The 54,757-nt window shown below is 64.4% G+C and carries 59 protein-coding genes (2 of these 59 running past the window's edge); 19 read left to right on the top strand and 40 right to left on the bottom strand.

Annotated elements, in window-relative coordinates; all coding sequences use genetic code 11:
* The 9 genes from F4U95_RS15525 to htpX form a co-directional block, all read right to left on the bottom strand.
* Positions 1-61: the 5' portion of a UrcA family protein gene (locus F4U95_RS15525; protein ID WP_120251248.1), read on the bottom strand. It extends 272 nt beyond the left edge of the window; 61 of the gene's 333 nt are visible here — the first part of the coding sequence; it begins with the start codon at positions 59-61; its stop codon lies off the left edge, out of view.
* A 177-nt stretch (positions 62-238) separates the two neighbouring features.
* Positions 239-1,828, bottom strand: a complete 1,590-nt coding sequence (purH, locus tag F4U95_RS15520; RefSeq protein WP_150426295.1) for a bifunctional phosphoribosylaminoimidazolecarboxamide formyltransferase/IMP cyclohydrolase — start codon at positions 1,826-1,828, stop codon at positions 239-241.
* Between the two features lie 155 nt (positions 1,829-1,983).
* Positions 1,984-2,262 (bottom strand): type II toxin-antitoxin system RelE/ParE family toxin, encoded by a 279-nt coding sequence (locus F4U95_RS15515; protein ID WP_150426294.1) that lies wholly within the window; start codon positions 2,260-2,262, stop codon positions 1,984-1,986.
* On the bottom strand, positions 2,259-2,537 hold the full coding sequence (locus F4U95_RS15510; RefSeq protein WP_150426293.1) for an antitoxin of toxin-antitoxin stability system: 279 nt from the start codon (positions 2,535-2,537) through the stop codon (positions 2,259-2,261). The genes F4U95_RS15515 and F4U95_RS15510 overlap by 4 nt, the downstream gene beginning before the upstream one ends.
* Positions 2,538-2,603: 66 nt before the next feature.
* On the bottom strand, positions 2,604-4,370 hold the full coding sequence (locus tag F4U95_RS15505; RefSeq protein ID WP_150426292.1) for a heparinase II/III family protein: 1,767 nt from the start codon (positions 4,368-4,370) through the stop codon (positions 2,604-2,606).
* Positions 4,367-5,029: a ribulose-phosphate 3-epimerase gene (gene rpe, locus F4U95_RS15500; protein WP_120251243.1), complete on the bottom strand. Its 663-nt coding sequence runs from the start codon at positions 5,027-5,029 to the stop codon at positions 4,367-4,369. The genes F4U95_RS15505 and rpe overlap by 4 nt, the downstream gene beginning before the upstream one ends.
* 124 nt (positions 5,030-5,153) lie before the next feature.
* On the bottom strand, positions 5,154-5,645 hold the full coding sequence (locus F4U95_RS15495; protein ID WP_150426291.1) for a diguanylate cyclase: 492 nt from the start codon (positions 5,643-5,645) through the stop codon (positions 5,154-5,156).
* 50 nt (positions 5,646-5,695) lie between these two features.
* A complete protein-coding gene (locus tag F4U95_RS15490) occupies positions 5,696-7,006 on the bottom strand; it encodes an RsmB/NOP family class I SAM-dependent RNA methyltransferase (RefSeq protein ID WP_150426290.1) in 1,311 nt (436 codons plus the stop codon).
* A gap of 125 nt (positions 7,007-7,131) precedes the next feature.
* Positions 7,132-8,085: a zinc metalloprotease HtpX gene (gene htpX / locus F4U95_RS15485; RefSeq protein ID WP_211363995.1), complete on the bottom strand. Its 954-nt coding sequence runs from the start codon at positions 8,083-8,085 to the stop codon at positions 7,132-7,134.
* A 90-nt stretch (positions 8,086-8,175) separates the two neighbouring features.
* Between htpX and F4U95_RS15480 the strand changes: the two genes are divergently transcribed.
* From F4U95_RS15480 to F4U95_RS15470, 3 genes are all read left to right on the top strand, one after another.
* Positions 8,176-8,349, top strand: a complete 174-nt coding sequence (locus tag F4U95_RS15480; protein WP_150426289.1) for a DUF1674 domain-containing protein — start codon at positions 8,176-8,178, stop codon at positions 8,347-8,349.
* 173 nt (positions 8,350-8,522) lie between these two features.
* A complete protein-coding gene (locus tag F4U95_RS15475) occupies positions 8,523-8,990 on the top strand; it encodes a hypothetical protein (RefSeq protein WP_172598790.1) in 468 nt (155 codons plus the stop codon).
* 172 nt (positions 8,991-9,162) lie between these two features.
* Positions 9,163-10,041 carry a UTP--glucose-1-phosphate uridylyltransferase gene (locus F4U95_RS15470; RefSeq protein WP_150426343.1) on the top strand — a complete coding sequence of 293 codons (879 nt, stop codon included), beginning with the start codon at positions 9,163-9,165 and terminating at the stop codon, positions 10,039-10,041.
* A gap of 15 nt (positions 10,042-10,056) precedes the next feature.
* On the opposite strand, the gene F4U95_RS25390 is transcribed toward F4U95_RS15470, so the two are convergent.
* The 6 genes from F4U95_RS25390 to F4U95_RS15445 all read right to left on the bottom strand — a co-directional run bounded on the left by F4U95_RS25390 (position 10,057) and on the right by F4U95_RS15445 (position 14,817).
* Positions 10,057-10,188, bottom strand: a complete 132-nt coding sequence (locus F4U95_RS25390) for a hypothetical protein (RefSeq protein ID WP_281347238.1) — start codon at positions 10,186-10,188, stop codon at positions 10,057-10,059.
* A 133-nt stretch (positions 10,189-10,321) separates the two neighbouring features.
* Positions 10,322-10,936, bottom strand: a complete 615-nt coding sequence (ssb, locus tag F4U95_RS15465) for a single-stranded DNA-binding protein (protein WP_150426288.1) — start codon at positions 10,934-10,936, stop codon at positions 10,322-10,324.
* A 97-nt stretch (positions 10,937-11,033) separates the two neighbouring features.
* Entirely contained in the window at positions 11,034-12,887 is a 1,854-nt protein-coding gene (gene feoB, locus F4U95_RS15460) for a ferrous iron transporter B (protein ID WP_150426287.1), read from the bottom strand.
* Complete coding sequence (locus F4U95_RS15455; protein ID WP_150426286.1) at positions 12,884-13,156, bottom strand: FeoA family protein; 273 nt, start codon at positions 13,154-13,156, stop codon at positions 12,884-12,886. The genes feoB and F4U95_RS15455 overlap by 4 nt, the downstream gene beginning before the upstream one ends.
* Before the next feature lie 103 nt (positions 13,157-13,259).
* Positions 13,260-13,925, bottom strand: coding sequence for a COQ9 family protein (locus F4U95_RS15450; RefSeq protein WP_150426285.1), 666 nt, complete (start codon positions 13,923-13,925; stop codon positions 13,260-13,262).
* A gap of 10 nt (positions 13,926-13,935) precedes the next feature.
* A complete protein-coding gene (locus F4U95_RS15445) occupies positions 13,936-14,817 on the bottom strand; it encodes a DMT family transporter (protein ID WP_150426284.1) in 882 nt (293 codons plus the stop codon).
* A 73-nt stretch (positions 14,818-14,890) separates the two neighbouring features.
* Here F4U95_RS15445 and F4U95_RS15440 point away from each other — a divergent pair, with 73 nt between their 5' ends.
* On the top strand, positions 14,891-15,985 hold the full coding sequence (locus tag F4U95_RS15440) for an alkene reductase (RefSeq protein WP_150426283.1): 1,095 nt from the start codon (positions 14,891-14,893) through the stop codon (positions 15,983-15,985).
* A gap of 144 nt (positions 15,986-16,129) precedes the next feature.
* Here F4U95_RS15440 and ribH read toward each other — a convergent pair whose 3' ends face one another.
* The 6 genes from ribH to F4U95_RS15410 all read right to left on the bottom strand — a co-directional run bounded on the left by ribH (position 16,130) and on the right by F4U95_RS15410 (position 20,981).
* Complete coding sequence (gene ribH / locus F4U95_RS15435) at positions 16,130-16,552, bottom strand: 6,7-dimethyl-8-ribityllumazine synthase (RefSeq protein WP_120251231.1); 423 nt, start codon at positions 16,550-16,552, stop codon at positions 16,130-16,132.
* A 12-nt stretch (positions 16,553-16,564) separates the two neighbouring features.
* Positions 16,565-17,848 (bottom strand): 3,4-dihydroxy-2-butanone-4-phosphate synthase, encoded by a 1,284-nt coding sequence (ribB, locus tag F4U95_RS15430; RefSeq protein WP_120251230.1) that lies wholly within the window; start codon positions 17,846-17,848, stop codon positions 16,565-16,567.
* Between the two features lie 97 nt (positions 17,849-17,945).
* The gene (locus F4U95_RS15425) at positions 17,946-18,554 is read right to left on the bottom strand and encodes a riboflavin synthase (protein WP_150426282.1); all 609 of its coding nucleotides are present in this window, start codon (positions 18,552-18,554) and stop codon (positions 17,946-17,948) included.
* A gap of 105 nt (positions 18,555-18,659) precedes the next feature.
* Entirely contained in the window at positions 18,660-19,646 is a 987-nt protein-coding gene (gene ribD, locus F4U95_RS15420; RefSeq protein WP_281347237.1) for a bifunctional diaminohydroxyphosphoribosylaminopyrimidine deaminase/5-amino-6-(5-phosphoribosylamino)uracil reductase RibD, read from the bottom strand.
* A gap of 30 nt (positions 19,647-19,676) precedes the next feature.
* Complete coding sequence (locus tag F4U95_RS15415; protein ID WP_120251227.1) at positions 19,677-20,198, bottom strand: hypothetical protein; 522 nt, start codon at positions 20,196-20,198, stop codon at positions 19,677-19,679.
* A gap of 81 nt (positions 20,199-20,279) precedes the next feature.
* A complete protein-coding gene (locus F4U95_RS15410) occupies positions 20,280-20,981 on the bottom strand; it encodes an energy transducer TonB (protein ID WP_425505075.1) in 702 nt (233 codons plus the stop codon).
* Between the two features lie 308 nt (positions 20,982-21,289).
* Between F4U95_RS15410 and F4U95_RS15405 the strand changes: the two genes are divergently transcribed.
* A complete protein-coding gene (locus F4U95_RS15405) occupies positions 21,290-21,889 on the top strand; it encodes an EF-hand domain-containing protein (RefSeq protein ID WP_150426281.1) in 600 nt (199 codons plus the stop codon).
* Positions 21,890-22,006: 117 nt separating this feature from the next.
* Here F4U95_RS15405 and F4U95_RS15400 read toward each other — a convergent pair whose 3' ends face one another.
* The 3 genes from F4U95_RS15400 to F4U95_RS15390 form a co-directional block, all read right to left on the bottom strand.
* Positions 22,007-23,272 (bottom strand): DUF445 domain-containing protein, encoded by a 1,266-nt coding sequence (locus tag F4U95_RS15400; RefSeq protein ID WP_150426280.1) that lies wholly within the window; start codon positions 23,270-23,272, stop codon positions 22,007-22,009.
* A gap of 84 nt (positions 23,273-23,356) precedes the next feature.
* Positions 23,357-26,527 (bottom strand): efflux RND transporter permease subunit, encoded by a 3,171-nt coding sequence (locus F4U95_RS15395; protein ID WP_150426279.1) that lies wholly within the window; start codon positions 26,525-26,527, stop codon positions 23,357-23,359.
* An 83-nt stretch (positions 26,528-26,610) separates the two neighbouring features.
* Entirely contained in the window at positions 26,611-27,783 is a 1,173-nt protein-coding gene (locus tag F4U95_RS15390; RefSeq protein ID WP_150426278.1) for an efflux RND transporter periplasmic adaptor subunit, read from the bottom strand.
* Positions 27,784-28,030: 247 nt separating this feature from the next.
* On the opposite strand from F4U95_RS15390, the gene F4U95_RS15385 reads away from it, so the two are divergent.
* A complete protein-coding gene (locus F4U95_RS15385) occupies positions 28,031-28,279 on the top strand; it encodes a GlsB/YeaQ/YmgE family stress response membrane protein (protein WP_120251222.1) in 249 nt (82 codons plus the stop codon).
* A 63-nt stretch (positions 28,280-28,342) separates the two neighbouring features.
* Here the strand turns inward: F4U95_RS15385 and F4U95_RS15380 are convergent, their stop codons facing one another.
* The 3 genes from F4U95_RS15380 to F4U95_RS15370 all read right to left on the bottom strand — a co-directional run bounded on the left by F4U95_RS15380 (position 28,343) and on the right by F4U95_RS15370 (position 29,506).
* Positions 28,343-28,597, bottom strand: coding sequence for a GlsB/YeaQ/YmgE family stress response membrane protein (locus F4U95_RS15380; protein ID WP_093082464.1), 255 nt, complete (start codon positions 28,595-28,597; stop codon positions 28,343-28,345).
* Positions 28,598-28,801: 204 nt separating this feature from the next.
* Positions 28,802-29,101 carry a CtrA inhibitor SciP gene (sciP, locus tag F4U95_RS15375; RefSeq protein WP_120251221.1) on the bottom strand — a complete coding sequence of 100 codons (300 nt, stop codon included), beginning with the start codon at positions 29,099-29,101 and terminating at the stop codon, positions 28,802-28,804.
* 105 nt (positions 29,102-29,206) lie between these two features.
* Positions 29,207-29,506, bottom strand: a complete 300-nt coding sequence (locus tag F4U95_RS15370; RefSeq protein WP_120251220.1) for a hypothetical protein — start codon at positions 29,504-29,506, stop codon at positions 29,207-29,209.
* Positions 29,507-29,668: 162 nt separating this feature from the next.
* Between F4U95_RS15370 and mnmA the strand changes: the two genes are divergently transcribed.
* The 5 genes from mnmA (at position 29,669) to thiL (ending at position 34,416) form a co-directional block, all read left to right on the top strand.
* Positions 29,669-30,775, top strand: a complete 1,107-nt coding sequence (mnmA, locus tag F4U95_RS15365; protein WP_150426277.1) for a tRNA 2-thiouridine(34) synthase MnmA — start codon at positions 29,669-29,671, stop codon at positions 30,773-30,775.
* Between the two features lie 174 nt (positions 30,776-30,949).
* Positions 30,950-31,612, top strand: a complete 663-nt coding sequence (gene hisG, locus F4U95_RS15360; RefSeq protein WP_120251218.1) for an ATP phosphoribosyltransferase — start codon at positions 30,950-30,952, stop codon at positions 31,610-31,612.
* Positions 31,602-32,891 (top strand): histidinol dehydrogenase, encoded by a 1,290-nt coding sequence (gene hisD / locus F4U95_RS15355; protein WP_150426276.1) that lies wholly within the window; start codon positions 31,602-31,604, stop codon positions 32,889-32,891. The genes hisG and hisD overlap by 11 nt, the downstream gene beginning before the upstream one ends.
* 73 nt (positions 32,892-32,964) lie before the next feature.
* Positions 32,965-33,411 carry a transcription antitermination factor NusB gene (gene nusB / locus F4U95_RS15350; protein ID WP_120251216.1) on the top strand — a complete coding sequence of 149 codons (447 nt, stop codon included), beginning with the start codon at positions 32,965-32,967 and terminating at the stop codon, positions 33,409-33,411.
* Between the two features lie 90 nt (positions 33,412-33,501).
* The gene (gene thiL, locus F4U95_RS15345) at positions 33,502-34,416 is read left to right on the top strand and encodes a thiamine-phosphate kinase (protein WP_150426275.1); all 915 of its coding nucleotides are present in this window, start codon (positions 33,502-33,504) and stop codon (positions 34,414-34,416) included.
* Here the strand turns inward: thiL and F4U95_RS15340 are convergent.
* Both F4U95_RS15340 and F4U95_RS15335 read right to left on the bottom strand, forming a co-directional pair.
* Positions 34,413-35,039 (bottom strand): DUF1345 domain-containing protein, encoded by a 627-nt coding sequence (locus F4U95_RS15340; protein WP_150426274.1) that lies wholly within the window; start codon positions 35,037-35,039, stop codon positions 34,413-34,415. The two genes, thiL and F4U95_RS15340, sit on opposite strands and share 4 nt — an antisense overlap.
* Positions 35,040-35,107: 68 nt before the next feature.
* On the bottom strand, positions 35,108-35,683 hold the full coding sequence (locus F4U95_RS15335) for a Clp protease/crotonase-like domain-containing protein (RefSeq protein WP_120251213.1): 576 nt from the start codon (positions 35,681-35,683) through the stop codon (positions 35,108-35,110).
* A gap of 128 nt (positions 35,684-35,811) precedes the next feature.
* On the opposite strand from F4U95_RS15335, the gene ruvA reads away from it, so the two are divergent.
* The 4 genes from ruvA to F4U95_RS15315 all read left to right on the top strand — a co-directional run bounded on the left by ruvA (position 35,812) and on the right by F4U95_RS15315 (position 40,202).
* Entirely contained in the window at positions 35,812-36,420 is a 609-nt protein-coding gene (gene ruvA, locus F4U95_RS15330; protein ID WP_120251212.1) for a Holliday junction branch migration protein RuvA, read from the top strand.
* On the top strand, positions 36,417-37,439 hold the full coding sequence (gene ruvB, locus F4U95_RS15325) for a Holliday junction branch migration DNA helicase RuvB (protein WP_150426273.1): 1,023 nt from the start codon (positions 36,417-36,419) through the stop codon (positions 37,437-37,439). The genes ruvA and ruvB overlap by 4 nt, the downstream gene beginning before the upstream one ends.
* A gap of 138 nt (positions 37,440-37,577) precedes the next feature.
* A complete protein-coding gene (locus tag F4U95_RS15320) occupies positions 37,578-39,320 on the top strand; it encodes an AMP-dependent synthetase/ligase (RefSeq protein ID WP_150426340.1) in 1,743 nt (580 codons plus the stop codon).
* Between the two features lie 114 nt (positions 39,321-39,434).
* Positions 39,435-40,202, top strand: coding sequence for a 3-keto-disaccharide hydrolase (locus F4U95_RS15315; RefSeq protein ID WP_150426272.1), 768 nt, complete (start codon positions 39,435-39,437; stop codon positions 40,200-40,202).
* 36 nt (positions 40,203-40,238) lie between these two features.
* Here the strand turns inward: F4U95_RS15315 and F4U95_RS15310 are convergent, their stop codons facing one another.
* The 5 genes from F4U95_RS15310 to F4U95_RS15290 all read right to left on the bottom strand — a co-directional run bounded on the left by F4U95_RS15310 (position 40,239) and on the right by F4U95_RS15290 (position 44,423).
* On the bottom strand, positions 40,239-40,460 hold the full coding sequence (locus tag F4U95_RS15310) for a type II toxin-antitoxin system HicB family antitoxin (protein WP_150426271.1): 222 nt from the start codon (positions 40,458-40,460) through the stop codon (positions 40,239-40,241).
* Positions 40,457-40,708, bottom strand: coding sequence for a type II toxin-antitoxin system HicA family toxin (locus F4U95_RS15305; RefSeq protein ID WP_150426270.1), 252 nt, complete (start codon positions 40,706-40,708; stop codon positions 40,457-40,459). The genes F4U95_RS15310 and F4U95_RS15305 overlap by 4 nt, the downstream gene beginning before the upstream one ends.
* A gap of 107 nt (positions 40,709-40,815) precedes the next feature.
* The gene (gene uvrB, locus F4U95_RS15300; RefSeq protein WP_150426269.1) at positions 40,816-42,999 is read right to left on the bottom strand and encodes an excinuclease ABC subunit UvrB; all 2,184 of its coding nucleotides are present in this window, start codon (positions 42,997-42,999) and stop codon (positions 40,816-40,818) included.
* A 40-nt stretch (positions 43,000-43,039) separates the two neighbouring features.
* The gene (locus F4U95_RS15295) at positions 43,040-43,468 is read right to left on the bottom strand and encodes a hypothetical protein (protein WP_150426339.1); all 429 of its coding nucleotides are present in this window, start codon (positions 43,466-43,468) and stop codon (positions 43,040-43,042) included.
* A complete protein-coding gene (locus F4U95_RS15290) occupies positions 43,455-44,423 on the bottom strand; it encodes a LysM peptidoglycan-binding domain-containing protein (protein ID WP_246171608.1) in 969 nt (322 codons plus the stop codon). The genes F4U95_RS15295 and F4U95_RS15290 overlap by 14 nt, the downstream gene beginning before the upstream one ends.
* A gap of 153 nt (positions 44,424-44,576) precedes the next feature.
* On the opposite strand from F4U95_RS15290, the gene F4U95_RS15285 reads away from it, so the two are divergent.
* The 3 genes from F4U95_RS15285 (at position 44,577) to F4U95_RS15275 (ending at position 46,015) form a co-directional block, all read left to right on the top strand.
* Positions 44,577-45,143, top strand: a complete 567-nt coding sequence (locus tag F4U95_RS15285) for a DUF3617 domain-containing protein (protein ID WP_150426267.1) — start codon at positions 44,577-44,579, stop codon at positions 45,141-45,143.
* Positions 45,119-45,427 carry an HNH endonuclease gene (locus tag F4U95_RS15280; protein WP_246171607.1) on the top strand — a complete coding sequence of 103 codons (309 nt, stop codon included), beginning with the start codon at positions 45,119-45,121 and terminating at the stop codon, positions 45,425-45,427. Before F4U95_RS15285 ends, F4U95_RS15280 begins: the two co-directional genes overlap by 25 nt.
* A 69-nt stretch (positions 45,428-45,496) precedes the next feature.
* Positions 45,497-46,015, top strand: a complete 519-nt coding sequence (locus F4U95_RS15275; RefSeq protein ID WP_150426266.1) for a DUF3617 domain-containing protein — start codon at positions 45,497-45,499, stop codon at positions 46,013-46,015.
* A 7-nt stretch (positions 46,016-46,022) separates the two neighbouring features.
* Here F4U95_RS15275 and F4U95_RS15270 read toward each other — a convergent pair whose 3' ends face one another.
* The 6 genes from F4U95_RS15270 to F4U95_RS15245 all read right to left on the bottom strand — a co-directional run bounded on the left by F4U95_RS15270 (position 46,023) and on the right by F4U95_RS15245 (position 52,551).
* Complete coding sequence (locus F4U95_RS15270) at positions 46,023-46,463, bottom strand: GFA family protein (protein ID WP_211363994.1); 441 nt, start codon at positions 46,461-46,463, stop codon at positions 46,023-46,025.
* A 75-nt stretch (positions 46,464-46,538) separates the two neighbouring features.
* Entirely contained in the window at positions 46,539-47,756 is a 1,218-nt protein-coding gene (locus F4U95_RS15265) for an MBL fold metallo-hydrolase (protein WP_150426265.1), read from the bottom strand.
* A 352-nt stretch (positions 47,757-48,108) separates the two neighbouring features.
* A complete protein-coding gene (locus F4U95_RS15260) occupies positions 48,109-49,470 on the bottom strand; it encodes a methyl-accepting chemotaxis protein (protein WP_150426336.1) in 1,362 nt (453 codons plus the stop codon).
* 98 nt (positions 49,471-49,568) lie between these two features.
* Complete coding sequence (locus F4U95_RS15255) at positions 49,569-50,486, bottom strand: DMT family transporter (RefSeq protein ID WP_150426264.1); 918 nt, start codon at positions 50,484-50,486, stop codon at positions 49,569-49,571.
* 197 nt (positions 50,487-50,683) lie between these two features.
* The gene (locus F4U95_RS15250) at positions 50,684-50,920 is read right to left on the bottom strand and encodes a hypothetical protein (RefSeq protein WP_120251203.1); all 237 of its coding nucleotides are present in this window, start codon (positions 50,918-50,920) and stop codon (positions 50,684-50,686) included.
* Positions 50,921-51,030: 110 nt separating this feature from the next.
* Positions 51,031-52,551 (bottom strand): fumarate hydratase, encoded by a 1,521-nt coding sequence (locus F4U95_RS15245; RefSeq protein ID WP_150426263.1) that lies wholly within the window; start codon positions 52,549-52,551, stop codon positions 51,031-51,033.
* 723 nt (positions 52,552-53,274) lie between these two features.
* On the opposite strand from F4U95_RS15245, the gene F4U95_RS15240 reads away from it, so the two are divergent.
* Positions 53,275-54,757, top strand: the 5' portion of a protein-coding gene (locus tag F4U95_RS15240; protein ID WP_150426262.1) for a ribonucleoside-diphosphate reductase subunit alpha. It continues 413 nt past the right edge of the window; the window shows 1,483 of its 1,896 coding nt (coding positions 1-1,483); it begins with the start codon at positions 53,275-53,277; its stop codon lies beyond the right edge, outside the window.

Genomic DNA, 54,757 nt, shown 5'->3' with positions numbered 1-54,757 from the left:
CCACACCGGGCAGCGCAAGGGCCATCGTGGCGGCCAGCGCCACCCACGTCTTTCTGGTCATCCTATATCTCCTGTCGAACATGTTTTTATCGTTCGCCCCACGTCTGACGTGGAAGTAGGGTCGCCCCTATAAATAAGCGCGCCCGGCAGGGTTGAAAAGAGGCCACTTCACAAAAATTGGCGGTTTTCCGCGATTTTTGCGGGTGCGAAGACTTTGCCTTCGCACCCGCAACAGCTTTTAGTGGCGGAAGTGGCGCATGCCGGTGAAGATCATGGCCAGGCCGGCTTCGTCCGCAGCCGCGATCACTTCGTCGTCGCGGATCGAGCCGCCTGGCTGGATCACCGCCGTCGCGCCCGCTTCCACCGCGGCGAGCAGGCCGTCGGCGAAGGGGAAGAAGGCGTCGGAAGCGACTGCCGAGCCGATGGTGCGCGGCGTCGCCCAGCCGGCCTTTTCGGCGGCATCCTTCGCCTTCCACGCGGCGATGCGCGCGGATTCGAGGCGGTTCATCTGGCCCGCGCCCACGCCTGCCGTGCTGCCATCCTTGGCATAGACGATGGCGTTGGACTTCACATGCTTGGCCACGGTCCAGGCGAACAGGCAGTCCTTGAGTTCCTGCTCGGTCGGCGCGCGCTTGGTGACGACCTTCAGCGCGTCCTGCGTCACCTGGCCATTGTCGCGGCTCTGGACCAGCAGGCCGCCCGCGATGCTCTTGATCTGCAGGCCGGGACGGGCCGGATCGGGCAGGTCGCCGGTCAGCAGCAGGCGGAGGTTCTTCTTCTTCGCAAAGATCGCCTTGGCTTCGTCATCGGCGCCGGGTGCGGCGACGACTTCGGTGAAGATGCCGCTGATCGCTTCGGCGGTCGGGCCGTCGAGCGGGCGGTTGACGGCGATGATGCCGCCAAATGCCGATACGCTGTCGCAGGCGAGCGCCGCTTCATAGGCTTCGATCAGCGTCTCGCCGGTGGCGACGCCGCAAGGGTTGGCGTGCTTCACGATCACCACGGTCGGCGGGCCATCGCGAAATTCGCTGACCAGCTCCAGCGCGGCGTCGGCGTCGTTATAATTATTGTAGCTCAGTTCCTTGCCCTGAATCTGCTCGGCCTGGGCGATGCCCTTCGCCGACGGGCCGACGGGCAGATAGAGCGCGGCCGACTGGTGCGGATTTTCGCCATAGCGCAGGGTCGAACCCAGCTTGCTTGCGACGGCCAGCGTTTCGGGGAAGGCGGTGCCCTGATCGGCAAAGGCGAACCAGCTGGCGATCATGGAATCATATGCGGCGGTGGCGGCATAGGCCTTGGCCGCGAGCAGGCGGCGGAAGTCGTAGCTGGTCGCGCCGCCCTTCTGCGCCATTTCCTCGATCAGCCGGGCATAGTCGGCCGGATCGGTGACGATCGCGACGCTTTCATGGTTCTTGGCGGCCGAGCGGACCATCGACGGGCCGCCGATGTCGATATTCTCGATAATCTCGTCGCGGTCCGCACCCTTGGAGACCGTCGCGGCGAAGGGGTAGAGGTTGACGACCACCAGGTCGATCGCGCCGATTGCATGTTCGTCCATCGACGCCACATGCTCGGCATTGTTGCGCACGGCCAAAAGGCCGCCATGCACCTTGGGATGCAGCGTCTTGACGCGGCCGTCCATCATTTCGGGGAAGCCGGTCAGGTCGGAAATATCCTTCACCTCCAGCCCCGCTTCGCGCAGCGCCTTGGCCGTGCCGCCGGTCGACACCAGTTCGACGCCATGACGCCCAAGCGCCTCGCCCAGTTCGATGAGGCCGGCCTTGTCGGACACGGACAATAGGGCGCGCTTGATGGTGACGTCAGTCATGAGGCTGTGGCTTTCCTATGGCAAAGAGCGGTACGGCTTTGCGCCGGTCCCTTAGTGCCAGATGGGGCAAAAATACAGCCCCGAGGCATGTTTGTGCCGATGAGAAAGGCAGGGGTGCGATAGCCGACGGGAAAGGATGGCTTTTCTGAAACCCGTCATTCTGGCGGCCATTGCCGTGCGGCGTGGACGATGGTCAGAATCCAGACGATATCATCCCGCACTTCATAGACGAGCCGATAGTTCCGATGGGGGCTGATTTCGCGCGTACCGGCAACCAGTCCAGTGTGGCCGATGAAAGGAAAGTCGGCCAGTCGTCGGGCCGTGTCGCTAAACGCCTTGTCCATCCGGATAGCGGCATCGCCATTGTCGGCAGCGATATGGTCCCAAATGGCGACGCGGTCGTGTCGGGCCTGGGCCGACCAGCGGACCTTCATTCGGAGCGGGTGGCCGCCGCGCGCCGTGCCGCGAATTCCGCTTCCACCTCTTCGTCCGTCAGGCTGTCGCCTGCTGCGATCGCGGCCCGCGCATTGCCGACCTTGGTTTCCAGAAAGGCCTGATAACTGCGCTTTTCCTGTTGTTCATGGATGAAACCGCGCATCAGTTCCCGCAGCACCTGCGATGCCGGGCGATGGAGCGCGCTGGCTTCGGCCATGAAGTCGTCCCTAAGGTCCGCTTCCAACTTCATCGTGAACAAAGCATCTTTGGCCATGGCAGATCCTTTCGTCATGACATCGTATATACGATGTTCATACCAACCGCCAATGGCTATGCCCGTTCAGTTCATCCGCTTGAAGATCCAGCCGATGCTCGATCCGCCCGGCAGCGCTTCGGCGGTGACGACCAACTGACGGGTCGGATGAGGGCGTCCGTCGCCATCGACCCACAGGCTGTCCTCGACGCTCAGTGCGCCGGCGCCCGCGCGAAACTGCCAGAGCGGGCCGAGGTCGATGCGCAGCAGCGCGCCCATATTGTCGGCGGTCAGGGTGGGTTCCACGCCCGGCGCCAGATGGAAGCGCAACTGCACCGGCTGTTTCGATGGCTTGCGGCGGCGCTCTGCCGGGGTCAGCATATCCTCGCCGCGAATTTCCTTGCCGTCGCCGCTCATCAGCAGCAGGCGGCGATGCACATAGCCCATGCGCCGGACATAGCCGTCATGGGACAGGTCCAGCCGACTGCCATTGTCCAGTTCCTGCCGGTTCAGCTCCACCTCGGTCACGCCCTTGCCCAGCGTGCCGTCGGGCAGCAAGGCGGTGGAATTGCTGTCGTTCAGAACCAGCGTGCTGTGCGCCGCCGTGGTGCGTAGGCCCTGCGCCAGATCGCGGGGAATCCACGCGCCTTCCAATGCCGCGCCGCCGCAATTGACGATCAGGCGCAGGGGGCCGTCACTGATCTCGATCGCGCCGGTCGATGCGCAGCCAGCCTCGGCCAGCCGCGCGACCGGCGGCGGGGCGGCATCGATCTGCACCACGGTCGCGCCGGCGGCGATCCGTTGATAGCCCCAGTCGCGTGCCTGTCGCAGCGGCCGGGCGCGCACCCGGCTGGCGCCGACCACGGCAGAGACGGCATCCGGCGCGATCGCGCCAGCGCCCTGCCAGCTGCCAAGCCCGCCATCGCCATGGGTCAGCCCCAGCAGGGCCGGCACCGCGCGCGCCAGCCCTTCGCCAAGACAGGCGGGCGCCGGTTCGCGCCGCACATCATAGACGGCCTGCACCATGGACAGCAGCATCACCGCTTCCAGCTGCGCCAGCGGGGATCGCGACACGATGCCGCCATCGGCGTGAAAACCGCTGTCGATCGCGCGCTTGAGGCCGGCTTCGCCGAACAGCTTGCGCGCGTTGCCGCCGGGGATCAGCAGCGACGCTGCGACGATGCCGCTCCAGGCGACGAGCCGGGGAAGTCCCATCGGCGCCTTGTCGGCGCTCCGGTCGAGGTGGCGGGCGGTGCGCGCGATGCAGTTCAGGACGAGCGAGCGATAGACTAGGTCGCTGGACGAGAGGATCAGCGGCGCATGGGCGGTCCAGAACAGCAGGCGCCAGCCGGCATTGTCCGCGCGCCAGGCCGGCTCGCTGGGCGTTTCATGATGGGTCGCCAACCATTTGCGCATCACCGTTTCGGCGATCGGCGCGCCCTGTTCGCGCGAGGCGGCGCTGGACAGGTCGCGCAGCCAGCGGAAGCTGTGCAGATAATCGGCGAAGGCGGGGCCGACCGTCAGCCGGGCGAAGTCCAGCTTCTCGACCGGCAGCTTCTGTCCCCGGAACAGGAAATAGCCCGCCCGCATCGCCGCGCCTGCGCGCCCGTCGCCGGGAATGGCGTCGTCCGGCACGGCCAGCAGCTTGAGCGGATATTTGCCCTTCAGCTTGCGGCCGTGGATCGGCGTCTTCCAGCTGAGCAGATAAAATTGATTGGCGATCTTCTGGGCCAGCGACAGCCCCTTGTCATCCGCGACGCGGATGAGCCGCTTGCCCTGCTCTATGCTGTCGTCGGCCGCCTGCGGGGCGGTATCGAGCGCGGAGCGGGGGGAGATGCGCCGGGGTTCGCTCACCCGCCCCGCAGCTTCCGGATATTGTCGGCATAAGCGTCTGGCCCGCCGCGGAAGGTGGCGGTGCCGGCGACCAGTACGTCGGCGCCGGCCGCGATCGCCTTGGGCGCGGTCGTGAAATCGATGCCGCCATCGACCTGCAAGTGAATGTCGCGACCGGTCTTGTCGATCATCTTGCGGATCGCCTCGATCTTGCGCAGCTGGTTCTCGATGAAGCTCTGGCCGCCGAAACCGGGGTTGACGCTCATCACCAGGATCAGGTCGACATCATCCATCAGATAGTCGAGCATCTTGGCCGGGGTACCGGGGTTCAGCACCACGCCCGCCTTCACGCCCAGCGACTTGATATGCTGGACGGAGCGGTGGATGTGCGGCCCGGCTTCGGGATGGACGGTGATGATGTCGGCGCCAGCCTGGGCAAAGGCGTCCAGATACAGGTCCACCGGAGAGATCATCAGATGGACGTCGAACGTCTTTTGCGTGTGCGGGCGCAGCGCCTTCACCACGGCCGGGCCGATGGTGATGTTGGGCACGAAATGCCCGTCCATGACGTCGATATGCACCCAGTCGCAGCCAGCGGCGTCGATGGCGCGGACCTCCTCACCCAGGCGGGCGAAGTCGGCGGACAGGATGGAGGGCGAAATGAGAATAGGACGGGTCATTAACCGTTCGCCTTAATCACCGCCGGGGCGCAGGGCAACGGACATTTTCAGGCGAGTCGCGATTGTTGTTTGGAAGCCGCACCAGCCCTCTCCCGCGCATTTTTAAAATCGACTCCAACCCCTTTCAAAGCATGACGAAAATCGTGGGATCGAGCCTCTGCGAAGCGACCGCGCCTTTGGGCAGCAACTGCTTGACGCCATGCAGGCCGATGACGTCGTCAACCTCGTTCAGCACCGGCGCGGCGATCAGGCGCATCGCACATTCCCCCATGCCGTCGGCCTGATGAATATCGACGTCCAGCGTGAAGCCGCGCTTGTGGCGGATGGCATAGGCGCGCAGCCGCTCCATCGCCTCGCGCGAATCCGGGGCGTAGAGGGAGGCGGAGAGCGGGCGGGAGACGCTGCTGTCCCGTTCCAGCCCGAAGATATCATAGACCCCCGCCGTCCAGCTGATGCTGTTATCGCTGAGGTCGCAATGCCACAGGCCCAGGCCCCGTTCGGCCAGCGCCGCATCGTTACGGGCGATGCTGGAATCGAGCAGCACGGGGGCAAGATGCGCGCGCAGGTCGTAGAGCGGCCAGCTATGATGAAGGGGTAAAGGCTCGATCGGACGCATGGCGGACCTTAAAAACAAGAGCCTTTCCATAGGCTAAACTTGGTTAAGGCTTAGTTTGCCTGTCTGGCAAGCCGCGCGATGAAAAATCCGTCCGTCCCGCCCTGCGCCGCCAATGTGTCGGGCAGGGTGCGCAGCCAGCCTTGCTCGGTCGGTGCCATACCCTCGGGCAGTTCGACCGGGTCGATCGGCCGCAGCGCGAAGCCGGGATGAGCGGCCAGGAAGCGTTCGACCTGCTCTTCGCCCTCGGCCCGCTCCAGCGAGCAGGTGGCGTAGATGATGTGCCCGCCCGGCTTCAGCCAGCCGGCGGTGCGGGCCAGCAATTCACCCTGCAATTCGGCTAGTTCCGCAATCTGGCGCGGGCCGATGCGGTGCAGCACGTCGGGATGGCGGCGATAGATGCCGGTCGCAGTACAGGGCGCGTCGAGCAGGATCGCGTCGACCGGCTCTTGCGGCTGCCACTGGCGCAGGTCGGCCGCCGTTACTTCGGCGGACAGGCCCGTGCGCGTCAGATTTTCGCTCAGCCGCTCCAGCCGCTTCTTCGACTGGTCGATGGCGGTCACGCGCCATCCGGCCGCCGCCAACTGCATCGTCTTGCCGCCCGGCGCGGCGCACAGGTCCAGCACGGTGCGATCCTCGCCCGCTCCCAGCAGCCGCGCGGCGCAGGAGGCCGCGATATCCTGCACCCACCAGGCGCCCTCGGCAAAGCCGGGGAGGTCGGGGATATTCGTGCCTTCGGGCAGGCGGACATGGCCGGGCGCGAGGGATGTGCCGCCCAATTGCGCTGTCCAAGTCGCTGTCTCACCGGCGTCGCGCAGGCTGACATCGACTGGCGGTCGCACGCCATAGGCATGGGCGGCGGCCTGCGGCATCGCATCGCCCCACTGGCCGGTCCAGCGTTCCGCCACCTGCGCCGGCAAGGTTGGGGGCACGGGCAGGCTGGGTTCGCCGCGCGTCACCGTGCCGAACACGCCATGGACCAGCTTGCGCGGGCCGCCATCGACCAGCGGCAGGGCGGTGGCGATCGCGGCATGGGGCGGGGTGTCGAGCGCCAATGTCTGCGCGAGCGCGATGCGCAGGACCATCCGCGCCTTGGCATCGTCGGGCAATATCTGCTTGGTGGCGCCGTCGATCATCGCGTCGAGATCGGGCAGATGGCGCAGCACTTCGGCGGCGATGGCATGGACCAGCGCCCGGTCGGCCGGCGGCAATCCCTGCGCCGCGCCATGCAGCGCCAGTTCCAGCGGATCGCCCCGCCGCAACACCGCGTCCAGCAGCTTGAGCGCTGCACGGCGGGCGGGAAAGCCTGGGACGTCGTCGGCGCGAGGGGGCTTAGGGCGGCTGCGATCTTGGGGGCGGGGCATGAAAGGCGGTTAAGCCAATTGGCCCCAAAATCAACCTCCGTTCGCTTCGAGCATGTCGAGAAGCGTGGCGCGCCTGCGTGGCCCCGTTTCTCGACTTCGCTCGAAACGAACGGATGTATGGAAAATCAGCGCCCGTTCGGGTCGAGCGCGCTGCGGCGCCGTGGCTGGTCCTTGGACGGCGCGGCATGGGGAGACAGCGCCGAAGCGCGCGGCGCTGCCGGCATTGCCGCGGAGCGAAGCGCCGGCGCGCCCATGTCCGCCGCAATATCCTGCAAGGCGGCGATGCGCTTCTCTGTCGCAGGGTGGGTGGAGAACAACTCGCTCACATGGGTTGGCACGATATAGAGCTGTGCCGCCGCCGGATTGCGCTCCGCCACCGGATTGGGGATGCGCTCGGCCTGTCCCGATATCTTGGCGAGGGCGGAGGCAAGTGCTTGCGGGTTGCCGCTAATCTCCGCTCCGGCGCGGTCGGCGCCATATTCGCGGGTGCGGCTGATCGCCATCTGCACGATCATCGCGGCAAAGGGCGCGACGATCACCGCCAGCAGGCTGGCGATCATATTGCCATGCCCATCCCGATCGTTGCCGCGAAAGAAGAGGCCGAAATTGGCCAGCATCGAAATGGCGCCGGCTATGGTCGCCACCATCGTCATGATCAGCGTATCGCGATTCTTCACATGGCCCAGTTCATGCGCCATCACGCCCGCCACCTCGTCCCGGCTCAGCATCGACAACAGGCCGCTGGTTGCGGCAACGGCGGCATTGTCGGGATTGCGACCGGTGGCAAAGGCGTTGGGTGCGTCCTGATCGATGATATAGACGCGCGGCATCGGCAGCCCGGCCCGCTGCGCCAGATCGCGCACCAGATTGTAGAAATCGGGCGCGCTTTGCGCATCGACTTCCCGCGCGTCGTGCATGCGCAACACGATCTTGTCGGCGTTCCAGAATGTGAAGAGGTTCATGCCCGCCGCCGCCAGCAGCGCGATGATCGCCCCGCCGCTGCCGCCCAGCGTATAGCCCAGCGCCATGAACAACGCCGTCAGCGCCGCCAGCAGCATGGTCGTCTTCATTCCGCTCACTTGCACTCCGCTCCTTTGCGGCCCAGATAGCGGGCCTCAGCCATGAATATGGGGTGGATCGGCCCCGTTCGCAATTGAAAGGCCGCACTTATGGGAACCTTCAACGGCAAGCGCCCGGCGCATGTGAAGCCGCCCGCCCACCTGTCCAAAAACCCGCCCGTGCCGCAGGCCGACGCGCTCGACGCGCCCTCGCGCCATGAGGAGGCGCTCAGCCCGGTCCGCTATGGCGACTGGGAGCGCAAGGGCATCGCCATCGACTTCTGATCCGCTAAATCCTTGACTCCATTCGTCTGATTCCGTTCGCCATGCTCCGCTCGCCGTCGATTATGCACGGCTGCCGATGGCCCGTGCCGCGCCTGCGGGGAGCCAAGCGCCCCTGCTCTGGCCTTTTATCCCGCAAGGGCTGAAGGCTTGAAGCCAAGAGGAGATTTTGGGGCGTGGGCGTACATTTGGTTTCGGATGTGAATGTGAAGTCGGTTTCGGGCTATGCGCCGGAAGATGCGGCGCTGCTCTGCGCGGTCGGGCGGCTCGTCTGCGCCTGGACGATGCTGGAACAGAGTTTGGAAGCCAAGATCGGGCTGTTGCGAGAGGGCATGGGGGACGTTCGCGTCGTGGGCGCCCGTACCCGGCCCAGCATGGCCAAGCTGATGACCGAATTGCGCACGATGGTGGCGATGCGCGACCGCCGCAACGCCAGTGCATTGACCGAGATTTCGGCGATCGAGCGCGACATACAGCGGATCGACCGGTTCCGTGCGCTGATCATCCAGGGTTTTCATCATCCCGAGGAGGGCGGCTTCACCTGCCGCGACGGACGCAACAATATCCAGCATGTCGCGTTTGAGCATCTGGACGGTGAAATTGCGGCGCTGGAAAGCGTCGCGAACCGTCTGCTCGCGGTCTGAAAATGGCGGGGGTGGGTGGTGTTTCCGCACCACATGCTCCACATCATCTTTCGGACGAATGTCATCATGCGTTCTGCGGGATTTCATCATAGTTTAATATTTGCGTGGCGCTTGACCTTTCGTGTCTGGACGGCAATCCAAAGCCGGGTCGCGTCCGCGCAAAGGGGAACCCATTTTGACCAAGCCAATTCGCAAAGCCGTTTTTCCCGTCGCTGGCCTTGGCACGCGTTTCCTGCCCGCGACCAAGGCGGTGCCCAAGGAATTGCTGCCGGTGGTCGATCGCCCGTTGATCCAATATGCGGTCGATGAAGCGCGCGAGGCGGGCATCGAGCAGATGATCTTCGTCACCGGTCGCGGCAAGGGCGCGATCGAGGATTATTTCGACATCGCCTATGAGGCGGAGGCGACCCAGCGCGAACGCGGCAAGGATCTGTCGGCGCTGGACGGTACGCGGCTAGAGCCCGGCAACGCGGTCTTCATCCGCCAGCAGGAGCCGCTGGGCCTGGGCCATGCCATCTGGTGCGCGCGCGACATTATCGGCGACGAACCCTTCGCCATCCTGCTGCCCGACGAGTTCATGAAGGGCGCGCGCGGCAATGGCTGCCTCAAGCAGATGGTCGATGCCTATGAGAAAGTCGGCGGCAATTTGGTCTGCGCGCTGGAAATTCCGATGGACGATACGCCCAATTATGGCGTGATCGATCCGGGGACGCGCGACGGCGCATTGACGCAGGTGAACGGGCTGATCGAGAAGCCGGCACAGGGGACCGCGCCGTCCAACCTGATCGTTCCGGGCCGTTATATTCTCCAGCCGGAGGTGATGAAGATCCTGGAAACCCAGGAAAAGGGCGCGGGTGGAGAGATTCAACTGACCGATGCCATGGCGGCCATGATCGGCAGTCAGCCGTTCCACGGCGTTACCTTCGAGGGCCGCCGTTTCGATTGCGGGTCCAAGGCCGGCTATATCGAAGCGAACTTGGCGTTGGCGCTGGAACGGCCGGATCTGGGCGAGCATATCCGCGCCTTCGCGACCGAAGAACTGGCCCGCTGATCGCCCAATATCGGGTCAGAGGGCGGGGATCAGCCGGACGATCAGCAGCGCAAGGCCCGACAGGGCGATGAGGCTGCCGATCGCCAGCTGCGCGGGGTGGACGATCTGCCGGACCGGCACGGCGATGGCTGTTTCGATTTTGCTCATGGTGCCAATATGGGCGCGCGCCGCTTTTTTGTCTCACGCATCCTTCCGTTCAGACTGACCGGCTGGAACGATCATAAAGAAAAGGCGGCTTCCCAATGGGAGCCGCCTTTTCTTTGATCGCTGTACGACAGGCTCAGAACGGCACTTCGTCGTCCAGGTCATTGTCGAAATTGGGGCTGCCGGCGCGGCTGGAGCCGCCGCCGCTGCTGGCGCCACTCTGGGCGCGACCGCCGCCAAAGCCACCGCCCTGGTTGCCACCGCCGCCCGAGCCGCCACCGAAATCGTCATAGTCGCCGCCGCCAAAGCCGGCCGATCCGCCCTGCCAGTCGCTCACGCCCTGCTGCGACCGACCACCGCCGCCGCCGTAGCCGCCGCCCTGGCCGCCACCGCCGCCCGGCGCGCCGTCCAGCATGGTCAGCACCGCGCCCGGCCCCGACAGCGACACTTCCGTCGTATAACGGTCGTTGCCGGACTGGTCCTGCCATTTGCGGGTGCGCAACTGGCCTTCGACATAGATTTTCGAGCCTTTACGCAGAAAGCGTTCCGCGACCCCGACCAGCCCTTCGCCATTGATGACGACGCTGTGCCATTCGGTGCGCTCCTTGCGCTCCCCGGTCATGCGGTCCTTCCAGCTTTCGGACGTGGCGATACGCAAATTGCATATCTTGCCGCCATTCTGGAAGCTCTTGACCTCCGGGTCGGCGCCCAGATTGCCGACCAGAATGACCTTGTTGACCGAGCCTGCCATGATTCCTCCGAAAGATTAGCTGGCCCTTATAGCGGCGCGCGCCGGCAAATCCAGCCGGCTCGGTGCGTTGCGATAGGCTTTGCGGACCAGCCGATCCCTAGCCCAGCCCCAGCGCGATCGCCGTCCAGTAGGTGATGCCTGCCGCAACATAAGCCAGCACGAACAGATAACCGACCATGAAGCCGGTCCATTTCCAGCCCGCCGTCTCGCGCCGCGTCACCGCGATGGTGGAAATACATTGCGGCGCAAAGACGAACCAGGCGAGGAAGGCGAGCGCGGTCGCCAGCGACCAGCGCCCCTGCAACCGTTCGCCCAGCCCCTTGTCCAGCGCCTCCACATCGTCTTCGGCGTCGATCGCATAGACGGTGGCGATGGCGGACACGGCGACTTCGCGCGCGGCCATGGATGGCAGCAGGGCCAGCGAAATGTCGCGGTTGAAGCCGATCGGTTCGACCAGCAGATGGATGCCGCCGGCGATCCGGCCGGCGATCGAATATTCGCTCTGGCGCACGCCGTCGGGCGCCTTGGGGAAGCTCATCAACACCCACAGCACGATGTTGGTGAACAGGATGATGGTGCCCGCGCGCTTCAGGAAGATCACCGCGCGCTGCCACAGGCCGATCAGCAGATCCTGTAGCCGGGGCCACTGATATTTGGGCATTTCCATCAGGAATCCGCTGCTCTGCCCCTTCGTCACGGTCAGGCGCAGTGCCCAGGCGGCGACCAGTGCGCCGACGATGCCGAAGACATAGAGCAGGAACATCACCAGCCCTTGCAGGCCGATGCCCCAGCCGACCGTGCGGGCCGGGATGAACGCGCTGATGATCAGGCCATAGACCGGCAGCCGCGCCGAACAGGTCATCAACGGCGCGATCAGGATCGTGGTCAACCGGTCCTTGGGATCGGAAATGGTGCGCGTCGCCATGATGCCCGGCACGGCGCAGGCGAAGGAGGAGAGGAGCGGGATGAAGGCCCGGCCCGACAGGCCGACCCGCGCCATCAGCGCATCCATGATGAAGGCGGCGCGGGCCATATAGCCGGTCGCTTCCAGAATCAGGATGAAGAAGAAGAGGATCAGGATCTGCGGCAGGAAGACGATCACCGCGCCCACGCCGCCGACCACGCCCTGCAAAAGGAAATCGTGGACGATGCCCGGCGGCAGCGTGTTCGTCACCGCCTCGCCCAGCGCCGTCACCCATCCTTCCAGCATGTCCGCGGGCGCGCTGGCCCAGCTGAACACCGCCTGGAACATCACGAACAGCAAGGCGAGCAGGAGGACGAAGCCGGCGACGGGGTGCAGCAGCACTCGGTCCACCGCCGCCGTCAGCCGTCGCGAAGGCGTTTCCCGTACGATCGCCGCGCGGGCGATTCGCCGCGCTTCGGCGCGCACCGTATCGAAATCGCGGGCGCCGTGGCCAGCATAGGGCCGGGGCGCGCCGTTCATCAGGCCGTCCAGTTCCTGGCGCAGATGGTCGAGGCCACGCTTGCGCACGGCGACGGTCGATATGACCGGCACGCCCAGTTCGCGCGACAGGATGTTGGCGTCCAGTTCCAGCCCGTCGCGGGTGGCCAGGTCGACCATGTTGAGCGCCACCACGGTCGGCAGGCCCAGCGCGATCAGTTCCAGCGCGAAGCGCAGATGATTGTCCAGGTTCGACGCATCGACCACGATAACCAGCGCGTCGGGCCGCTTCTCGCCATCCTGCTTGCCCAGGATGACGTCGCGCGTCACCTGTTCGTCGGGGCTGGTGGGATCCAGGCTATAGGTGCCGGGCAAATCGACCAGTTCGACCGGGCGACCGTCGGTCAGGGCCAGCCGGCCCGCCTTGCGCTCCACCGTGACGCCCGGATAGTTGCCCAGCTTCTGACGGGCGCCGGTCAGCGCGTTGAACAGCGCGCTCTTGCCGGCATTGGGATTGCCGACCAGCGCGACCAGCGGCAGCGCGCTCATGCCGGTGCGTCCTGCGACCCGACGCCGTCGGGGCCGGTGCGCACCGTAACGGCGGCGGCGTGGGTGCGGCGCATGGCGATGGTCATACGGCCGACCTTGCACGCGATCGGCCCCTTGCCCAGGAAACCGCCATGGTGCAGCGCCTCCACGCTCGCCCCCTCGCACAAGCCATATTCACGCAAGCGCTGGCCTTCGGACGGGGTAAGGGCGGACCAGTCGATCAGATCGACATAAGCGGGTTGCCGCAACGGCAGTTCGGTCAGGCGCAAAGCTATGGACTCACAGTCTATTTTTGCGAGTGACTATCAATACCGATTGGTTAACGCCAGAAAAAACGCGTTTCCAGCCAATTGCCCGATCGAATTGTGCCGCTCAGATTGCGGGATAGCGCAGCCGCCCGATGAAGCGGGAGAGGCTGAGGTGCTCGCCGCCGCCCACGCCCTTCAGCTTGGCCTTGGCCTTTTCGAACTGCATCACATTCTCGATGCGCCGGCTCAGGAAGGCACGGCTGTCGGCATGACCTTCGCTCTCATCGTCCACGAACACCAGCAAGGTGGCGGCATAGACGGCGGTCAGCGTCGTGCGCTTGCTATAATGGTTGAAATCGACGGCCGTGTCGCCCGCCGCGCGCCACATGACGTCGGCCGCGCGCCAGCCCAGCTTCCCCGCGCGCACCGCGTTGGTCGGCAGCGCCAGAATCGCGATCGCGCGGCGCAGCGCTTCCCTGTCGGGCGCCAGCAGCGTCAGCCGCGCTTCGATCAGCGCGATGATCTTCTTGCGGATCGACAGCGCCGCCAACTCGTCCGTCGGCAGGGCCGCGATCATGCCGGCGTCGATGCTGGCGAACCAGGCGTCGATCATGTCGACAGGACTATCGGCAAAGGCGAGCGCGGCGATATCCGGATCGATCCCCTTTTCCTGCGCCGCCATCGTCACCGCTTGGCGGCGCCAGCCGTCGAAGGCGGCATGGCGCGCCAGTGCCGGCGCCAGCAAGACGCGGATTTCGTCGAGAGTGAGATCGTCCTGTGCTTCGCTCATACACCCTTATCTAGGCCCGTGACGGCAGGCGCACAAGCACCAGCGCGGCCGCCACGGCGCCCATGCCGATCAGATCGACGGGGCTGAGCCATTCGTCGAACAGCAGCCAGCCCAGCAATGCCGCCACCGCCGGTTGCAGCAACAGGCTGACGCCCACGATCAACGGCGAAAACCAGCCGATCGCATAGGTGAGCAACCCCTGGCCGACGATCTGGCTCGACAAGGCCAGGATGACGAGCGGCGTCCAGTGGCCCGGCATCACCCGTTCCCCCAGCATCAGTGCAAAGGCCAGCAGCAAGGGCGCGCTGACCGCGCTGGACACGGCGAGGATCGACCAGCTTTCCAGCCGGCCGCGCGCCCGCTGCACCACCAGCAGATAGGCGGTATAGAGGATGCCGGCGAGCAGGCAGAGCAGATCGCCCTTCAGATTGCCGATCGACAGGTCGTAACTGCCACCCATCATGATGAGCGCGCCGATCGCCGCCAGGCTGAGCGCCGCCGCCTGCATCCGCTTCGGCTTCTGGCGCAGCACCAGCAGCGCCCAGGCCGGCAGGAACAGCCCGCTCAGATTGCCGAAGACGGTGGCATTGGCGACCTTTGTATAGACGATGCCAAGATGCCAGGCGGCCAGATCCGCCGCGAAGAGCGCGCCTGCCAGCGCCAGTGCGCCCCATTCGCCGCGTGTCGGCGGCATGCGGGTCAGGCCCGGCCGCGCCAGCAGCAGCAAAAAGGGCAGGGCGATCGCCAGCCGCCAGAAGGCCGCCGCCACCGGCCCCACATCCGACAGGCGCACCAGCACCGGCCCCAGCGGCAGAATCAAATTCGCCAGCAGCAGCGCCGGAAAGGCAAGGCGCGGCATGTTTATGTGCGCGGCGGGGGTTGAACTGGCCATGGCCGCTCCCTAGCTGGCTTTGTGCACCAAGTCCCGTTGCAAATTGCAACTTTGTTATAAGGGAGCCTTATTGATGACGACCCTGTTCGATCCGATCCAGCTGGGCGCCGTCGGCGCCGCCAACCGCATATTGATGGCCCCGCTCACCCGCGGCCGGGCGACCCGCGCCCATGTGCCCACGCCCATCATGGCGGATTACTATGCGCAGCGCGCGTCGGCCGGCCTCATCATAAGCGAGGCGACGGGCATCTCGCAACAGGGGCTTGGCTGGCCCTATGCACCGGGCATCTGGTCCGACGAGCAGGTGGCCGCATGGCAGCCGGTGACGCAGGCCGTGCATGACAAGGGCGGCAAGATCGTCGTCCAGCTCTGGCACATGGGCCGCGCCGTCCACAGCGCCGTGACGGGCGAGCAGCCGGTATCGGCCAGCGCCACCGCCGCGCCGGGCGACGCGCATACCTATGAAGGCAAGCAACCCTATGAAACCGCCCGCCCGCTGGCGCTGGAGGAAATTCCCGGCATCATCGAAACCTATGTCCGCGCTGCGCAAAATGCGATCGCCGCAGGCTTCGACGGGGTGCAGCTCCATGCCGCTAACGGCTATCTGATCGACGAATTTCTGCGCGATAACAGCAATTTCCGTGATGACATCTATGGCGGCAGCGTGGAAAATCGCGTCCGATTGCTGCGCGAAGTGACGCAGGCGGTGGCCGATGCGATCGGCGCCGATCGCGTGTCGGTGCGCCTGTCGCCCAATGGCGAGACGCAGGGTGTGGACGACAGCGATCCCGCGACCCTGTTCGCGGCGGCCGCCGACGTGCTGGACGCGATCGGCATCGCCTTCCTCGAACTGCGCGAGCCCGGTCCGGACGGCAGCTTCGGCGCGACGGACGTGCCGCGCCAGTCGCCGCTCATCCGCCAGCATTTCAAGGGGCCGCTGGTGCTCAACAGCGATTATGACGCGGAGCGGGCGCAGGCGGATCTGGCCAGCGGCCTGGCCGATGCGATCAGCTTCGGCCGCCCGTTGATGGCCAATCCCGACCTGGTGGAGCGTTTACAGGACGGCGCGCCGCTCAACCCGCCGCAGGTGATGACGACCTGGTACGGGCCGGGCGTCGAGGGCTATACCGACTATCCGACGCTGGAACAGGAAAAGGCGGCGGCGTAAAGCTGTCCGGAACGGGCGTAATTTTGACGTCGCCCCGGGCTTGACCCGGGGTGACGAGATTTGTGAATGTCCGCTCACCATGCCCGACAAAAAAGGGGCGGCTCCATCCGGAACCGCCCCTTTTTTATCCACAAGTCACGTCGATCAGGCGCCGAAACGGTCCCGCAGGGCCAGCATGGCGATCGCCGCCTTGGCCGCTTCGCCGCCCTTGTCCTTCTGATCGGGGCGGGCGCGGACTAGCGCCTGCTCTTCATTTTCGACGGTCAGGATGCCGTTGCCGATGGCGATGGCGTCCATGCTGAGCGCCATCAGGCCGCGCGCGCTTTCGTTCGACACGACTTCGAAATGATAGGTTTCGCCGCGGATCACCACGCCGATCGCGACGAAGCCGTCGAAACGGCCGCTTTCCGCTGCCAGCGCGATCGCGCCGGGGATTTCCAGTGCGCCCGGCACCGTCACGACCTCATATTTATGGCCGGCTTCGTCCAGCGCCGCCTTGGCGCCTTCGATCAGCAGGTCGTTGAGATGGTCGTAGAAGCGCGCTTCGACGATCAGGAATTTCGCCATGATGTTGGTTCCTTACAGCTCGATCGGACGCTGCCCAACCACGGACAGGTCATAGCCGTCAAGCGCGATCAGGCTGTGCTGGCTGTTGCTGAGCAGGACCATGTCATGCACGCCCAGTTCGGCGAGCAGCTGCGCGCCCACGCCATAGTTGCGCAGTTCGTCCATGCCGGCCGGGGCGGTGCCGGCATGTGCCTGCACGCAACGGGTGACGAAATCGCCCTCCTCATTGCCGGTCAGGATCACGATGATGCCCGATCCTTCCTGGCCGATAATCTCCATCGACTTGGCCAGCAGCCCGGCACGACCGCCCTCCGCGCCATAGACGTCGTCCAGCAGCGAGAGCTGATGCATGCGCACCAGCGTCGGCTGGTCCGACGCGACATGACCCTTTTGCAGGACCAGCTGCTCGCTCTGCGTCGCCTTGTTGTAGAAGCTGATCGCTTTCCAGTCGCCGCCCCACTTGCTCTGGAACGTGGTTTCCGACCGGCGCTCGACCATATGGTCGTGGCGGCGGCGATAGGCGATCAGGTCGCGGATCGTGCCGATCTTCAGCTTATGCTTCTGCGCGAAGATGATGAGGTCGTCGAGGCGCGCCATGGTGCCATCGTCCTTCATCACTTCGCAGATGACGCCGGACGGGTTGAGGCCGGCGAGGCGCGCGACGTCGACCGCCGCTTCGGTATGCCCCGTGCGCACCAGCACGCCGCCGTCGCGGGCGATCAGGGGGAAGACATGGCCCGGCGTCACGATGTCCGCCTTGCCCTTCGCCCCGTCGATGGCGACCGATACGGTACGGGCGCGATCGGCGGCGCTGATGCCGGTGGTCACGCCTTCGCGCGCTTCGATCGACACGGTGAAGGCGGTTTCGTGGCGGGTGCCGTTGTTGCGGCTCATCAGGTCCAGGCCCAGCTGATCGACGCGATCCTTGGTCAGCGCCAGGCAGATCAGGCCGCGGCCATGGGTGGCCATGAAGTTGATGGCATCGGGCGTCGCCATCTGTGCGGGGATGACCAGATCGCCTTCATTCTCGCGATCCTCGTCATCGACCAGGATGAACATGCGGCCGTTGCGGGCCTCGTTGATGATTTCTTCCGGGCTGGCGAGCGCGGTGCCACCTTCGCGCTTGAGCAGATAGGCTTCCAGCTTGCCGAGCGTATCGGCGGTCGGATTCCAGTCGCTCTCGCCCAGCTTGCGAAGGCTGTTGGCGTGCAGGCCGGCGGCGCGCGCCAGGCCGGACCGGGACATGCCGCCATCGGTGACGAGGCTGCGGACGGAATCGAGAAGCGCGGACGACATGACAGAAACTCCTTCCCCTATGGGATGGCGGTCATATCACATCACAATGTGATTATTTCAAGTGAGGAATCACAATAAGCTGTTCAGCTTGGCGCGATTATCGGGTGCGCAGGCTTTGCATCCGGTCCAGATAGCGGGCCAACACGTCGATTTCCAGGTTGAAGGTGCGGCCTTCCACCAGCCGGTCCAGCGTGGTCGCGGCGGCAGTGTGGGGGATGATGTTCAGGCCGAAATGCACGCTGCCGTCGGCCTGATCCTCCACGCTGTTCACCGTCAGCGAAATGCCGTCGACCGTGATCGACCCCTTGGCCGCCAGCGCGGCGGCCAGTTCGGCGGGCGCGCTGATGGTCAGCCGGGTCGAATCGCCCTCGGCCGTGGCCGACACCAGATGACCGATGCCGTCGACATGGCCGGTGACTATATGGCCGCCCAGCTCGTCGCCGACTTTCAGCGCACGCTCCAGATTGAGCCGGCCGCCTTCCGCCCACAGGCCCGGCGCGGTGCGCGTCACGGTTTCGGCCGACAGATCGACCGCAAACCAGTCCGGACCCTTTTCCACCACCGTCAGGCAGGCGCCCGAACAGGCGATCGACGCGCCTATGGCCACGCCGTCCATCGCATAGGCACAGCCGATGACGAGGCGCAGGTCGCCGCGCTGCTCATGGCTGCGGATGGTGCCGATGTCGGTGATGATGCCGGTGAACATGCGCTTCGATCCATTCACTATATAGAATGTTCCCCGGCGAAGGCCGGGGTCCAGTCCCGATCGTGGAGCTGGACCCCGGCCTTCGCCGGGGAACATGACAAATCCCTAGGCGCTGCGCACCGCTTCGTAAACCTCCAGCCGATCGACGCCCAACGCGCGCGTGTCGGTCATCCGCCAGCGGCCATGCGCTTGGGCAAGGTCGGTCAGGCCGATATCGCCGATCCCGGCCAGTCCTTCGCCGATGACGATCGGCGCGCGATAGAGCAGCAGCCGATCGACCAGATCGGCGCGCAGGAAGGCCGCTGCCGCCGCTGCGCCGCCCTCCACCAGCAGATGGTCTACCCGATCAAGCGTGGCGATATCCTGCGGTGCGGCGATCCGTTCCCAGCCGGCGGGCGCGTCTACCCGAGTCAGCACCATGCGGCGCGGCGACCGCGCCTCCAGCCCCGCCAGCCGCACGTCCAGGCTGGGCGTATCGGCGCGCAGCGTGCCGCCGCCCACCAAAATCGCGTCATGCCGCGCCCGCTCCATATGGGCATGGGCGCGGGCGTCCGGCCCGGTGATCCAGCGGCTCGATCCGTCGGGCAGCGCAATGCGGCCATCGAGCGACAGGCCAAGCTTCAGCGTAACATGCGGCCGGCCCAGTGTCTGGCGCAGCACGAAACCGCCCATGGCGCGGGCGGCTTCATCCGCCATCAGGCCCATCTCGACGGTGACGCCGCGCTCGCGCAGCCAGCTTGCACCCTGTCCGTCGGTGCGCGGATCGGGATCGCGCAGTGCGATCACCACGCGCGCAACCCCGGCCCGCGCCATCAGGTCGGCACAGCGCGGCCCGCGCGGGGATAGATGGAAACAGGGTTCCAGCGTGACATAGGCGGTGGCCCCCGCCGCCCGGTCCATCGCCTGATCCAGCGCCTGCGCCTCGGCATGGGGGCGGCCGCCCTTCTGGGTCCAGCCGCGCCCGACGACATGGCCGTCCCGAACGATCAGGCAGCCGACATTGGGATTGGGGGTGGACAGGCCCCGCCCGCGCCCGGACAGGGCGATGGCGGCGGCCATATAGCGTCGGTCGTCAGCAGGCGAAGGCGACATGATCAGGGCCGGGAGCTTAGGGTTGGACGCTCAGGGTTGGGCGGCAGGCGCCGGCTTTGCGCTGGCCTGCGGTCCGGCCTTGCCCGTGGCTTCCGCCTTGGCCAGCCGGTCGTCCAGCATCGCGTCGATCGCCTTCACCGCTTCCTTGCGCTTGGCGGTGTTGCGGGCTTCTTCCTCACGCCATTCGATGCCGAACGCGTCCGCATAACCCTGCATCTTGGTCTGCTGCTTGACCAGCGCGGCCTCGCGCTTCGCAAAGTCGATCTTCTGCTGCAGGATGATCGCTGCGTCGGACCGGTTCGCGTCCCAGCTCTGGACATAGATGATCTTGTTGCGCGTGGGCATCGTGTTGGTGTTCGCGTCGATCACGAACGTCCACACAATGACATAGGTCAGCGCAATGGAAACGCCCAGCAGCGGCCATTTATGCTGCCGCTGCTGCTTGAAATAGCCCCAGAAGTCGCCAAGCGCACTTTTGGGGGAAACGGGACGGGGAAAGATCGCCATGCCACCCTTATAGGACAGGGCGGGCGCCAATGCAAAATGGTCCATGCTTACCTCCATTTTCCTGCCCCCTCCCGATCGTCCGGAGGGGGCAGGGGGCGACACCGAAGGCGAAGGAGGGAGCGATATCTATCGATCCGTCAGCGTGAACCGCACCGTCAGGGTCTTGGTCGATGTGATAGCTACGCCGTCGCGGGTGGCGGGACGGAAGCGCCATGTGCGCAGGGCATGGCGCTGGGTCGCCAGCCAGAAGCTTTCGTCGGTGGCGCTGACCTTTTCGATGGCGGTGACGCGCCCTTCCGGACTGATGGTGACGCGCACCGTCACCGCGCCCTCTACGCCCTGGCGAATCATCGTGCCGGGATAGTCGGGTTGGAAAGCGGCCTTCGCGCGGGGATCGATCGATGCCTCGGTCAGCACCGGCTCGCTCAGGGGCGGGGGTGGCGGAATATAGGGCGGGGTGATTGGCCCGATGTCGCCATGCCCGTTGCTGCCGATCAGGCTCGTATCGCCGGTGGGCATGTTCACCAGCGGATCGAGCGCGGTCGGCCGTTCGGGTTGCGGTTGCGGCTGGGTCGGCAGCTTGGGATCGGGCTTCACATCGTCCACCGGGTCGAGCGGCGGTGGCGGCTCGATCGGAATATTGACGCCGGTAATGGGCGGCGAAGGCCTGAATGTGTCGATGACTTCCTTGGGGAGCAGCAGAAAGGCGCCGATCACCAGCGCATGCACCGCCACGGTGCCGCCCAGCCCCAGCGGGGACTTGCGCCCCGCGCCATAACGCGATTGTCCGCTTGCCTGCCCCGTCATTCCCATGGTCATGAGTCGCATCGTCTGGCTCCTCTTGGGCAGGCTGCGTTAAATTTGACGCGGATCGCCTGCTCTAACTTTTCGTTTTCGCATCGTTTTAAGCGGAAAACCGGTTCCCACTTTTCCGCACGATGCTCCATGTGTCGCATCCTCTCGCCGGTCTCCGATTCTCACGATCGAAACTCGCCCGTCGATGAAATGATACAACATCATTATATGATATGTTGCAACATCATTTTTGAAGGTCTGCAACATAGGCGCCGCATCGGGACATATGGCGGCAAAGCGCAGCTGCGAAGGGAAGGGCGATCCCGCTTTCAGGAGCCTTCATGCATTTTCGCCCATGTCTTTCTGCTGTCCAACTCGCTGTCGCACTTCTGGCGTCGACACCTTTGCTGGCCCAGCCGCCGGCTGCGCCCGAAGGTGGCCCCTGGGCTGCCGATGCCGATGGGGACGGGCGCATCACCCGTGACGAGATGGCCGCCTATATGGAGCGCCGCTTCGGCCTGATGGATCAGGATAGCGACGGGCTGGTGCCGGTACAGGCGATGCAGCGCATGTTGGGCCATGAACCGCAGGTGCGAGGGCAGACGGACTCGGCGCAACGCGGCCCCGGTAAGGGGCGCGGTGGACCCGGCGGTGGGCCTGGAAATGGTCCGGGCGGCGGTCCGGGCGGTGGCGCTGGCGGTCCGCCGCCGGGCGGTCGTCCGCCCGAAGGAAGGCGCGCCGATGCAGGATCGCCGCCGCCCGGCCGCGCCATGCCTTATCCCGAGGATAGCAATGATGACGGCCAGATCGATCGCGCCGAATTCATCGCGCCCGCGCTCGCTCTGTTTGCCGATCGGGATCGCAATGGCGACGGCGTACTGACCGCGGACGAACTGCCGCCTCCGCCCCGACACGGACCTCCGGAAGAACCGGAAGATTAAGCCATAAAGTCAGGAATCGGCTGCCTTCTCTCCTCTGCGCGGCCGGTTCCGCCGGGGCGTGTCGTTTGGCCCGATACGCCCCGGCATTTTTTGGGAAAGGCGCTGGTGCGGTTCGTTTCAGAAGATCCTGTCGATGGCATGGATCGCCAGGCCGACCAGCCCACCGACCAACGTGCCGTTGATGCGGATATATTGCAGGTCGCGGCCGACCGCATTTTCCAGCCGTGACGTGACCGTGCCCGCATCCCATCCACGCACCGTGTCGCTGACAAGGCGGACGATCGCATCGCCATAGCTGGCCGTCGCCCCCACCGCCGCACGGCGCACGAAACGGTTGATGACCAGCCGTAGCCGCGCCTCCTCCTGCAACGTTCCGCCCAGCGCGCGCAGGGCCTCGCCCAGTCGCCCGGCCATCGCCTTGCCCGGATCGCGCACCGCCCGCAGCAGCCCGCCACGCGCCTGTTCCCACATCCCCTCGATCCAGCGCTGCATCGCCGGATTGTCGACGATTTCGTCGCGGATCTTGGCGACCTTCGCCTGCATCTCCAGATCGAACTGAAGGTCGAAGGCCAGCTTGGCCATGCCTTCCTCCGCCTTCAGGCGCAGGCTGTGGCCCGGATCGGCGGCCATGTCCGCCAGCATCTTGCGCAGGCCGGAGAGGATCGCATTGGCCAGATTTTCGTCCAGCCCGGTCCAGCGCAGCACCTTGCCCGCGCGTTCCTGCACTATCTGGCGGATCAGATGGTCGTTCGCCTCCAGCGTGCGGTCGGCCCATGTGATGATGCCGTCCATCACCGGCGCATGGCGGCCGTCGCGCATCGCCGCCTCGATCGCCTGTCCCACCAGCGGGCCGATGTTGATGGCGCGCAGACGCTGGCCGATCGCGCCCTTCACCATGCCGCCCAGCCGCTCCTGGTCCAGCGCTTCCAGCACATCGGCGATCAGGCGCGACGCGCCCTCGCGCAGCCGTCCGTCGCCTTCGGAAGGACTGGCCAGGAAGCGCCCGGCCGCCGCCGCGACGTCGATATGGCGCATCCGCCGCGCGACCACGGCGGGGATCAGGAAATTGTCGCGCAGGAACAGCGCCAGCGTGTCGCCGATCCGGTCCTTGTTGCGCGGGATGATGGCGGTGTGGGGGATGGGCAGGCCCAGTGGATGGCGGAACAACGCCGTGACCGCGAACCAGTCGGCCAGACCGCCCACCATCGCCGCCTCGGCAAAGGCCTGGACGAAAGCGATGGCAGGATGGAGATGGACGGTGGCGCGCGCGGCGATGAACAGCGCGGCCATCGCCACCAGCATGCCCGTCGCCACCAGCCGCATCCGCTGGGCGGGGTGGGGCGTCAACAGGTCTTTGGGCCGGGGCAGGCGAAGCAGCGTCATGACCCCTTAACGGTTACGCTGCCGTTTCGTTCAGGCAAGGCTTTCTTTTGGGCGGGTGGCCCTACTTGGCCTGAACGATCGCTGTCATTCGGCGGGATGCACGGCGCTCCGCACGGGTTGCCCATCATCGCCCGGCTTGTAGGTCAGCAGGCCCCGGCCCAGCCGCGGGCCGATCCAGCTTTCCAGGCCGATCGCCAGGCTGAAAATGGCCGGCACGATCACCAACGTCAGCACCGTCGATAGGATCAGGCCGCCGATCACGGTAATGCCCATCGGCTGACGCGAAGCGCCGTCGCCCGAAAGCGACAAGGCAGTCGGTATCATGCCCGCGACCATCGCGACGGTGGTCATGACGATCGGCTGGGCGCGCTTGTGCCCGGCGTCGATGATCGCGACCTTCTTGGGCACGCCCTTCTCCATCTCCTCCAATGCGAAGTCGATGACGAGGATGGAGTTTTTCGCCACGATGCCCAGCAGCATCAACAGGCCGATGAACACCGGCATCGACACCGGCTGTCCCGCGACATGCAGCGCCAAAGCAGCACCCAGCGGCGCCAGCAGCAGCGACCCCAGATTGACGAAGGGCGGCATCAGACGCTTGTAGAGCAGGGTGAGCACCGCCAGCACCAGCAGGATGCCGGAGAAGACGGCGATGATGAAATTCTGGATCATCTCCGCCTGCCACTTGGCGTCGCCCGCGTTCAGCTTCTGAACGCCCTGAATCTTGCCGGCAACGATGTCCTTCATCAGCGGCAGGGCATTGATCTTGGCCATGGCCTGGCTGGTGACGATGCCCGGCGCCAGATCTGCGCCAACGACGACGCGGCGGATCTGGTTGTAGCGGCGGATCTGCGTCGGCCCGGCGCCAAAGCTGATGTCGGCAACGACCCGCAGCGGCACCGATCCGCCCGACACGGTCGGCACCGGCAAATTCTGGATCGTGGCGATATCCTTGCGGCTGTCCTCCGCCAGGGCGACGCGGATCGGGATCTGGCGGTCGGACAGGGAGAATTTGGCGCTGTTCTGATCGATGTCGCCGATCGTCGCGATGCGGATCGACTGGCTCAATGCCATCGTCGTCACGCCCATGCTGGCGGCCAGGTCCAGGCGCGGCTTGATGATGATTTCGGGGCGCTGCAAATCGCCCTGCACGCGCGGCGCGCGCAGTTCATGGATGCCGGCCATTTCATGGACCAGCTGGTTGGCGGTCTTTTCCAGCAGCGCCGGATCGTCCGACCCGAACATCATGATGATGTCGCGGCCGAAACCGCCGCCCGACTGCGACTGGAAATTGACGCGGGCGTCGGCGACGGTCTGGAACTGGGGCGCGACCTTGCGCTCCCAATCGACCGAGCTGATCGGCCGGTCCTTCTTCAGCGTCAGGAAGATGTCGGCACCGGTAGGCTCGATATCGGCGAAGGCGGCCTCCACAATATCCTTGTCGGCGCTCAGCATGTCGGCGACCTTGCGGGTGATGGCGGTGGTCTGCTCCAGCGTGCTGCCCGGCACGGTTTCGATCTTCACCTGACTGAAATCGGTGTTGGTCGTCGGCTGGAAGGTCATGGGCAGCGTCGCAAAGGCGACGATGGTGGCGGCAAAGGCCAGGAAGCCGAAGCCCAGCGTCCAGACGCGATGGTCGGTGAAGAAGCCGGCTGCCTTGTTACGGAATCCGCCGCGTGCGCGCCGCTCCTTCGCCTTCTCGTCATTCAGCGACCAGCGCAGCACGCCCATATAGCGGTCCATCAGCCAGCCTTCGCCATGGCTTTCCTCACCATGGGCTTTGAGGAAATAGGCGGCGATCATCGGCGTGATCAGGCGCGCGACGGCCAGGCTCATCAGCACCGACACCACGACCGTCATGCCGAACTGGATGAAGAACTGCCCGGCCAGCCCCGGCATCATCGCGACCGGCAGGAACACCGCGACGATCGCCATGGTGGTCGCCAGCACCGCCAGACCGATTTCGTCCGCCGCGTCGATGGACGCCTGATAGGCGCTTTTGCCCATGCGCATGTGGCGCACGATATTCTCGATCTCCACGATCGCGTCGTCGACCAGCACGCCCGCGACCAGACTTAACGCCAGCAGCGAAATGCTGTTCAGGGTAAAGCCCATCATGTCCATGAACCAGAAAGCGGGAATCGCCGACAGCGGGATGGCCAGCGCCGAAATCATGGTCGCGCGCCAGTCGCGCAGGAACAGGAAGACGATGACGACCGCCAGCACGGCGCCCTCGATCATCGCCGACATGGCGCTGTGATACTGGTCCTTGGTATATTCGACGCTGGTATAAAGCTGCTTGAACTGGACCTTGGGATTTTCCTTCTTCAGCTGATCCAGAACCTTCATCGCCTCGTCATAGACGGTGACGTCGGACGATCCCTTGGCCTTTTCCAGGCTGAAGCTGGTGACCTGACGGCCGTTCATCAGCGACAGGCTGCGCTGTTCGGCATACATGTCGCGCACGGTGGCCAGGTCGGCCAGCTTGACCGTGCGGGCGCCGGAAATGGCGATCTGCGTGTCGCCCAGCGAGCGCGCATTGGCGGCGTTGCCCAGCACGCGGATCGATTGTTCCGCGCCGGCGATTTCGGTACGGCCACCCGCCGCGTTCAGATTGACCTGCTGCAATTGCGCATTCACCTGCGCGGCGGTGACGCCATAGGCCTGCAACTTGGCGGGATCCAGGATGACGCGAATCTCGCGGCTGACACCGCCGCCGCGCTTGACCGCGGCCATGCCGCTGATCGACAGCAGCCGCTTGGCGATGGTGTTGTCCACATACCAGGACAGTTCCTCCAGCGTCATGTCGGTCGCTTCGGCGCTGAAATAGGCGATCGGGCCGCCGTCCACGTCGATGCGCTGTACCTGCGGTTCCAAAATGCCGTCGGGCAGGTCGCTGCGGATCTGGTCCACGGCGTTCTTCACGTCCGCCACCGCGCGATCGACCGGCGTGCCGATCTGGAACTGGACGTTGGACAGCGACTGGCCTTCGGACGCGAAGGATGTGATTTCGTCCACGCCGCTGATGCCGCGCACGGCCGCTTCGACTCGCTGGGTAACCTGGGTTTCCAGCTCGGTCGGGGCCGCGCCCGGTTGCGACACGATCACGCTGACCATCGGGAAGCTGACGTCGGGATTATTGTTGACGTCCATCCGCATGAAGCTGACGACACCGGCCAGCACCAGGGCGATGAACAGCACCAGCGGCGTCACCGGATTGCGGATCGCCCATGCGGACATATTGCGAAAATTCATGACGCGCTTCCTTCACCGGGCGCGGTCAGGCGCCCGTTTCCTCCCGATGCCCCCGATGCTGACGATCCGCCCGCACCGATCTTTCAGCGACCCTTGGCCAGTTCCGGCTTCACCTTCTGCCCCGGCGTCAGGAACGCGCCGGCGGAGGTGACGATCTGTTCGGTGCCGGTAATGCCGCTGGTCACCGCGACGCCATTGTCGGACACCTGGCCCACGGTCACGTCGCGCCGTTCCACCTGGCCCTTGGCATTGACGACATAGACATAGCTGCCCTTGGGGTCGCTCTGCACCGCCGATTCCGGCAGCAGCGGCGCGGTACCCGAACCGCTGGTCAGCATCGCAGACGCAAAGCCACCGGGGCGAATCGCCGCATTATAGGGGATGGCGATACGGGCGATGCCCTGCCGCGTCTGCGGATCGACCACGGGCGATACCTGCCATAGGCGGCCGGCGAATTTTTGCGTGCTGCCGATCGGCGTGACCGTGGCGCTGTTGCCGGCGCGTAGCGTCGCCAGATCGCCTTCGGCCACCTGCGCCTGCATTTCCATCTCGCCATCCTTGGCCATGCGGAACAGCGTGCCGCCGCCGGCCTGAACGATCTGGCCGGGTTCGACCGTGCGGGTCAGCACCAGGCCGGACGCCGGCGCGCGAATGTCCAGTCGACCGGTGCGGGCCTGCTGTTCGGCCAGCTGCGCCGCCGCCACGCGCACCTGCGCTTCGGCCTGATCGCGGGTCGCGGTGCGCTGGTCGATGTCGGCCGCGCTGATGAAGCCGCGCCCGACCAGCGCCTTGGCGCGATCGAGCTGAGCCTGTGCGAGCTTCGCGTTGGCGCGCTGCACTTCCACCTGCGCGGCGAGCGAGCGGACCTGTTCGGCCTGGACGGAGCGTTCGACGGTGGCCAGTACCTGGCCCGCGCGCACCCAGTCGCCCGGCTGCACCAGCACGCGCGTCACCATGCCGCCTTCGCCGACCACGCCGACCGGCATGTCGATCCGTGCGGCGAGCGATCCGGTCGCGCTGACGGTGCGGGCGACGGTGGACTGGCCGGGGCTGACGACAGTGACGACGGGCACCTGCGCGGTGGGGGCGGCGGTATCGCCCGCCTTATCCCCGCGCATGGATATGAAGGCGGCTGCGGCCACCAGCACCACCGCCACGCCGCCGCCGATCAGCAGCAGGCGCTTGCGTCGCCGGCGCGCATCGTCATCGTCGATGACCGTCATGGAATCGCCCACCAACTGGGTTTCGTAATTCATCCCGCTTCTCGTCTCTCCGGCGCATCCGCCCTGTTGGCAGCTGTGTTATATGAATATAGCACCACCCTCAAGCCCCAATATCATGGTTCGAAGCGGGTCGGCAAAGCGATTATGCGCGATGGATGGTGCGGGAAGGGCGACATATCGTGCCATTCCTTCCCCTGCGATCACATTGACTTGCCAAAATTGCCGGACTGTGGCGCTATGGGGAACGGGTCGATGCTTATATATAAAAAGGGAACGCAGCATGGACTTGCTGGGATGGATCGTGGTCGGCCTGCTTGCAGGCGCGATCGCGCGACTGATCATGCCCGGCCGCGATCCGGGCGGATGCGTGGTCACGATATTGCTGGGGATTGCCGGGGCTTTGTTCGCCGGCTTTGTCGGGCGACTCGCGGGCTTCTATGCACCGGGGCAGAGCGCCGGGTTCGTCGCTGCGATACTGGGATCGGTGGCCGTACTGGCCTTGTATCGCTGGTTCGCGGCGCGACGCTGAAACGAAAAAAAGAGGCTGCGCGGTGGCGCAGCCTCTTTTGCTTTTACAGGATGTCGTGCGGGTTTAGCGCACCGATCCGCGACGGACCAGATTGACGATCGCCAGCAGGATGATCGCACCGACCAGCGACACGAGGAAGCTGTACAGCGTCAGACCTTCGTTGATCGAACCGCCGCTGAAAATCAGGCCGCCGATGAAGGCGCCCACGATGCCGACGACGATATTGAGCAGGATGCCCTGCTGTGCGTCCGTGCGCATGACCATGCTGGCGAGCCAGCCGATGATGCCGCCGACGATAAGCCACAAGATGATGCCCATGATACTCTCCTTGACCACGCCCCCAGCGGGTTGGGTGCTGCATTCAACGGAGCAGAAGGCGTCCCGTTCCATGCTCCCAAAATGATTCCGGGACGGAAACCATCTTGGCTTTGCGTCGTTTGTGCGCCCCGCGAATGAAAAAGGGCCGCCGGATCATTGTCCGGCGGCCCCTTCATGTCCGCGGTCAGATCGCTTGAGCGGCGATCAATATTTCTGCTGCCGCTCATAGAGCGACTTATAATATTGGATGCGGGTGACGCGCAGGCCATGCATGCCCGAACGGTCGACCGCGCGCTGCCAGCCGGCAAATTCTTCCAGCGTCAGATTATAGCGCGCACAGGCTTCGTCCACGGTCAGCAGACCGCCATTGACCGCTGCGACCACTTCCGCCTTGCGCCGCACCACCCAGCGGGTCGTATCCGCAGGCGGCAGGCTGTCCAGCGTCAGAGGCTCTCCAAGCGGCCCGACGACCTGGGCGGGCTTGATTTTCTGGTTCTCGATCATTCTTACCCTCAAAGTGCGGCACTGGCGTTACCGATTTCGGCGTTGTTTTCCGATTATGTGCGTCAGCCCTGAAGAACGGCTAAAGCGCCACGGTAAACACAGCCTTCATCTTTCATGCCCCCTGGCTAAACGGCTCGCGATCAACGGGTTGAAGCTTCCCGCGAGACGCACGGCTTCGATCTTGCCGCCGGAACGTGGCGCGAAAATTCCCGCCAGTTCCTGGACCCAGTCATCGCTTCCGCCCTGCCCCCGCAGGACGCCCGCCACCGCCTGCGCGGTAGGACTGGCCGCCTGCGCAGCCGCCGTGGCAGCCCGCAAAAACGGCCAGGCCGGCACGCGCGGCCGGCTGAGGGGTCTGGGAGCGCCAGGTTTCAGCCCGCCGCCCCGAAGGAAACTCAGATCCATGACCCCCTTCTACCGACCAATGGATAAGGGTCCGTAAACTCGAAGACGATTTCGTGACTCGTCCGGTCGCCAATCTGCGTCGATCCGGCCCGAAAGGGGCAAATGGGCGTCACACTTTGTTAACTTTTGCGAAGCCGCTTTCCTTGCACTATATGCCCGCCCATGCAGCCTCAGTTTCAGCTTCCCCAGCCGCTCAATGAGCGGCGTATCGTCGTCGCCATGTCGGGCGGCGTGGACAGCAGCGTCGTCGCGGCGCTGGCCGCCAAGACCGGCGCCGAAGTCATCGGCGTCACGCTCCAGCTTTACGATCATGGCGCCGCCGTCGGCCGCACGGGCAGCTGCTGCGCGGGGCAGGATATCCGCGACGCGCGCGCGGTCGCCGACCGTATCGGCATCGCGCATTATGTCTTTGATTATGAAACCGCCTTCCGAGATTCGGTGATCGCCGACTTTGCCGACGAATATATGGCCGGCCGCACGCCCATCCCCTGCGTGAAGTGCAATATGGGCGTGAAATTCACCGATCTGTTCCAGATCGCGCGGGATCTGGGCGCCGACTGCCTGGCCACCGGCCATTATGTCCAGCGGATCGAGGGCGCGGCGGGGGCGGAATTGCATCGCGCCGCCGATCCGGCCCGCGACCAGAGCTATTTCCTCTTCGCCACGACTCAGGCGCAGCTCGACTATCTGCGCTTCCCGCTGGGAGGCCTGCCCAAGCCGCAGGTCCGCGAAATCGCTGCAGAACTCGGCCTGTCTGTGGCCTTGAAGCCCGACAGCCAGGACATCTGCTTCGTGCCCGACGGCGATTATGCGAAGATCGTACGGAAACTGCGCCCCGACGCGGACGAGGGCGGCGACATCGTCCATATCGACGGTCGCACGCTCGGCCGGCACAAGGGGATGATCCATTTCACTGTCGGGCAACGCAAGGGGTTGGACATCGGCGGCCAGCCCGATCCGCTCTATGTCGTGCGACTGGATGCCGAAAGCCGCCGCGTGATCGTGGGGCCGAAAGCGGCGCTCGCTGTGTCGGGCGCGCGCTTGAGTGATATCAACTGGCTGGGCGGCGACTTCACCGGACCGCTGACCGCCAAGGTACGGTCGATGGCCAAGCCCGTTCCCGCGCGTCTCGACGGCGATCGCCTGCTCTTCGACGCGCCCGAATTTGGCGTCGCGCCAGGACAGGCGGCGGTCCTCTACGCCGGTGAGCGCGTCCTTGGCGGCGGCTGGATCGCACAGACGCAAGCGGCGATGGCGGAAGCGGCCTGACCTTCATTCACATCGTCATGCCGGACGTGATCCGGCATCCCGCTGTTCTTGGGGCACAATAGAAGAAGCGGGATCCCGGCCTGCTCCGGGACGAGGGTCAAGAATCAGCCGCAGCATCCTAGCATCCCCCCAAACCTTGCCCTTTTACGCCCCCGCGCGTAAGGCCCGCGCGTCATGACTCGCCCGCTCACCTTCGCCATCCCCAAGGGCCGCATCCTCGATGAAGCGCTGCCCCTGCTCGCCAAAGCCGGTATCGAGCCGGAGGCGGAGTTTCACGACAAGAAGAGCCGGGCGCTGCGCTTCGCCACCAACCGGCCCGACGTGTCGATCATCCGCGTGCGCGCGTTCGACGTCGCGACCTTCGTCGCCCATGGCGCGGCGCAGATCGGGATCGTCGGCTCCGACGTGGTCGAGGAATTCAACTATTCCGAACTCTACGCACCCGTCGACCTCGACATCGGCCATTGCCGCCTGTCGGTCGCCGAGCCGGTGGATGCCGCGGACGAGGATCAGGCCGCGATGAGCCATGTCCGCGTCGCGACCAAATATCCGCACCTTACCCGCCGCTATTATGAAAAGCGCGGGCTTCAGGCGGAATGCGTGAAGCTGAATGGCGCGATGGAACTGGCCCCTTCGCTGGGCCTGTCGCGCCGGATCGTCGATCTCGTTTCGTCGGGCGCGACGCTCAAAGCCAATGGCCTCATTGAAACCGACATCATCATGCAGATCAGCGCGCGCCTGATCGTCAACCGCGCCGCTTACAAGATGCGTTCGGCCGAACTCTCGCCGCTGGTGGAGGCGTTCCGCGCCGCCGTGGGGGTGAAGGATGCCGCTTAACCTCTCCACCACCGATGCCGATTTCGCATCCGCCTTCACCGCGCTGGTCGATGCCCGCCGCGAAGCGGACGAGGATGTGTCGCGTGACGTGACCGCGATCCTGAAGGCGGTCCGCGCCGGCGGCGACGCTGCGCTGGCCGACTATACGCAGCGTTTCGACCGCCATGACCTGAACGTCAGCGGCTGGGCCGTCACTCCGGCGGAAACCCGCGCGGCGCTCGACGGTATCTCCACCGAATTGCGCGACGCGCTGGAACTCGCCGCCGCGCGTATCACCACCTATCATGAAAAGCAGAAGCCGCAGGACAGCGACGGCGTGGATTCGGCCGGCGTTCGCCTGGGCGCGCGCTGGAACGCGGTCGATGCGGCGGGCCTCTATGTGCCGGGCGGCCGCGCCGCCTATCCCAGCTCGCTGCTGATGAACGTCATCCCCGCCAAGGTCGCGGGCGTGCAGCGCATCGCCATGGTCACGCCGACCCCGAACGGGGAGATCAACCCGCTGGTCCTGGCCGCCGCGCAGATTGCAGGTATCGAGGAAATCTGGCGGGTAGGGGGCGCGCAGGCCGTTGCCGCGCTTGCCTATGGCACCGACCGAATCAAGCCTGTGGACGTCATCACCGGCCCCGGCAATGCGTGGGTCGCCGAAGCCAAGCGCCAGCTTTACGGCGTGGTCGGCATCGACATGGTCGCCGGTCCCTCGGAAATCGTCGTCGTCGCCGATGGCAAGAACGACCCGGAATGGACCGCCGCCGACCTGCTCAGCCAGTCGGAACATGATCCGACCAGCCAGTCTATCCTCTTCACCGACGACGCAGCCTTTGCCGATGCGGTGGCTGCCGCCGTCGAGCGTCAGATCCCGACGCTGTCCACCAGCGCGGTCGCTCGCGCCAGTTGGGACGCCAATGGCGCGATCATCGTCGTGCGCGATTTCGATGAAGCCATGCCGCTGGTCGATCGCCTGGCTGCCGAGCATCTGGAACTGGCCGTGGACGATCCCGAATCGCTCTTCGCGCAGGTGCGCCATGCCGGCTCCGTGTTCTTAGGCCGGATGACGCCCGAGGCCGTCGGCGATTATGTCGCCGGGCCGAATCACGTCCTGCCCACCGGCCGCCGCGCCCGCTTCTCGTCGGGCCTGTCGGTGCTCGACTTCATGAAGCGCACCAGCTTCCTCAGCCTCACGCCCGTAGCCATCGGCGCGATCGGCCCCGCCGCGGTCGCATTGGCGCAGGCGGAAGGGCTGCCCGCGCATGCCGCTTCGGTGGCGCTACGCCTCAAATAATCAGCCGTTCGCTTCGAGCGAAGTCGAGAAGCGGTTCTCGACAAGCTCGAACCGAACGGAGTAGGGAATTGCTATGAACGACCGCTCCAAATCCCGCTCCGCCGCGCGCCTCGCCGCGGTCCAGGCGCTCTATCAGCTCGAAATGGAGGGTACCCCCGTCCATATCCTGCTGCACGAATTCCATCAGCACCGCCTGGGCGCCACGATCGAGGACGTCACCTACGCCCAGGCCGAAGAGCCTTTCTTCGACGATATCGTGCAGGGCGTTGACCGTCGCCGCGACGAGATTGACGGCCTGATCACCGCCCGCCTGTCGAGCGGCTGGAGCCTCGACCGGCTCGACAAGCCGATGCGGCAGATCCTGCGCGCCGGCACCTATGAACTGCTCGCCCGGCTCGATGTCGGCACCGGCACCGTCATCAGCGAATATGTCGATGTCGCCCACGCTTTCTACGACAAGCGCGAATCGGGCTTCGTCAACGGCCTGCTCGACGGCGTGTCGAAGGACGTGCGGAAGTAACTGTCCGCAATATCGTTCCTCGGCGCAGGCCGGGGAACGTCTTTTTCGCATAACAGGCGCTGCGCTGCTGCAAATGCGTTAGAGTTGGCCATGTCCGCCGAATCCCGCTTCCTCACCCTGCTGCGCCTGCTGGCGAACGATCCCGCCGCGCAGGGGCTGAGCGACGATGTGGCTGTGCTGCCCTTTGGTGCCAGCCGCCTGATCCTGACCAGCGACACGATGGTGGAGGGGGTCCATTATCTCCCCACCGATCCGCCACAGGATATCGGCTGGAAGCTCGCCGCGGTGAATCTGTCCGACCTCGCGGCCAAGGGCGCGCGGCCGGTCGGCTGCCTTTTGAATTATGCGCTGTCGGGTGACGAGGCCTGGGACGAAGCCTTTGTCGCCGGCCTGGGCGAAGCGCTCGACCGGCATGCCATGCCTTTGCTGGGCGGCGACACGGTGAAGATGCCCGCCGGCTCCGCGCGCAGCTACAGCCTGACCGCGATGGGCGAAGCGACCGGGCCTGTCCCCACCCGCACCGGCGCGCAGCCGGGCGACCGTCTCTATGTCACCGGCCCGGTCGGCGATGCGGGCATCGGCCTGTCGCTGGCGACTGCTGACCCTGCCGCATCCGGTCCACTGGTGGAGGCCTATCGCCGACCGCGCCCGCGCCTTGCCGAAGGCGCGTTGCTCGCGCCGGTCGCCAGCGCGATGATGGACCTGTCCGACGGCCTGCTGATCGACGCATCGCGCATGGGCGTGGCCAGCGGCGTCGCGATCGTCATCGACCATATCCCCCTGTCGGTCGCACTGGAAAAGGTGCGGGGTGCCAGCGTCGCCGTGCAAATCGCCGCCGCGCGGGCGGGTGACGATTATGAACTGCTCTTCGCTTTGCCCCATGGCGTCGCACCGCCCGTGCGCGCGATCCCCATCGGTCATGTGGCCGACGGATCGGGCCTGACCCTGAAGATCGACGGCGCCGTCATCCCGCTGCCCGACAGCCTGGGCTGGGAACATGGCTAACTGCCGCCCAGCACGTTGATGGTGAAGGCCAGAATGCCGAGGTTGAACAGGAAGGCGGCGAGGCATTGGAACAACACCGTCCGGCGCATTCCACTGGCCGTTATCGACACGTCCGACGTCTGGAAGGTCATGCCCAGCGTGAAGGCGAAGTAGAGAAAATCCCAATAGCCCGGCTCGTCCGTCTCCGGAAAATCCAGTCCGCTACGATCGCGCCCCTTATCGCCGGGCAGGTAGAAATTATGGGCATAGTGCATCGCATAGACGAGGTTCGAAAACAGCCAGGCGATCAGCAACGTCGCCAGCAATAGCGCGATCGTCCATCCATTTGGCCCGCCATGCTGGCTGACCGCCACGCCGACCGCGACCAGAATGACCAGGCTGACGATCCCGGTCAGCAACAGCATCAGCTCGCGATTCGCATCGTTCGCCTGCGCATTGCGCCGCATCGTAGCGGGCGCTGCGTCGATCAACGGCACGACGGACGCCATGAAGGCGATGGCGGCGATATCGAATCCCGCCATCGCCGCCTCATGCCAGGGCAGCATCAACGCCAGCGGCGCGATAAGCGCCAGCAGCGCCAGGAACATGCCATAACGCCAGGGGAAAAGAGGAGAGGAGCGCATGTCCGATATCAAAGGCGTCCGCGCCCCATCTGACAAGGGGTTACTGTCGGGGATTTACTGACGGGGGCTTATAGCACCGCCGCGATCAGCCCGCGCGCCTGTGCCTCATTGGCTTCCAGATACCAATTTTCCGGCGCCTTTTCCAACAGCTCCTCCATCGTCACCTGCGACCCCAGGATCAGGTTGGCAAAGCCCTCATTCTGGATTTCGATCGACGATTCGATTTCGTTCAGCGTCGCCTTCAGCGTCGCGATGCAGGTGGACAGCGGCCCGGCCAGCTGGATATTTTTGGTGATGATCCGCTCATGGATCATCAGCCGCGTGCCGCGCGTCAGATAGCGATTCTCCGTCGCGAAGAAGCTCATGAAGGTGGCGCCGGCCGAATAGACCGCCGTGCGCCCCATGAACACCAGTCGCCGATCGGGATAGAGGTCGGAATGAAAGCGAATATCCTCGCCCATCAACCGGGCAATTTCCGGATCGCCGCCCAATGTGGAAATCTCCACGACGACAAGGCCGGTCTGCGGCGCGGTGGACAGGCAATTTTTGAAATGCAGATACATGCCATGGTCGACCACGCCCGACAGCATGATCGACGGAAATTCGAAATCCTTCGGCGACAACAGGGGGGCGGTCATCAACATGGGCGATCCTCAATTTTGCGACAAGTCGGCCTGCACTACGCGCCAGCCGCAAAAAGGTGCCGTGCTTTCCCACTGGCGCGGGCCGCAACAGGCTGTAAAGAACAGATCATGACCAAAGGGCGGAAGCTATGATCGCGAAACTCAAGGGGCTGCTGGACAGCACCGGCATCGACCATGCCATCATCGACGTGGGCGGGGTCGGCTATCTGGTCGGCGCCTCGTCCCGCACGCTCGCGGCCCTGGGGCCGGTGGGCGAAGCGGTGACGATCCACACCGAAATGCTGGTGTCGGACGACGCGATCCGCCTGGTCGGTTTCGCCCGTGCGGAAGAGCGCGACTGGTATCGGCTGCTCACCCATGTCCAGGGCGTGGGATCGCGCGTGGCGCTGGCGATCCTGTCCGCACTGGAACCGCATGACCTGCACCGCGCGATCGCGACCGGGGACAAGGCGATGATCGCGCGCGCAAACGGCGTCGGCCCGAAACTGGCCCAGCGCATCGTCAATGAATTGAAGGAAAAGATCGGCGCGGTGGCAACCGGCGGTCCGTTGGGGGCAGGCGGCGCGACGGCGATGCCGGTCGGCAACCACAGCAGCGACGCGCTATCCGCGCTCCAGAATCTGGGCTTCAAACCCCATGAGGCCAGCGTGGCGGTCGCCGCCGCCGAAGAGGATCTGGGCGAAGGCGCCAGCCTCGACGCGCTGGTGCGCCTGGCGCTGCGAAAGGCGGCGAAGTGACCGACGACGATCGCCTCATTACCCCCGCCCGGCGCCCCGAGGATGTCGACGCGGCGCTGCGCCCGAAATCGCTCGACGAGTTCGTCGGCCAGCAGGCGGCGCGCGAAAATCTGCGTATCTTCATCCAGGCGGCCAAGTCGCGGGGCGATGCGCTCGATCATGTGCTGTTCTTCGGCCCGCCGGGGCTGGGCAAGACCACCTTGGCGCAGATCGTCGCCAAGGAAATGGGCGTGGGTTTCCGCGCCACATCCGGCCCGGTCATCGCCAAATCGGGCGATCTTGCCGCCTTGCTCACCAATTTGGATGAGGGCGACGTCCTGTTCGTGGACGAAATCCATCGCCTCAACCCGGCGGTGGAGGAAGTGCTCTATCCCGCGATGGAGGATCGCGCGCTCGACCTGATGATCGGGGAGGGGCCATCGGCCCGCTCGGTCCGCATCGACCTGCCGCCCTTCACTTTGGTCGGCGCGACGACGCGGCAGGGGCTGCTCACCACGCCGCTGCGTGATCGCTTCGGCATTCCGGTGCGGCTGCAATTCTATACGGTGGACGAACTGGAACTGGTGGTGCGCCGCGCCGCGCGGCTGCTCGACCTAGCCATTACCCCCGACGGCGCGATCGAGATCGCTCGTCGTTCGCGCGGCACGCCGCGTATTGCCGGCCGTTTGCTGCGCCGGGTGCGTGATTTCGCCAATGTCGCGGGCGCGCCCAGCGTCGATCGCCAGGTCGCCGACGCGGCGCTCATGCGGCTGGAGGTCGATCATCTCGGCCTCGACCTGATGGATCGGCGGTATCTGATGATGATCGCCGACATTTATCGCGGCGGGCCGGTCGGCGTGGAAACGCTGGCGGCGGGCCTGTCCGAAGCGCGCGACACGATCGAGGAAGTGGTCGAACCCTATCTGATCCAGCTTGGCCTTATAGCCCGCACGGCGCGCGGCCGCTGCCTCAACGGCCCCGGTTGGAAGCATCTGGGCATCAATCCGCCGCAGGATGTGCAAAACGGCCTCTTCGATTAGGAAACAAACGGAAAAGCGTGGCCGTTACGGCAAGGCACCGTTATAGCCTTGCTTAACGCATAGGTGCGCATCAGACGTGCCGGAAACCGCAGGAGTCGAGCCTTGAGGGCCATCGAGAAATTCCCCAATCTGGTAACGATGTTCTTTGCGCGCGCGCAGGAAAAGGGCGACGCGCCCTTCCTCTGGCGCAAGAGCGGCGGCCAATGGCATAGCCAGAGCTGGACCGAGGTCGCGGGCCAGGTCGCCTCGCTCGCCGCCGCGCTGAAGGCACAGGGGTTGAAGCCCGGCGATCCGGTGATGCTGGTCAGCGAAAACCGGCCCGAATTCTGCATCGCGGACCTTGCCATCATGGCGGCCGGCTGCATCACCGTGCCGACCTACACCACCAACACCACGCGCGATCACCAGCATATCCTGACCGACAGCGGCGCGCGCGCCGTCATCGTGTCCACCGCGAAGCTGGCCCAGGCGCTGATGCCCGCCGTCGTCCGATCGCAGGCGTCCTTCATCATCGGCATGGAACCGCTGCGGGGCGCGCAGGGCACTTGCGCCTGTCATTTGTGGAGCGACCTGCTCGCCGCCTATCCGGCTGATGTGGACGCGATCGCCGCCGCCCAGACCGTGTCCCGCAACGATCAGGCCTGCATCATCTACACCAGCGGCACCGGCGGCGCGCCGCGCGGCGTGATGCAGCATCATGGGGCGATCCTTTCCAACGTGGAAGGCGCGGGCAAGGTGGTGGCGGAGGATTTCGGCTGGGGTGACGAGGTTTTCCTCTCCTTCCTGCCGCTCTCCCACGCTTATGAACATAGCGCCGGTCAGTTCCTGCCGATGCTGCTGGGCGGGCAGATCTATTATTCCGAGGGCCTGGAAAAGCTGGCCTCCAATATCGAGGAAACGCGCCCGACCATCATGGTCGTGGTTCCGCGCCTGTTCGAAGTGCTGCGGACCCGCATCATCAAGTCGATCGAGAAGCAGGGCAAATTCCCCACCTATCTGATGGGGCAGGCGACGCGCATCGCGGCGAAGGAGCAGGCGGGCAAGGGATCGATTCTCGATCTGCCGATGAAGGCGCTGCTGTCGCGCACGCTCGTCCCCAAGATTCGCGCGCGTTTCGGTGGGCGGATGAAGGCTCTGGTCTCGGGCGGCGCGCCGCTCAACCCCGATGTCGGCCTCTTCTTCGACGCCATGGGCCTGACCTTGCTGCAAGGCTATGGTCAGACGGAGGCTGGTCCGATTATCAGTTGTAACTATCCGTCGGCCGGCATCGCCATGGACACGGTTGGCCCGCCGCTTGACGGGGTCGAGGTGAAGATTGCCGACGATGGCGAGATTCTCGTGCGCGGCGAACTGGTGATGCATGGCTATTGGCGCAACCCGGCCGAAACCGAAAAGGCGCTCAAGGACGGGTGGCTGCACACCGGCGACATAGGCGAGATCGACGCCAGAGGCCGCATCCGCATCACCGACCGCAAGAAGGATCTGATCGTCAACGACAAGGGCGACAATGTCTCCCCGCAAAAGGTCGAGGGCATGTTGACGCTGCAAAGCGAGATCGGTCAGGCGATGGTCCATGGCGACCGCCGCCCCTATCTGGTCGGGCTGCTGGTGCCCGATGCCGAATGGACTCGTGAATGGGCGATCGAACAGGGCGTCGCGCTGGACAGCGTTGCCGCCAACCCCGCCTATCAGGCGGCGCTACGCGCGGCGGTGGACCGGGTGAATGACGATCTGTCGGTGCTGGAGCGCGTCCGTCGCTTCATCCTGGCCGACGAACCCTTCACCATCGAGAATGAGGAAATGACCCCCTCGATGAAGATCCGCCGCCATGTGATCCGCAAACGCTATGCGGATCGCCTGGACGCGCTGTACAAGGGCTAAGGCATAGCGGGCCAGGTTCAAAGCGGCGCGTCGGCGGGGCCAATTTTCTGGACGAACGGCCCGCGATCCCGCAATAACCTCTTGTTGGAAGCGCATGGGAAAGGCGATCGGCGGATGAGGATATATGCGATCGCAGCCATGCTGTTGCTCATGGGCGCCGCGCCTGCCCCCGAACCGCGATGGGAGCCTATCTTCGACGGTAAGTCGCTCGACGGTTGGACGCCCAAGATCACCGGCCGTGCGTTGGGTGAAGATCCGCTCCATATGTTCATCGTGCAGGATGGCGCGATCCGCGTCTCCCACGCCCAGTACAAGCATTTCGATGGCGAGTTCGGCCATCTGTTCTGGAAGGCGCCGCTCGGCGCCTACCGCATCCGCTTCGAATATCGCCTGTTCGGTACATCCCTGCCCGGCATCAAATCATGGCAGGCGACCAATAGCGGCCTGATGTTCCACGCCCAGCCGCCCGAGACGATCCGCCGTGACCAGGATTTTCCCGTCAGTCTGGAAATGCAGCTGCTGGCCACGCCGCGCCCGACGGAAGAGCCGAGCGGCAATGTCTGCACGCCTGGCACCACCGTCCTTTTCGAGGGCAAGCGCGATCCGCGCCATTGTATCTTGGCCAGCGGCTCGCCATTGCCCGCCGGCCGCTGGACCAGAGCGGAACTGGAAGTGCTGCCATCGGGCGACGTCACCCATTATATCGATGGGAAAGCGGTGCTGCGCTATTCAGCTATCGAACTCGACCCGGAAGATGCGGACGCCAAACCCCTGATTGCCGCTGCGGGTGGCGCGTTGCAGCTCACGCGCGGCTATATCGCCCTGCAAGGCGAGGGTCATCCCATCGAATTTAGGAATATCGAGCTGCAACGGTTGGACTAGGACGCAGGGACAAAGTCCTGAGCGATGGCATTGAGGTCAGGCGGCGTAGATTGCCGGGCGGTAGCGGGCTTCGGGGATAGAGTGGCCATGCTCGCGTGCAAAATCCAGCCAGAGGCCGATCGCTACCTGCACTTCGGCAATGGCTTCGGCAGGCGTATCACCATGTGCCGAACAGGGTTTGAGGTCCGGTACATCGGCGATCCAGACCTTGTCCTCTTTCGACCAGAAGATATTGATGTGATAATGATGATCCATCATTCGTCCATGCTGAGGCCGTAAGCTTCGACCATATCAAGAAACTGCTCCACCTGATAGGTCTTGGCATCCTTGCCGTTCGGCTGGATGATGAGCGGCCGGTCAAGGCCGTTGCGGCCATAGACATGATGGCTGCCGCTCACCCGCGTCAGACGAAATCCGAAAGCTTCGAGAATGCGCTGGAAATCGCGAAAGCTGAGGTTTCGGCTACCTTGCAGCAGGCGCTGAAAAAGTTTGGCGGGTTTGACCAAGTGACGATCCCTTCGATGTGAACCTGCCACCGAGTGACAAGATTGCAAATCGACGTTTACCGTCGCGGATCAGATAACTTCCTCTTGTGGGATTTCCGCGAGAAGAGTCATCGCCCGAACTTCTTCTGCACTTTCCCGTAACGCAATTTCCGCGTCCCCGGCTTCCCTTCGGTCGCCCTCCCTCTCGGCGCGGCGACCTGTTCATGCGCGGGCAGACCCAATTCCTCGGCCTCCAGCTTGCGGATCTCATCACGAATCCGCCCGGCTTCCTCGAACTCCAGGTCCGCCGCCGCCGTGCGCATCTTCTTTTCCAGATCCTCGATATAGGCGCGCAGATTGTGGCCGACGAGGTGCGGGCGGTCCTCCAGCCCCGTCTCCACCGTGACCTGATCCTTGCTCGAAACATGGGCGATGATGTCGCCGATATTACGCTTGATCGTGGTCGGCGTGATGCCATGTTCAAGGTTATAGGCCTCCTGCTTCTCGCGCCGCCGCGACGTCTCGTTGAGCGCCCGCTCCATCGACCCGGTAATCCGGTCGGCATAGAGAATTACGCGGCCCTCGACGTTACGCGCCGCGCGGCCGATCGTCTGGATCAGCGACGTTTCGGACCGCAGAAACCCTTCCTTGTCCGCGTCCAAAATCGCCACCAGCCCGCATTCGGGAATGTCCAGCCCCTCACGCAGCAGGTTGATGCCGATCAGCACGTCATAGACGCCCAACCGCAAATCGCGGATCAGCTCGATACGCTCCAGCGTTTCGACGTCGCTATGCATGTAGCGGACCTTGATCCCCGCCTCATGCATGAACTCGGTCAGATCCTCGGCCATCCGCTTGGTCAGGGTGGTGACGAGCGTGCGGTATCCCTGCGCCGCGACCTTGCGGCATTCGTTGATGAGATCGTCCACCTGATCCTCGACCGGCTTGATCTCGACCGGCGGGTCGATGAGGCCGGTGGGGCGGATCACCTGTTCGCTGAACACGCCGCCGGTCTGCTCCATCTCCCACGGGCCGGGCGTCGCGGAGACGCTGACGGTCTGCGGACGCATCGCATCCCATTCGTTGAAGCGCAGCGGGCGGTTGTCGATGCAGCTTGGCAGGCGGAACCCATATTCGGCCAGTGTGATCTTGCGCCGGTGGTCGCCACGCGCCATCGCGCCGATCTGCGGCACGGTCTGATGGCTTTCGTCCACGAACAGCATGGCGTTTTCGGGCAGATATTCGAACAGGGTCGGCGGCGGCTCGCCGGGCAGGCGGCCGGTCAGGAAGCGGCTGTAATTCTCGATCCCCGCGCAGCTGCCGGTGGCCGCAATCATCTCCAGATCGAAATTGGTGCGCTGCTCCAGCCGCTGCGCCTCCAGCAGCTTGCCTTCCTCGACCAGCTCCTTCAGCCGCTCGGTCATCTCGAACCGGATCGCTTCCATCGCCTGCTTGAGCGTCGGGCCGGGCGTCACATGGTGGCTGTTGGGAAAGACCTTCACATAGTCCAGGCTCGCGACCTTCTTGCCGGTCAGCGGGTCGAACTCGACGATATCCTCAATCTCGTTGCCGAAGAAGCTGATGCGCCAGGCCGTGTCCTCATAATGGGACGGGAAGATTTCGAGATTGTCGCCCTTCACGCGGAAATTGCCGCGCGCGAACCCGGCATCGTTGCGCTTATATTGGAGCGCGACCAGTTTGCGGATGATCTCGCGCTGATCCTCGATCCCGCCCTTCTTCATCGAAAAGGTCATCGCCGAATAGGTTTCGACCGAGCCGATGCCGTAAAGGCAGGACACCGACGCCACGATGATCACGTCATCGCGCTCCAGCAGCGCACGGGTCGCCGAATGGCGCATCCGGTCGATGCTTTCGTTTACGCTCGACTCCTTCTCGATATAGGTGTCCGACCGCGCGACATAGGCTTCGGGCTGGTAATAGTCGTAATAGCTGACGAAATATTCGACCGCATTGTCGGGGAAGAAGCTCTTGAATTCCCCGTATAATTGCGCCGCCAATATCTTGTTAGGCGCCAGGATCAGCGCAGGCCGTTGCAGCGCCTCGATCACCTTCGCCATGGTGAAGGTCTTGCCCGAACCGGTGACGCCCAGCAGCACCTGATCCTTCTCGCCGGCCAGCGCCTGTTCGACCAGTTCGGGGATCGCGGTGCGCTGGTCGCCCGACGGTTCATAGTCGCTGACCAGCGTGAAGGGTCGGCCGCCCTCGCTCTTTTCGGGGCGCGCGGGGCGATGGGGGACGAAACCCTCGCCGGTTTCCGGTTCATCGAGCGTGGTGCGGATCTGAATCGACATGGGCGTAATATGGGGTCTTGGGCCTGCGGTGCAATCGGGATCATGGCTTCAGTTCGAACGCGGTCCTGGGCATGGGCGGATAGACGACCGGCTTGTCGCCGAATCGCGCGCGCAGGGCGGCCTGGCGGCGTTCGTCATCAATGACTTCCACATCGACTTCGTCGGGATAGCGGAAGCTGACATCGAACTTTCCATCCTTGATCTCATATTCCAGGATTGACCAGCGCTTGATGCCGCCTTCATCTGACTCGGCATACCAGGCTTCCCAAAGAAGATCGGAAAGAACTTCGGTGTCGTCGAAATTTCGAATTTGATGCCCTTCATCCTTGAAGACGTTGGGGCTGATCCATCGGTCGCCGATTTCCACATAAAGGAAAATGCCATCGGGATTACCGCCGACGATATCGACCAGTTCCACGCCGATTTCGTTGTAGAGCGGGCCCAGAATATCGAACTTATCTTTTGCCATCTTTGGCGCCTTTCGCTTCGTTCGGGAATTTTTTTCTGAATTTTTTGCCATCCACCTCCCAGTAGACATTGAGTTGGTAAGGTCGTTTCGAGGCACCGTGGTAAAGCGGTTCGATATCGACGAACACCTTATGTTTGGCGCGCAGTTCCTTGGCCCATAAATCCTCCATGACGCGATAGCTGCCGCGGTTGAAGTTTGAGTTCTGGGCGAAATGGTTGAAGCTGTCGCTGGGTCCGTTGAAGCGAGCAGCAATGAAATGCCCGCCATCGTCGTCGCCAAGCCGGTTGGGCTTGCCAGCCTGCGCCTGATTATGGCGCGATCGCACAGGTGAGACGGCCAGCGACAACGGGCCAAATATCCGCCGACTGCGTGCAATGACATCGATATGGAAATCATAACCATTCTTCGTTTCCCGCTTCCAGTTTGCATCGAGAATCTGGCTTTCCAGCGACGGCGCTTTGCTGGGGTCTGGTGGCAGGTTTCCGCCATGCCTATCCATAAAATGGGCGAGTCCGAGGAAGTGGTTCTTGGCGGCCCGTCCTCTATCCAGATAGGCCTGGTGCGGCAGCTTGATCTGCTGCCCAATCCGTAAGGGCTGATCGACGCCCTGTTGGTTGAGCCAGGCCAGATCGCGCGTGGTCAGCCCCTTTCGCCGCGCAGCGATGCGGGAAAGTGAATCGCCGGACTGCACGGTGTAGAATGCGTAGTTGTCAGGATGATCAGGACGGTTCCGGCTGCGATCCCGCCCGCCGTCATCGTTGCGTGACTTTCCAGGGCTGTCCATTCCGCCATGCGGTGAGCTGCCCCCTCGCCCGAAATAACGCCCCTGCCCTGCGAAGGTGAAGCGCCCATTCTCCTCATCATGCCAAGGGTTGAACTTCACCTCGACCCCAGGTGGTGCGATCCGGCGCCCGGTGCGCAGATAAAGGCTGAAGGCAACCAATTCGCCGGACATTCTTTTCTGCATCAAAACTTCCCCCAAAGTTTCGCAATGCCTCTAATCGATCAATCGGAACAAATAAAGAACATATATCATTTTGTCCTGCGTCATTGAACCCTCCCGCCGCGCTGATATGCTCGCGTCGGGACAGAAACTGGGAGGATGACGATGCGCCGGACCGTGATAATGCTCGCGATGCTGACGACCCTTGCCGCTTGCGGTGACAAGCCCGGCGACAAGACGGGCGACATCGCCGCCACCGACGCCATGAGCAAGCAGGAGGTGAAGGCGCAGGTCGACAAGGTGCAGTTGAAACCCGGCCAGTGGGAAGGACGCTTCACCGTCAAGGATATCGATCTGTCCGACATGCCCGGCGCGCCGGCGAACATGAAGGATCAGATGAAGCGCATGATGAGCCAGACCTCGCTGAAATATTGCGTCACGCCGCAGCAGGCCGCCAATCCCAGTGGCGAGATGTTCGCGGGGCAGGAGAATAAGGACTGCACCTATGGCGGGTTCGAGGCAAAGGGCGGCGCGGTGAAGGGCCAGATATCCTGCAAGTCGCAGGGCGGCACGATGAACGCGACCATGTCCGGCACCTATGCGCCGGAAAGCTATGCGATGGATGTGGACATGAAGATGGCGGGCGGCGCGCAGGGCACGACCATGGCGATGACCGCCCGGTCGGAAGGCAAGTGGATCGGCGCGGATTGCGCACCGACCCAAGCGCACTGATCGCGAGCGACGACAGGCCCCATCGCTGCTGGCTATGCGATCGGCCGCTGGGGCGGCGGGTGGAGTGGCACCATCCGCTGCCCAAGAGTCGGGGCGGGCGGCAGGTCGTGCCGCTGCACCCGATCTGCCACCGCACCATCCACACAATGCTTTCCAATGCGGAGATGGCGCGGGCTTATGCCGATGCACCCGCCCTGCGCGCCCAGCCCGCCATCGCCCGCTTCCTGGCATGGATCGTGGACAAGCCGGCCGACTTCCATGCGCCGACCCGCCGGCGCCGATAATTTCCCTTGCGCTCCACGGCCAAGCGGTAGAGCCTTTGCCCGGTTCCTACGAAGAACGGTGGAGAGGATATGCGAAAGACCTGGCATGCGGCGCTGCCGCTAACCCTTATATGCGGCAGCACCCTTGGCCTGGCCGGCTGTGGCAGCGACCCCGCCCCGGCGCCGAAGGCAGAAGAGGCGCCTGTCCTGATGCAGGCGGGGCAGTGGACGCTGACCCGCAAGACGACGGGCTATAATACCCCCACCGTGACCCCGGCCCAATATCAGGAGGCCCTTAAGCAGGTGGGTGAGGACAAGATCTGCATCGCCATCGACCAGGATGGCCTGCCCGATCCCGATGCGATTGCGGGCAAGGAAGGGAGCGATTGCAGCTACAAGGACAAGATGGCGCGCAAGGGCCGGCTGATCGCGACGTTGAGCTGCAAGGCAGGCGCGGGCACCTCCGACATTACGGTCGAGGGCAATTATACCGCCGACACGCTGACGCTGGGCACGACCATGACGAAGACGGAGGGTGGCAAGCCCGTCCTGCGCACCACCCATGACCTGACCGGCACCCGCACCGGCGATTGCGCCAAGGCGGGCTGACTCTGCTCTAGCTGTCCTGACCGGGCGCGAAGGCTGCAAACACCTGCGCGCCGGTCATGTCCCGCGTCGCTTCGCTAAAATGATAGCTGGCGGGCTTTTCCTCGATGAAGATTTGCGTGACGAAGGGGAAGGCGCCCGGATCGGCAAAGGCCTGGATCGACACGGCCAGATGCGCGCCATCCTTCGACCGCCATAGCAGCGAACTGCCGCAATTCTTGCAAAAGCCCCGCTCGCCCCATTCGGACGAGGCATAGATGCCCAGCGCATCCGGATCGGCCATGACGATGTAGGTGCAGGCGACCGACAGGAACACGCCGCCCGACCAGCGCCGGCACATAGCGCAATGGCAGGCGCCCATGGCTGCATCGGCGATGGTCGCGTCGAAACGCACCGCGCTGCACAGGCATTGCCCTGCCTGCTTCATTCCTTTTTCCGCTGGCTGCGTCACCTGTGGACTCTCCTGTGCTTCAGCTGTGGCCAGTCCCGGTATCACCCTGTGCATGGCCTGTGGATAAGTTGTGGATCATTCCAGCGCGCGGATCGCCCGTTCGTCGCAACGCTTGGCGCCGACCGGTACCGGACTGACCGTGGGCACAGGCAGACTCTGGCCGATGCGCAGCGGTGCGAAGCGCTTCCGATCGATCCCGGCGCAGCGCAGATAGAGGTCCAGCATCTTGGGCGGCGTGTCCCATTGTTCGTAGGACAGGCGGAACGTGCCCCAATGGATCGGGATCGCGGTCGACGCGCCCAGCCGCCGGAACACTTCGACCGCCTGCGCCGGGCCGATATGCGCGTCCGACGCCATCTGCCCCTTCCAGAAGCGAAACGCGCCGATCGGAATCAGCGCCAGCCGGATCGGGCCATAGCGCTTGGCTTCATAGGGCCAGCCCATGTCACCCGCACCGGTATCGCCGGCGAAGAAGATATTGCCCGCCCGCGTTTCGATCAGAAAACTCGACCAGAGCGCCCGGTTGCGGTCGGTGCCCCAACGGCTGCCCCAATGATGGTTGCGGGTCACATGGACGCGATAGTCGGGGCAATGTTCGTAATTGCCGCACTGGATCACCGCCTGCGGGGCCAGCCCGTTCAGCGCCGCGCCACTGACCGACTGGCCCCAGTCCAGCACCGTCGCCGGGATGCCCTGCGCCTTCAGGATCGCGTCATTGCCCAGGCTCGTGACGATCTTGGGCCGGTCGCGCTCCCATAATGTCTTCAGCGTGGGCAGGTCCATATGGTCGTAATGATTGTGGCTCAGCACGATCAGGTCGATCTTGGGCAGATCGTCGAGGCGGATGCCCGGCTCCGCCACGCGTTTCGGCCCCAGCGGCGGCAGGGGGCTGGCATAGTCGGACCAGATCGGATCGGTCAGGATATTGAGGCCCGCCGCCTGCACCAGCACGGTCGCATGACCGACCCAGGTCGCCACCATGCCGCGCGGCGCGGCGAACGACGCGGGGCGGGCGGGCTTGACCGCAATCCCCAACGGCCATGGCGGCCGGTCGTCATTCCCCAGCAGCCAGCGTGCGATAAAGCCCTGCCGGCTGGTGCCCGGCGGCGCCGGCGCCTCGATCGCGCCATCGGGATTGAAGAAGCGCGCCCCGTCATAATGGCGGCTGGCCGGCCCCTCATAATAGAGGCGGTCCAGGAAAGGCGGGATGATCGTGATCGCCAGACACAGGGCGATGATGGCGAACAGCAGGGCGATTCCAGCGCCTCTGGCTATGCTGACAAGGCGACCCATGGCTGCTCCCGAAGACGATATGTGAGCGACATAACGCAAGAGGGCTGCGGAGCAAGGGGGCGAAGGGGATTAGGGGTGGAGGGAATGACGAAACTGCTTTGAAGGGTGAGGGTCTTTCTCTTGCTGGCAGGAAATGCTTGTCCAGAAAGAAGAAAGACCCTCACCGACATCGACTAGGCAGCAAGCTGCCAAGTCTCCGTTGCCTCTCCCGCGAAGGCGGGAGAGGGGAGCAGGAGCACCCGCAAATGGTCGTCATCCGCCATAGCCTCATTCGTCGTGCCGGGCTCGACCCGGCATCCCGCTTTTTCAAAGCACCGACGTAGTCACCAGTGCGAGACGCAACCTTCGCCCGTCAGCCCTGATCCTGATAGGCCATCTGCAATATGCCCCAATGGCGGCCCTTCACATGGATGGACGCGATCACCTGTTTCAGCAGGATGACGTCGCCCTGGGCGGTCAGGCGGCGATAGGCCTTGATGCAGAAGGGCTGGGTGATCTTCGCCTGCTCGCGCGTGTCGGGGAAATCGAACACCACGCCCTGGCGCGCATATTCCATATTCCATTTCTCGTCGCCCGGCCGCTGCTGCTGGGCGCGTTCTGGCATGGCGATCGCGCCATAGGCGTTGCGGTCGGTGAAGGTCATGCCGAACAGGCCGGGGAAGCGGCGTGCCCGTTCCTGCGCGGCGCGGGCGGCGGGCAGCATCACGGCCTGCGCCGGATGGGTGAAGAGGGGCGGATTGGTGCCGGCAATTGGCGCATAATCGTTGCTGAATATCGCCGATTCGCTGACCTCGCCCGCGTCGATCGCCCGCTCGATCGCCTCGCTGACCTGTCGGGCGCTTTGCAGGCTGAAGTCGATATAGGGCGAATCGGGAATATCGACGCCGCTTTCGGCCAGATATTGCAGCAGGTCGTTGGTGTCGTCGCTGGCGGTGGACACGCGACCGGACAGGCGTTGCAGGCCGTCGGCATTGTCGGTCGACGTGCTGGCCAATGCTGCCAGCCCGCCCCGGATCTCGCTTGCCGATCCCACCATCGACACGATCCGGCTGGCCATCGTTTCGCTGTTGCTCGACAGGCCCTGCATCAAAGTGCCCAGTCGCTCGACCAGCGCTTCGATCGTCTTGGTGTCGTTCAATGCGGTGCGGGCCGTCTGCGCGCCATGGGTGATGCTGGACAGCATGCCGCCCGCCTCGCCGGTCAGCGCGCCGATCGACTGTTCGATCGTGTGAGTCGCGGCTGCGGTTTCCTGCGCCAGCTTCTTCACTTCGGATGCGACCACGGCAAAGCCGCGCCCGGCGTCCCCGGCACGCGCCGCCTCGATCGTGGCGTTCAGTGCCAGCAAATTGGTCTGGCTGGCGATCCCGCTGATGACGCTGGTGACATGGGCGACGGTCTTCAACGCCTCGCCAAAGCCGTCCAGCCGCGCATGGATGCGACTCACCTGTTCGATCAGGTCGACGAAATTATGATTGGCGGTGGACAGCTGCCGGCTCGAATCGTCGATGATCATGCGGGCGGCGACGGCCTGCTCGCGCGCGGCCTGTCCTGCCATCGACACGCTGTCGCCATCGCGCGACAATTGCGACGCGGCGCCGCTGATCGCCTCGATCGTGCGGGCCTGGTGCGTCACCCGGTCGGCCAGCTCGCTGATATCTGCCTGAAGGTCGAGCGTGCGGATGCCCAGGTCGCCAGACAATTTGGCGACCTTCATCACCGCACGGGCGACGGTTTCGGATTGCGCTTCTTTTCCCACGGAATCGATGGCTATCGTACCATGGTAAAATAAGGGTTAGCGATGCAGCGCGTGAATCAGAGCGATCCCATCAGCGCCAGCGCCACCCCGCCGACCACCAGCATCAGCCCGGCCACTTCGCTGCCGCGCATCCGTTCCTTCAAATAGAAGTGGCCGAACGCCATGGTGAAGGCGACCTCGATCTGACCGACGATTCGCACCAGCGCGACCGGGGCGGTGGCAAATCCGGTGAACCAGCAGGCGCTGCCCAGCGCGGACAACAGGCCGACCTGCCCCGACACCCGCCAGTTGGCCAGCACCCGCCGCATCTCGCCCGGTTCGCGTCCCATCAGCCACGCCCCCTGCAACAGCGTCTGCATCAGCACCGTCGCCACCAGCACCAGCAGGGCGGCCAGGATGCGATCGTCGCCGCCCACGCTCTGGGTCGCACGGCGGATGCCGATCGCGGTCAGCGCGAAGAAGAAGCCCGAGGCGATGCCGGTGATCGCCGCCGGCTGGGTCAACGCGCGCAGGAAATCGCCCGGTCCCATCCGCTTGCCACCGGTCGACAACAGCATCACCCCCATCACACCGCAGCCGATGCCGGCCCAGGCCAACGGATGGAGCCGCTCGCCCAAAAGCAGGAAGGACAGTACCGCCCCCTGCACCGCTTCCGTCTTGGAATAGGCGGTACCGACGACGAAATTGCGGTGTTTGAACGCCATGATCAGCAGGTTGGTGGCGATGATCTGCGCCAGCCCGCCGGCAAGGCAGAATGGCAGGAAAAGCGGCCCGATCGCCGGCAGCGCGGTGGGAAAGACCAGCCGATACCCACCCAGCAGCAGCAGGGCGAAGGGGATGCCGTAGAGATAGCGGACCAAACCCGCCGCATTGATCGACAGGCTGTGGCTGACCCGGCGCTGCACCGCGGTGCGCCACGCCTGCACCGCGCCCGCGACCAGCGTTGCCGGTAACCAGATGGGGGACGTAATCATGCCCGCCCTATACAGGGTCGCCTGCCCGCGTCACCCCGGCGCTGGCGCATTTTGAAGTCAGCCGGCACGGCTGACGGCGCGCAAAATGCGGAAAACAGCAGACTCTTAGAGCATGTTCCGATTCATTCTCATCGGATCATGCTCCAGGACCGGCGCGAAGGCGAAGAGAGCCACCCGGCAAAAGCCGGGACCGGGCGTCAGCTGGGCTTGGTGCCGGTCGGCGCTGCCAAGGACCATCCCTGCCGCCCCATCGTCCAGTTCGCCTCCAGCCGCACCAGCGGATTGGGCGCACACCATATCTCGCCGCTGTCGGACAGGCCCGTCACCCAGATCAGATTATGCTCCTGCCCATAGTCGATGACGGCCAGGGCATAGCCCTTGCCCTTGCCTTCAACATGGACGGGCAGCGGCGGGTCGAGTTGCGTGAAGGACATGACAGTCTCCGGCTATGAGGTGCCGGACATAATGCGGCGCGCGAAAGGGGGTTCCTCTTTCGCGCGCCGGCTTGATCCGTATCAATCAGATAGTTGGGAAAGGGAGCGGTTTACGCCCCTTCGAGCAGCTTCTCGCGCTTGATCTTCTCCTGCCACACCAGCGGGGCGAGGCGGTGGACATTCTGGCCTTCGCTGTCCACGGCCACGGTGACGGGCATGTCCTCCACCGTGAATTCGTAGATCGCTTCCATGCCCAGATCTTCAAAGCCTACGACCTTGGCTTCCTTGATCGCGCGGGCGACCAGATAGGCCGCGCCGCCGACCGCCATCAGATAGGCGCTCTTGTGCGTCTTGATGCTCTCGGTAGCAGCCGGACCGCGCTCGGCCTTGCCGACGCAGGCGGCCAGGCCCTGTTCCAGCATCATGTCCATGAAGCTGTCCATGCGGGTCGCGGTGGTGGGGCCGGCCGGGCCGACCACCTCGTCGCGCACCGGATCGACCGGGCCGACATAATAAATCACGCGGCCCTTGAAATCGACCGGCAGCGCTTCGCCCTTGGCCAGCATATCCTTGATCCGCTTGTGTGCGGCGTCGCGGCCGGTCAGCATCTTGCCGTTCAGCAGCAGCCGGTCGCCATGGTTCCAGCTTTGCACCACGTCCGGCGTCAGATTGTCGAGATCGACCTTGATCGCTTCCTTGCTCGGCTTCCAGTCGACTTGCGGCCAGTCGGACAGTTTGGGCGTCTCCAGATAGGCCGGACCCGAACCGTCCAGCGTGAAATGCGCATGGCGCGTCGCGGCGCAGTTCGGGATCATCGCCACCGGCTTGCCCGCCGCATGGCAGGGATAGTCGTGGATCTTGATGTCCAGCACGGTCGCCAGGCCACCCAGGCCCTGCGCGCCGATGCCCAATGCATTGACCTTATCGAACAATTCGATGCGCAGTTCCTCGATCTTGTTCTGCGGGCCGCGCGCCTTCAGCTCGCCCATGTCGATCGGGTCCATCAGGCTTTCCTTGGCCAGCGCCACGGCCTTTTCCGCCGTGCCGCCGATGCCGATGCCCAGCATGCCGGGCGGGCACCAGCCAGCGCCCATCTGCGGCACCATTTCCAGCACCCAGTCGACGATCGAATCGCTAGGGTTCATCATCTTGAACTTGGTCTTGTTTTCGGAGCCACCACCCTTGGCCGCGACGTCGATCACGACCTTGTTGCCCGGCACCATTTCCACGTTCAGCACGCAGGGCGTATTGTCCTTGGTATTCTGGCGGCTGAAAGCGGGGTCTTTCAGGATCGACGCGCGCAGGCGGTTTTCGGGGTTGAGGTACGCCTTGCGCACGCCGTCATCGATAATCTCCTGCATCGACCGGCTATTATCGTCCAGGCGGCACTCCATGCCCCACTTCACGAACACATTGACGATACCAGTGTCCTGACAGATCGGCCGGTGCCCTTCGGCACACATGCGGCTGTTGGTCAGGATCTGGGCGATGGCATCCTTGGCCGCCGGATTGGCTTCGGCTTCATAGGCGGTGCCCAATGCCCGGATATAATCCATCGGATGATAATAGCTGATATATTGCAGCGCGTCGGCGACGCTCTCGATGAGGTCGGCGGTCTTGATGAGCGTCATCTACCCTGGTCCCTATATCCTGCGGCCCACCTCTGCACGGCGGGTCTTGCAAGGGGCAGCGGCTAGTGCGGAATCACGCCCAAGTCCAGTGAGACACGCTCGCAAGAGCGGCCAAAGGAAAACGGGAGATAGTAGGGAATCGTCCGATATCACCCTGCCGACCACAATATCTTGTGTTTGCGATTCCCTGCGATCGGATGTGCGCGTGCCCTGGGCGGCTGCGCCCTGGCCATCCCGATGCAATCGCGATGACGATCGCTGTCATGATTTTTAGACCTTTGTCGGAAAATCCGTGGCAAGGATTTTTTATTTTTTATCTGCCCGAACCCTCTTGCCTTTTGTGGGGGCAAGGCAACTCCGCGCGTCGCTCATGGCAGGGTCGATGAGAGGACTCATTTTGGCGACGGACGGTTTCATCATCCTGTCACCTCCCGATGATTCGCCTCTTGTCGGGCGGCCGATAGTTATGCACTATCTGTGGTATCGGGTTAACGGGGGTCACCCAACAGATTGTGATTGCATCGTCGGATGATTTTTCGGCGATAGGGGCTTTTTGTCTCCGCATTCTGTCGGTTGGACCACTTTCCGTCCCCGCAACGATAGGGTTCATGCTAGGATGCGCGGCTTGTCGCGACCCGCTGGACCGAATCGAACGGAACAGGAACAACGGGGACTCGCATGGATTTTCGAGATAGTGGACAAGGTGGCGACGTGGCGACTGTAATGGATGATCTGTTGGAAGAGGCGAAGGTCGCCGTGGCGGCAGCGCAGGCGACGCCGGCCCAGGCCGAACCGATGACCTCTTCGACCGTGCTGGCGCGGCGTTTCCCGGTCACGACCGATTCTTCGCGTGACGCTTTGCTGACGGAATTCGGCAAGGAAACGCTGAACGACCGCTATCTGCTGCCCGGCGAATCCTATCAGGATCTCTTCGCTCGCGTCGCGGCGGCCTATTCTGACGACGCGGACCATGCCCAGCGCGTCTACGACTATATTTCGAAGCTGTGGTTCATGCCCGCGACGCCGGTCCTGTCGAATGGCGGCACCGGTCGCGGCCTGCCGATCAGCTGCTATCTCAACAGCGTCGACGACAGCCTGGAAGGCATCGTCAACACCTGGAACGAGAATGTCTGGCTCGCCTCGCGCGGCGGCGGCATCGGCACCTATTGGGGCAATGTGCGCGGCATCGGCGAACCGGTCGGCCTCAATGGCAAGACCTCAGGTATCATCCCCTTCGTCCGCGTGATGGATTCGCTGACTCTCGCGATCAGCCAGGGCAGCCTGCGTCGTGGTTCGGCCGCCTGCTATCTCGACGTGTCGCACCCGGAGATTGAGGAATTCCTCGAAGTCCGCAACACCACCGGCGATTTCAACCGCAAGGCGCTGAACCTCCATCATGGCGTCCTGATCACCGACGCCTTCATGGAAGCGGTGCGCGCCAATGACGAATGGAACCTGACCTCGCCCAAGGACGGGTCGGTGCGCGCCACCGTCAACGCCCGGTCGCTGTTCCAGAAAATCGTGGAAACCCGCCTGCGTACCGGCGAGCCCTATATCGTATTCAACGACACGGTGAACCGCATGATGCCCAAGCATCATCGCGATCTGGGCCTGAAGGTATCGACGTCGAACCTCTGCTCGGAAATCACCCTGCCGACCGGTTTCGACCATCTGGGCAACGACCGCACGGCCGTCTGCTGCCTGTCGTCGATGAATCTGGAAACCTGGGACGAGTGGAAGGATCATCCGACCTTCGCGGAAGACATCATGCGCTTCCTCGACAATGTCCTTCAGGATTATATCGACCGCGCGCCGCCCGAAATGGCGCGCGCCAAATATAGCGCCACCCGCGAACGTTCGGTGGGCCTTGGCGTCATGGGCTTCCACAGCTTCCTTCAGGCGCGCAACATCCCGTTCGAAGGCGCCATGGCCAAATCGTGGAACCTGCGCATCTTCAAGCATATCAATGCCAAGGTGAACGAGGCGTCGATGCTGCTGGCGCAGGAACGCGGTCCTTGCCCGGACGCCGCCGACATGGGCGTGATGGAACGGTTCAGCTGCAAGATGGCGATCGCGCCCACCGCGTCGATCAGCATCATCTGCGGCGGCACATCGGCCTGTATCGAGCCGATCCCGGCGAACATCTACACGCACAAGACGCTGTCGGGCAGCTTCTCGGTCAAGAATCCGTACCTCGAAAAGCTGC

Origin of the sequence: Sphingobium limneticum (assembly GCF_008710165.1) — a bacterium.
GTDB classification, from domain to species: Bacteria; Pseudomonadota; Alphaproteobacteria; order Sphingomonadales; family Sphingomonadaceae; genus Sphingobium; species Sphingobium limneticum.
Note: the sequence above shows the minus strand (reverse complement) of the source record. Positions and strands in the feature narration are given on the sequence as shown.

What these genes read in the sequence shown, in the direction of transcription:
- purH (WP_150426295.1), bottom strand. Translation starts at nt 1,828, where the DNA reads ATGACTGACGTCACCATCAAGCGCGCCCTATTGTCCGTGTCCGACAAG.
- F4U95_RS15515 (WP_150426294.1), bottom strand. Translation starts at nt 2,262, where the DNA reads ATGAAGGTCCGCTGGTCGGCCCAGGCCCGACACGACCGCGTCGCCATT.
- F4U95_RS15510 (WP_150426293.1), bottom strand. Translation starts at nt 2,537, where the DNA reads ATGGCCAAAGATGCTTTGTTCACGATGAAGTTGGAAGCGGACCTTAGG.
- rpe (WP_120251243.1), bottom strand. Translation starts at nt 5,029, where the DNA reads ATGACCCGTCCTATTCTCATTTCGCCCTCCATCCTGTCCGCCGACTTC.
- F4U95_RS15495 (WP_150426291.1), bottom strand. Translation starts at nt 5,645, where the DNA reads ATGCGTCCGATCGAGCCTTTACCCCTTCATCATAGCTGGCCGCTCTAC.
- F4U95_RS15490 (WP_150426290.1), bottom strand. Translation starts at nt 7,006, where the DNA reads ATGCCCCGCCCCCAAGATCGCAGCCGCCCTAAGCCCCCTCGCGCCGAC.
- F4U95_RS15480 (WP_150426289.1), top strand. Translation starts at nt 8,176, where the DNA reads ATGGGAACCTTCAACGGCAAGCGCCCGGCGCATGTGAAGCCGCCCGCC.
- F4U95_RS25390 (WP_281347238.1), bottom strand. Translation starts at nt 10,188, where the DNA reads ATGAGCAAAATCGAAACAGCCATCGCCGTGCCGGTCCGGCAGATCGTC.
- ssb (WP_150426288.1), bottom strand. Translation starts at nt 10,936, where the DNA reads ATGGCAGGCTCGGTCAACAAGGTCATTCTGGTCGGCAATCTGGGCGCC.
- feoB (WP_150426287.1), bottom strand. Translation starts at nt 12,887, where the DNA reads ATGAGCGCGCTGCCGCTGGTCGCGCTGGTCGGCAATCCCAATGCCGGC.
- F4U95_RS15450 (WP_150426285.1), bottom strand. Translation starts at nt 13,925, where the DNA reads ATGAGCGAAGCACAGGACGATCTCACTCTCGACGAAATCCGCGTCTTG.
- F4U95_RS15445 (WP_150426284.1), bottom strand. Translation starts at nt 14,817, where the DNA reads ATGGCCAGTTCAACCCCCGCCGCGCACATAAACATGCCGCGCCTTGCC.
- F4U95_RS15440 (WP_150426283.1), top strand. Translation starts at nt 14,891, where the DNA reads ATGACGACCCTGTTCGATCCGATCCAGCTGGGCGCCGTCGGCGCCGCC.
- ribH (WP_120251231.1), bottom strand. Translation starts at nt 16,552, where the DNA reads ATGGCGAAATTCCTGATCGTCGAAGCGCGCTTCTACGACCATCTCAAC.
- ribB (WP_120251230.1), bottom strand. Translation starts at nt 17,848, where the DNA reads ATGTCGTCCGCGCTTCTCGATTCCGTCCGCAGCCTCGTCACCGATGGC.
- F4U95_RS15425 (WP_150426282.1), bottom strand. Translation starts at nt 18,554, where the DNA reads ATGTTCACCGGCATCATCACCGACATCGGCACCATCCGCAGCCATGAG.
- ribD (WP_281347237.1), bottom strand. Translation starts at nt 19,646, where the DNA reads ATGTCGCCTTCGCCTGCTGACGACCGACGCTATATGGCCGCCGCCATC.
- F4U95_RS15415 (WP_120251227.1), bottom strand. Translation starts at nt 20,198, where the DNA reads ATGGACCATTTTGCATTGGCGCCCGCCCTGTCCTATAAGGGTGGCATG.
- F4U95_RS15410 (WP_425505075.1), bottom strand. Translation starts at nt 20,981, where the DNA reads ATGCGACTCATGACCATGGGAATGACGGGGCAGGCAAGCGGACAATCG.
- F4U95_RS15405 (WP_150426281.1), top strand. Translation starts at nt 21,290, where the DNA reads ATGCATTTTCGCCCATGTCTTTCTGCTGTCCAACTCGCTGTCGCACTT.
- F4U95_RS15400 (WP_150426280.1), bottom strand. Translation starts at nt 23,272, where the DNA reads ATGACGCTGCTTCGCCTGCCCCGGCCCAAAGACCTGTTGACGCCCCAC.
- F4U95_RS15395 (WP_150426279.1), bottom strand. Translation starts at nt 26,527, where the DNA reads ATGAATTTTCGCAATATGTCCGCATGGGCGATCCGCAATCCGGTGACG.
- F4U95_RS15390 (WP_150426278.1), bottom strand. Translation starts at nt 27,783, where the DNA reads ATGAATTACGAAACCCAGTTGGTGGGCGATTCCATGACGGTCATCGAC.
- F4U95_RS15385 (WP_120251222.1), top strand. Translation starts at nt 28,031, where the DNA reads ATGGACTTGCTGGGATGGATCGTGGTCGGCCTGCTTGCAGGCGCGATC.
- F4U95_RS15380 (WP_093082464.1), bottom strand. Translation starts at nt 28,597, where the DNA reads ATGGGCATCATCTTGTGGCTTATCGTCGGCGGCATCATCGGCTGGCTC.
- sciP (WP_120251221.1), bottom strand. Translation starts at nt 29,101, where the DNA reads ATGATCGAGAACCAGAAAATCAAGCCCGCCCAGGTCGTCGGGCCGCTT.
- F4U95_RS15370 (WP_120251220.1), bottom strand. Translation starts at nt 29,506, where the DNA reads ATGGATCTGAGTTTCCTTCGGGGCGGCGGGCTGAAACCTGGCGCTCCC.
- mnmA (WP_150426277.1), top strand. Translation starts at nt 29,669, where the DNA reads ATGCAGCCTCAGTTTCAGCTTCCCCAGCCGCTCAATGAGCGGCGTATC.
- hisG (WP_120251218.1), top strand. Translation starts at nt 30,950, where the DNA reads ATGACTCGCCCGCTCACCTTCGCCATCCCCAAGGGCCGCATCCTCGAT.
- hisD (WP_150426276.1), top strand. Translation starts at nt 31,602, where the DNA reads ATGCCGCTTAACCTCTCCACCACCGATGCCGATTTCGCATCCGCCTTC.
- nusB (WP_120251216.1), top strand. Translation starts at nt 32,965, where the DNA reads ATGAACGACCGCTCCAAATCCCGCTCCGCCGCGCGCCTCGCCGCGGTC.
- thiL (WP_150426275.1), top strand. Translation starts at nt 33,502, where the DNA reads ATGTCCGCCGAATCCCGCTTCCTCACCCTGCTGCGCCTGCTGGCGAAC.
- F4U95_RS15340 (WP_150426274.1), bottom strand. Translation starts at nt 35,039, where the DNA reads ATGCGCTCCTCTCCTCTTTTCCCCTGGCGTTATGGCATGTTCCTGGCG.
- F4U95_RS15335 (WP_120251213.1), bottom strand. Translation starts at nt 35,683, where the DNA reads ATGTTGATGACCGCCCCCCTGTTGTCGCCGAAGGATTTCGAATTTCCG.
- ruvA (WP_120251212.1), top strand. Translation starts at nt 35,812, where the DNA reads ATGATCGCGAAACTCAAGGGGCTGCTGGACAGCACCGGCATCGACCAT.
- F4U95_RS15320 (WP_150426340.1), top strand. Translation starts at nt 37,578, where the DNA reads ATGTTCTTTGCGCGCGCGCAGGAAAAGGGCGACGCGCCCTTCCTCTGG.
- F4U95_RS15315 (WP_150426272.1), top strand. Translation starts at nt 39,435, where the DNA reads ATGAGGATATATGCGATCGCAGCCATGCTGTTGCTCATGGGCGCCGCG.
- F4U95_RS15310 (WP_150426271.1), bottom strand. Translation starts at nt 40,460, where the DNA reads ATGATGGATCATCATTATCACATCAATATCTTCTGGTCGAAAGAGGAC.
- uvrB (WP_150426269.1), bottom strand. Translation starts at nt 42,999, where the DNA reads ATGTCGATTCAGATCCGCACCACGCTCGATGAACCGGAAACCGGCGAG.
- F4U95_RS15295 (WP_150426339.1), bottom strand. Translation starts at nt 43,468, where the DNA reads ATGGCAAAAGATAAGTTCGATATTCTGGGCCCGCTCTACAACGAAATC.
- F4U95_RS15290 (WP_246171608.1), bottom strand. Translation starts at nt 44,423, where the DNA reads ATGTCCGGCGAATTGGTTGCCTTCAGCCTTTATCTGCGCACCGGGCGC.
- F4U95_RS15285 (WP_150426267.1), top strand. Translation starts at nt 44,577, where the DNA reads ATGCGCCGGACCGTGATAATGCTCGCGATGCTGACGACCCTTGCCGCT.
- F4U95_RS15275 (WP_150426266.1), top strand. Translation starts at nt 45,497, where the DNA reads ATGCGAAAGACCTGGCATGCGGCGCTGCCGCTAACCCTTATATGCGGC.
- F4U95_RS15265 (WP_150426265.1), bottom strand. Translation starts at nt 47,756, where the DNA reads ATGGGTCGCCTTGTCAGCATAGCCAGAGGCGCTGGAATCGCCCTGCTG.
- F4U95_RS15260 (WP_150426336.1), bottom strand. Translation starts at nt 49,470, where the DNA reads ATGAAGGTCGCCAAATTGTCTGGCGACCTGGGCATCCGCACGCTCGAC.
- F4U95_RS15255 (WP_150426264.1), bottom strand. Translation starts at nt 50,486, where the DNA reads ATGATTACGTCCCCCATCTGGTTACCGGCAACGCTGGTCGCGGGCGCG.
- F4U95_RS15250 (WP_120251203.1), bottom strand. Translation starts at nt 50,920, where the DNA reads ATGTCCTTCACGCAACTCGACCCGCCGCTGCCCGTCCATGTTGAAGGC.
- F4U95_RS15245 (WP_150426263.1), bottom strand. Translation starts at nt 52,551, where the DNA reads ATGACGCTCATCAAGACCGCCGACCTCATCGAGAGCGTCGCCGACGCG.